Genomic DNA, 56,695 nt, shown 5'->3' with positions numbered 1-56,695 from the left:
GGATTGGTGACGAGTTTCAGATTCGCGCCGGTTTCGATGAGCGTACCGTGGTGGTCCAGGCACTATCGATCGTCCGTCGTGGTGCCCCCGAGGCCCAGACGTTGTACGTTGAGACCGAAGCCAGCATCGCCAAACGCGAAAACGCCGCTGCCCAGCGCAAGGCCGGTGCCTTGGGCGTCAGCACCGACGGCAAGCCGAGCAAGAAGCAGCGCCGGGATCTGTTCAAGTTTCATGGAGGGAATGCTGGCGAGTAAGTTGGCGTTCTGACTGGACTACATTACACAGCGTCAATATGCCGCGGTTCGACCTTGCTTGGAACAAACCCGGATTGTTCATAAAATGCCTGTCATGGCCAATATTAACGCACCAAAACGGTGCGCAAGGCGCGATTTTCAGCCCTTGTCATCCTTTAGTTTTCACTTCAGATACCCAGACCTATGACTGATCTACCGGATACCGACTACACCCAACGCTTCATCTTCGATGACAGCGACACCCGCGGCGAGCTGGTGGCGTTGGAGCGTAGTTATGCCGAAGTCCTCGCCAAACACCCCTATCCGGAGCCGGTCGCACAACTGCTCGGCGAGTTGATGGCGGCTGCGGCGCTGCTGGTCGGCACCTTGAAGTTCGATGGCTTGCTGATTCTGCAGGCGCGTTCCGAAGGTCCGGTGTCGCTGCTGATGATCGAATGCTCCAGCGAGCGTGAAATCCGTGGTTTGGCGCGTTACGACGCGGACAAGATTGCCGCCGACGCGACCCTGGCCGACATGATGCCCAACGGCGTACTCGCGCTCACCGTCGACCCGACCCAAGGCCAGCGTTACCAAGGCATCGTCGACCTTGATGGCGGGACCCTGTCGGAATGCTTCACCAACTATTTCGTCATGTCCCAGCAAGTCGGCACGCGCTTCTGGCTGCACGCCGACGGTCGTCGCGCCCGTGGCCTGCTGCTGCAACAACTGCCGGCCGATCGCCTGAAAGACGAAGAAGAACGCGCCGCCAGCTGGCAGCACATCACCGCGCTGGGCAGTACCCTGACCGCCGATGAATTGCTGAGCCTGGACAACGAAACTATTTTGCATCGTCTCTACCACGAAGAGCAGGTGCGCCTGTTTGACGTGCAGAAACTACGCTTTCGTTGCAGCTGCTCGCGTGAGCGTTCGGGCAATGCCCTGGTCAGCCTGGGTCTGGAAGATGCCCAGGCACTGGTGATCGAGCACGGTGGCCGCATCGAGATCGACTGCCAGTTCTGCAACCAGCGTTACCTGTTCGATGCGGCCGATATCACCCAATTGTTCGCTGGAGCGGGTGTGGATACACCGTCAGATACTCGTCACTAAAACGCTTCAGTGCAGGTAAATTCACTGGTAAACGCCGGAATAACGCCGTCCTGACGGGAGGACCCTACTCTTTTCAGGCTTTTCTGGCATAATCCGGCCCACTTTTTTAGCGGTAGTAGTGCGCGACTTTCTACTACAAAACGTTTGGAGCACTCGGCCACTGGCCGACGGGGAACCTCATGACGCAAGCCAATAATGCTGTGTACACCGATCTGAGTGTTGACGATCTGGTTAAAGAAGCCCTGAGTCGCGGTGAGGGCGAGCTTGCCGATACCGGCGCGCTGGTCGTTCGCACCGGTCACCGTACCGGTCGCTCGCCAGTCGACCGTTTCATCGTTGAAGAGCCAACCACTCAGGCCGCCATCGCCTGGGGCCCGATCAACCGCAAGTTCCCGGCCGACAAGTTCGATGCCCTGTGGGCTCGTGTTGAGGCGTTCAACAACGCGCAAGAGCATTTCGTTTCCCACGTGCACGTAGGTGCGGCTGAAGAGCACTACCTGGCCGTGAAAATGACTACCCAGACTGCCTGGCAGAACCTGTTCGGTCGTTGCCTGTTCATCAACCCGGCCCAGTACAACCCGGCTGGTCGTGAAGAGTGGCAAGTTCTCAACGTCGCCAACTTCGAGTGCGTGCCAGAGCGTGACGGCACCAACTCCGACGGCTGCGTGATCATCAACTTCGCCCAGAAGAAAGTGCTGCTCGCCGGCATGCGCTACGCCGGTGAAATGAAGAAAGCCATGTTCTCGGTGCAGAACTTCCTGCTGCCGGCCGCCGACGTGCTGCCAATGCACTGCGCCGCCAACATCGGCGAAGAGGGCGACGTGACCCTGTTCTTCGGTCTGTCCGGCACCGGCAAGACCACCCTGTCCGCCGACGAAAGCCGTTACCTGATCGGTGACGACGAGCACGGTTGGGGCGAGGGCGTGGTGTTCAACATCGAAGGCGGTTGCTATGCCAAGTGCATCGACTTGTCCGAGAAGAACGAGCCGGTCATCTGGAAAGCCATCAAGCACGGCGCAGTCCTGGAAAACGTTGTTATCGACGACGCCAAACACGCCGACTACACCGATGTCAGCCTGACTCAGAACAGCCGCGCCGCCTACCCGCTGGAGCACGTTGCCAAGCGTTCAGAGAAGAACCTCGGTGGCGAGCCGAATGCAGTGATCTTCCTGACTTGCGACCTGACCGGCGTGCTGCCGCCAGTGTCGATCCTCAATGAAGAACAAGCGGCCTACCACTTCCTGTCCGGCTACACCGCGCTGGTGGGCTCGACCGAAATGGGTTCCGGCAGCGGCATCAAATCGACCTTCTCCACCTGCTTCGGCGCACCGTTCTTCCCGCGCCCGGCTGGCGAATACGCAGAACTGCTGATCAAACGCATCCGCGGCTTCGGCTCCAAGGTCTACCTGGTCAACACCGGCTGGACCGGCGGCGGCTACGGCGTCGGCAAACGCTTCAACATCCCGACCACTCGCGGCGTGATCGCAGCGATCCAGAGCGGCGCGTTGATCGGTGCAGCCACCGAACACCTCGACACCATCAACCTCGACGTGCCACTGGCTGTGCCAGGCGTTGAGACTGGCCTGTTGAACCCACGTAACACCTGGGCTGACAAGGCTGCTTATGATGAAGCGGCCAAGGCGTTGGCTGGGTTGTTCGTTGAGAACTTCAAGAAGTTTGATGTGAGCGACGCGATCAAGGCTGCTGGGCCGAAGTTGTAATGATTCGGTAAGTGGTTTGAGGTAAGAGAAAGCCGCCCTTAGGGGCGGCTTTTTTGTGGGTGCTTGTTTCCGTGACTTTGAGACAGAACTGCCATTATTCCAGCTGAAACGGCGCTAAACGGCCAGAATAATGGCACTTATGCGTTCGGTTAGATGCCTTCCAATACTTGTGTATCCCACCGTTGGACCTTGATCGCTTTGTAGAGCATGCCGATGGTCAGCGGGAGCTTGTCGCCACGACCCTTGGCCCGTCGTTTGAGAAACACGTCAAAGTCTTCAGGCTGAAAGTAGCGATAGGCGTCGTAGTCTATGAAGTCGATGGCGAACTGTTCTTCCAGGGCTTCCATCAGGTGTCGTGCATCCGAGCCGTCGCAGTCGAGGTCGAAGTTGATCGAGGTGTTGAGGTTGATGGTTTTGCGTTCAGGCAGGCCGAGTTCTTCGTGCAGTAGCTGCATGAGTAACTGCATGGCGTGGTCGTCGGGGAAGTTGGGGGCGAGGTTCATGGTGCGTGTCCGTGGGGTGCATGCGATGGAAGATGATTGCATGGACTTGAGCGTTACGGCATTCGAATGGCTTAGCCGTTTCACCCCTGTTACAACTTTGGGAAGGCTCCTACGGTACATCCTACATCTTCGTTTTTTCACATTTGTTAGCGTGAGAGCCTTTGAGTCAGGGCGATTTCATGGCTGCATGAGCGCCCTTAGCCGAAGGGAAAATGGATGCTCGACTCGACCCACCACACTCGTTTCACCCTGACCATTCACGACTTTGATCACAGCCTTCAGGTGCTCGCTTTTTCTGGCGACGAAGAGATCAGCACGCCCTTTGCCATCGATGTAGCGCTGGTAAGCGAACGCCCGGATCTGAACCTCCAAAGCCTGATGCATAAACAGGCATTTCTGGCGTTTGACCAGCAGGGAAACGGCATTCACGGGCAGGTTTACCGTGTTGAAAAGGGTGAGATCGGTAAACGGTTGACGCGCTATTCGCTGACGCTCGTTCCGCAGCTCGCTTACTTGCGTCACCGCACCAATCAGCGAATGTTTCAGCAGCGGACTGTGCCGCAGATCATTTCACAGATTCTGGCTGAGCATGGCATCCAGGGCGATGCCCTTGAGATCCGGCTGAATGCGGTTTACCCGCCGCGTGAATACTGCGTCCAATACGACGAAACCGACCTGCATTTCATCCAGCGCCTGTGCCAGGAAGAGGGGCTTCACTACCACTTCAGGCACTCGTACACCGGCCATGTGTTGGTGTTAGGGGATGACCAGACGGTGTTTCCCAAACTTTCGCGACCCACAGCCTACAAACCTGACAGTGGCATGGTCGCCGAAGAACCTGTGATCAAACAATTTGATCTGCGACTGGAGACGCGCACCAGCCGTACCACTCGCCGTGATTACGATTTCAAGCGGGCGCACGTTGTACTGGAGTCCGATTTCCGCCCCCTCACAGAAGAGGTTCATCCGGACCTGGAAGGCTACGATTACCCGGGTCGCTTCACCCAACGGGAGCACGGTAAACAGCTGAGTCGACGGGCACTTGAGCGTCATCGTGCTGATTACGTTCAAGCCGAGGGTAACAGCGATCAGCCAATGTTGGTGACTGGGCACTTTCTGCAACTGCTCGACCATCCGGAGCAGGAGTTAAACGATCTGTGGTTACTGACTCAGGTTCGCCATGAGGCCAAGCAGCCCCAAGTGCTGGAAGAGAACATCGCTAGCGATACCAGCGGGCAGGCGGGGGGCTTTGTTCAGGGGTATCGGAACACCTTTGTCGCCATTCCATGGGATGTGTTTTACCGCTCGCAGAAAAACTATAAAAAACCGCGAATCCCCGGCATCCATACCGCCGTGGTCACCGGCCCCAAGGGCGAAGAGATCTACTGCGATCAATACGGTCGGGTCAAGGTGCAGTTTCACTGGGATCGCGAAGGTCGCCACGACGACAAAAGCAGTTGCTGGCTGCGTGTGGGCTCCAGCTTGGCCGGTAACGGCCATGGTAGCGTCACCCTCCCGAGAGTGGGGATGGAAGTGTTGGTCAGCTTTCAGGAAGGCGACCCCGATCAGCCGGTGATTATTAGCTGCCTGGCCAACAGCACCAACCCGGTGCCCTATGAACTGCCGGAGCACAAAACCCGTAGCGTGTTCCGCTCCCGCAGTTCGCCGGACAGCAGCGGCTTCAACGAACTGCACCTGGAAGACCGTACTGGCCGGGAATTGATCTACCTGCGTGCCCAGCGTGACATGGAGCAGAAGGTCGAAAACGACAGCCGACTGGAAGTGGGCAATGAACGTCGGGAAACCATCAAGGGCCACAGCATCACGGTACTGGAGGCCGAAGAGCAACGCACCGTCACGGCAGATCGCAAAGTCCAGCTCAAGGCCAACGACTATCTGAATGTCGCCAGCAGCAGCCACACCCGTATCGGCCAGACGCTGGTGGTCGAAGCCGGTCGGGATGTGCATATCAGGGCCACTGACAATCTGGTGCTTTCTGCAGGTGGGAGCATTACCTTGAATATCGGCGATCAACACTTCGTGCTTGGTCACGGCGGGCTCTTCGGCAGCAGCGAGATGGCCATCGGTGGCGCGCCCGTTGCAGGGGCAGCGGCGTCACCATTGATGCCCGGCGTGCTGGACGCCTTGTCGGTGCCTGCTCAACTGCCGCCAATCATTGCACTCTCACAGAGCACGCTCATGGCGGCCAGCAAAGCCATGGGTTCAGATTTCTGTCCCCTCTGCGAAGCCTGTCGAGCGGGCCTCTGTCTGACGCAAGGAGCCGCCGCATGACCCACTCGCTACCTCGTCAATGGATGAGCGAACAACGACGCCTTGGGCACTCCCTATGCCTCGTTCTGGACTCAGCCGATGAGCACGAAATGCGTCGATCCCTGTTGAAGACCCTCCCATACGATCAGTATCTGAGCGTGTACCGTGCAACCCCGGTGGCTGAGCTGGCGGATGTCGGGCCGTTCATCTTTCTCCTCGACAATCCTGACGACTCACGTATCCATGAACTGCTCAAGGTGCCGAAGCGCAACTGGGGCTGGTTTGCCAGCCTTCAACACGGTGACCTGCTCGCGCTGGCCAAGCATTGGCGCGAACGCCTGATGATTGGCGCCCGGCCCCAGCAGGCGCTCTATCGCTTTCACGACAACCGCGTTTTGACCCGAGCTTTAGAGCATTTACCCGTCGAGGCCTACCCGGCCTATCTCGGTCCGGCGATCAGTGTGTGCTACTGGCAGGGGGAGTGTTGGGCCAGCACTGACAATCCCGCTCCCGGTGCGTACCCAGTGCCTGATTAACCGCTGTGGCTGCAGATTCCTGTACCCAAACATCAGGCCATGGAGATTCGGCTGGCCAATGCTCACCGCTATCTGTTGGCTGAACATGTCGAGGCCTACGCCAGGCTCGCCGAGCAACAGGATCATGAGGCGTGGCTGAGCAGCCAGCTGGCCTTGGCTGACGCGTGGGGATGGTCGGCGCCGGAGCAGTTGGCGTTTCTGCTGACTCAGAGCTTGAAGGCGCCAGCCTATACACTGCCCGAGCACTGGCAAGTGCGCCCTGATGAGAACCCCATCGAACACTTCGAACGGGTGTCTCAGGCAGTGGAGTTTTGGCAAGGAGACGCCCCTCTATGAAACGCGTGCTACACACCGTAAGTCTGGGCTGCGGCCTTGCTTTAACGGCCGGCTGCGCCACCAGTCAGCCGAACACGTTTACCTTTACCGCCGATCTACCACCCGATTTTGCCTATCAGGCCATCGCTGTGTATGAGCCAGCCAAAGGGGAAACCTGCAGCGTGCCGGACGGCAGAAACACGGAAGTGGGGTTCAACTTGAAATGGCGTGAGTCCTACACCCCCACATCTGAAATCGCCCTTCACAGAACGGTCAGCGGCTGCCCCTTGGTGATCAGGCGCATCAAGCTGGAGATCAACGCCACCTACGGCAAAACCCGGCGAGATTTTGGAGGGGACGACGCCGTGGTCGCCATTCGCGATGAGCTGGAGGAGCAGTACAAGGGCACCTTCAGCGAAGCGGGCGAAAGTACCTTCTACGGCCAATGCCAATGGCTGTTTCGCACCATGGGGTCAAAACGACGCATTGTAAAACTCCTCGACTGCAAAAAAACCGATGTCCTGGGCGAGCCGGGGCGTGGTCGGCCGTTCTCGGCGTACACCCTGGATCAGCTACCGGGTAAAACCGTGAAGATGACGATCAAGTTGGCGGATGAGGAACGGCCCGCTATCGGAGATACCTGGGTCAAAGTGCCCAACGGCTGGAAGCGCTGCATGGGCGACAACTTTGAAGACCAGTACGCGTTCTGCTACGGGAACTACAAAGACTTTAGCGGTTTTCAGATGCCGGATGGGCAGAAGTGCGCCATTTATCCCGGTTGCACCGAATAAGGACATTACCCAATGACAACGTTGAATTCGCAGGTGAAGTCGCGGTTTAAAATTCCTGCCTTGGGTTGTTACCTCGCTTTAACGGCAGGCTGCGCCACCGGCCAGCCGAACACCTTCACCTTCACCGCCGATCTATCGCCCGATTTTGCCTATCAGGCCGTCGCTGTGTATGAGCCTGCCAAAGGGGAAACCTGCAGCGTGCCGGGCGGGAGAAACACGGAAGTGGGGTTCAACTTGAAGTGGCGTGAAACCTACACACCCAATTCTGAAATCGCCCTTCACAGAACGGTCAGCGGCTGCCCCTTGGTGATCAGGCGCATCAAGCTGGAGATCAACTCGGCTTACGGCAAGGACTGGGGGGACATCAGTGGGGATAGCGCCGTGGTCGCCATTCGCGATGAGCTGGAGGAACAGTACAAGGGCACCTTCGGTGAGGCGGGCGAAAGTACCTTCTATGGGCAATGCCAATGGCTGTTCCGCACCTCAGGCAAGCCCCGCATCCTCAGAAAGATCCTCGACTGCAAAAAAACCGATGCACTGGGTGAGCCGGGGCGTGGTCGCCCGTTCTCGGCGTACACCCTGGATCAGCTACCGGGTAAAACCGTAAAAATGGCGATCAAGTTGGCGGATGAGGAACGGCCAGCTATCGGAGATACCTGGGTCAAAGTTCACAACGGCTGGAAGCGCTGCATGGGCGACAACTTTGAAGATCAGTACGCGTTCTGCTACGGAAACTACAAAGACTTCAGCGGTTTTCAGATGCCGGATGGACAGAAGTGCACTATTTATCCCGGTTGCACCGAATAAGGAAGTGACGACATGACATTAATGGATGAAGAACTGAACTCACCCTTGAGCAATCGCGTGCTTGCCTGCCCCGAGCAAGGTAAATGGACCAGCTTTCAGTTGGTGGACGAACTCGGCTCAGGTGAACCCTATGCCGGATTAGCCTATGAAGTCACCGATTCAGAAGGGCAAAAATACACTGGCCGGCTGGATGCTGCGGGTAACGGCAAGGTGGACAACCACTTTGCCGGGCCAATTGCATTAATCCTTGCTCAAAATTATCAAGGGCATGAAAAGGCATACACGTTTTTACAGACAAGGCCGCATTACCCGCTCAAGATCACCGAACTTCAAGTACGCGCTGAACAAACCCGCTACCTGAACAAAAACGCCACCCGCACTAAAGACAACCCTGCACAAGCCTGCGCTGATGTGTATTACCAGGTGGAAGTGCGCCATCTGGTCAAGCATGTCGCGCATTTGCCTCCCGAGGTGTATCGCCATTACCCCCACAGTTCAGGGTCGGCGAAAATCATGGGCAAACATGGCAAGCTCGGCGTTGCCCTGATGCCGCAACAACACACGGTGCTGGAAGTACGCCCGCTCCGGGCCTTGCGCCCGATGCTGTCCACCGGCTCCGAATTCTGCGCGCTGAACCTCTACCAACTCGCGCTGATGGCCACTTTGAGCTATTGCCCCTTTGGCCAGAAGCCAGACAAGCCCCCAATAGAAGAAGCCTGTGTGAGCTTCCCGCTGCAACCGAGCGTGGGCAACTGGTTCGGGGATGCATTGGCCAAGTTCGATGAACTGTGGAAGATCGACTCCACGCAAACCAAAGCCTATTACCCGTTGTATGAAGATGTGCCGTATTCCAAGCGACTGGAGATTGTGCCGTTCGATCCCACTCTCTATCCGGTCAACGATCCCGAACTGCGTGAAGATCAGGAACACCCCGCCAAGATCCACTTCCTCGACGATAGGAATCTAGGGGCAGAAGCTACCGATACCCAGGCGTTCATCACCCACAACGATGAACTGATCCTGATTTCAGTGCGTGGCACTTATGAACTCGTCGCGGATGGCCTGCGCGATGCCGATGCGTTTCAAGTGCCGTTTGAAGACACCGACAGCAAGGTACACCGTGGTTTTTACGAGGCCGCGCAAAAAGCCTACGGTTTCGTTGTGAAATACTTCGATAAGTTTTATGCCGGGCAAAAGCTTCTGATCTGCGGCCACAGTCTGGGCGGCGCAGTAGCGTTGCTGCTTTCAGAGATGCTGCGACGAGAACAGGATTTCAACTACGACATCCAGCTCTACACCTACGGCGCCCCCCGCGCCGGTGACGCCAACTTCGCCAAAGGTGCCGCCCCACTGGTGCATTACCGCATGGTGAACCACAACGACCCGGTGCCAAGCGTGCCCGGCACCTGGATGAATACCAAGGCGAAGGTGTTCGGCTCGGGGTTGGCATTAACCTTCGTCAACGTACCGGTCGGCCTCTCGGTGTTTGTCGCGGGGATCACCAACTGGACGGGAGAGCCCTACGAACACCACGGCACCTTGCGTCACTTCATGCCGGTGGAATTTGGTCGCAAAGCACAGTCCTCGATTCTCTGGGAGCCCGGCTGCGACACCATCACCCAGCACGCCGCGTGCAGCGTGGCGCTCCAGCAAAAAAACGGCCTGCCGGATCGGCCGGCTTTACTGACTCAACTATTCAACGTCAACAACCACATGATGGCCGGCGGTTACATTCCGGCTTGCTGGGCCACCCTGCGGCGTTGGCAAGAATCGCAAGCGTCCAGGCGGTCCCTGGTAACTGATCGGGAGTTTGCGTTGATAGACGGTGCGCTGGTGCGAGTGACCCAGCAGATGCGTGAAAAGGCGCGCGAGCTCGATCGCCAAACCCTCAAATACCGCGATACTCATCAGAACACGACGGGAGCGTTGATGCTCGAGATCGACAAGATCGCAATGACCCACGCGCGTCTGGACACCCTTCGCTACAGGTTGGTAACCGAAAATGACATCTACGGTTCAGTTGCCAATCAGCCAGAGACACTCGCGGAAAATCTGTTTCGTTGGAACACCCACCCAGAAAACAACGAGGCCGAACAATTGGCCTGTGTTCCCAAACCTGATGCAGAACATGAGCTGCTGTCTGCCATCCATGGTCACTCGATTGGCACGCCTTACACGCTGGATATCGACTCGTTCATTTGAGGCGATGGCGACCTCTGTTGCAGGCAAGCCAAATCTCACAAGGGATCGGTTTGCTTGTTAGTGCGTGGCGCCAGACAAAAAGTGCGGATAAGACGCGAGAGGTAGAACCATGATTTTTTCGGTTATGGGCTTTCATCCTGGTAGGGATGACCTGGTTTTTGAACACAGCATTAGTCTGTCGGTGGCGGACTTGATCCCCGTGATGCAATGGACGAACACCAATGAATGCGTTGGTGTGGATATCCGACTGATAGCAGCACAGGTGCTTGAGGTTGAGCACTTGGCCTCTGTAGTTTTTCCTGAAGGGTTGGATCTTTATCTAACTTCTTTTGACTGAGAGGGGGAGGGCTCTGTGGGGCTGCCAGGCTTGGGGGGAAGGGCGGAAGCAGAGGTTGGAGGTTCGTCTTGTCGGTACTTTTCGAGCACTTCTTCTCGTGTAGGAAGTGGTTTGTCGAGGTCTGCCAGTGACGTGTCGAATCCGGCGAGGCGTAGGCTGGCCAAGTAGTTTGAGCGGCGGACCTTTTCGTAATGCGCTTGTTTTTGTTTGAAGGTTAATTGGCTCATGGGGGTGGTCTCAGAGCTGCTATTTCTTCACTTATGCCTGGAAACACGCGGTGTTTTCTTCGCAGGCAAGCCAGCTCCCACAGGAACGTGGCGTGCCTGCGGATCGGGTGTGTCAGGTAGGTGCTTTCCAGTTCAACATGCGTTGCTGGGCGACTTGGAGTAGGTCGCAGCCATCTTGATTCAGCAGGTACAGGGCGTGGGTGATATGGGGGATGTCTTTGACGTCGCCGTGTTTGAAGCATTGGCAGTGCAAGGTTTCGAGCAGGTCGCTGGAGGCGCGGATACGCTGCAGGGCGGCTTCGAGGATGTCTTGCGGGTCGGCCTCTGTGTCGATGATCAGAACCGGGGAGTCGGTGAAGTTGGTTTTCAACGAACGGTAACGGTCTGCAAACGGATCTAATGTGTTCATGGTTTGTTCTCTGTATGGATCAAATGAACCACACCAACCGTGACCAAACGATGGGTGGCGGACTGTGTTCAGGTTGGTCAACCGGCGAGAACACCCGGTACGCTCGAAAGCGTCCCAAACACAGCCGCCATAAAGCGTGCCGACATGTTAGTGCCCGCAGCATACAAGGGGATGCGAATGTTCTCTGTAAATTTTCGGGTGACCAAGCCCGATCGCTGATTTTGCAGCGACGCTAACGACTATAGGTGTGGTGTGCAGGCTGGTGATAGCCGACAAGGAGCATGAGCTTGTAGGACGGGGACGAAGATTTGTTAGGCCGTTGCGTACAGATTTTATGCCTGGTTCGGTGTGGCGATTATTCAGGTACTCCGCGTTATCGTTCATCGCGGGCAAGCCTTGCTCCTACAGAGGGGTGTTATTCGTGGGGGCATTCAGTCGTGCTTTTCGGCATCCGCTGCCGAGCCACCTCAAGCAAATCACTCCCATCCTGAGTCAGCAGATAAAGCGCATTGACGATATTCGGAATGTCTTTCACATCCGCTTGCTTGAAGCACAGGCAATAAAGCGTTTCGAGCAGGTCGCTGGAGGCGCGGATGCGTTGTCGGGCGGCGTCCAGAATGGCGTGGGGATTGGCCTCGGTGTCGATGACCAGAACCGGGGTTTCGCTGTAGTTGGTTTTGAGTGGGTGATAGCGGTTGTTAGACGGATCGAGCGGGTTCATTGAACGTGTCCTGTAGGAAGTCGCGACGTCGCTCCTGCAGGCCGACACACGGCTTTCAGCCGCGCTGCAAACTATAGGGGTGGGCGTCGAGGCGTCGCAAGACGGCGTACATGGACAGGTTTTGTAGGGGGTTTACTTGCCCGCAAGGCTTAGGACTACGCACTGCCCGAGGTTTTTTTCAGCGATTCCCCTAGAGGTCGAATTTCCTACGCACTTGTCAGGCGTAGCGGATAGAGCCGCAGTAGCGCGTGCGCCAGACTGTGTAGGGCGTTTCGTGGTTTACGATTTCGAATTTGAACAACATCAGCAAACGGATTGCATCACGGGCCTTGCACCTTTCTCCCTGTATCATCCCGTATCTCTTTTGCGCCTGACCTTTTCTCGACTCGCTGCTTTAGCCGGCTAGGCTTTCGGCATGGCAGCAGTCAACGGAGTGACAGCTTATGCACAACACCCTCGAACAGGTCTTTGGTTATCCACAGTTTCGGCCCGGCCAGGAGGCGGCGGTCAGTGCGGTGTTGGCCGGGCGCTCGGCGGCGGCGATTTTCCCGACCGGCTCCGGCAAGTCCTTGTGCTATCAGTTGCCGGCTTTGTTGCTGCCGCACCTGACGTTGGTGGTCTCGCCGTTGCTGGCGCTGATGCAGGACCAATTGGCGTTCTTGCAGCGCCATGGCATTGCGGCTGCGAGTATCGATTCGGCGCAGAGCCGCGATGACGCCAACGAGGTGATGGCGCGGGCCAGGTCCGGCGAGTTGAAGATCCTGATGATTTCCGTGGAGCGTTTGAAGAACGAGCGTTTTCGCAATTTTTTGCAGCAAGTGCCGATCTCGTTGCTGGTGGTGGACGAGGCGCACTGTATCTCCGAATGGGGCCACAATTTTCGCCCCGACTACCTGAAGCTGCCGGACTATCAGCGCCAGTTCAACATCCCGCAAACCTTGCTGCTGACGGCCACCGCCACGCCCAAAGTGATCGCCGACATGCAGGCAAAATTCGCCATCGCGGCGGACGATGTGGTGACCACCGGTTTCTATCGACCCAACCTTAATTTGCTGGTTGAGCCGGTGCGTGGTCAGGACAAGCGTCGGCGTCTGGTGGAGTGGATGGGCCAGCGTGCCGGGCAGCCGAGCATCGTCTACGTGACCTTGCAGAAAACCGCTGAGCAGATTGCCCAGCACCTGAGCCAAAACGGTCTTCAGGCCGAGGCCTATCACGCCGGTTTACCCCATGAACAGCGGGAAGCAATTCAGCGGCGGTTCATGGGCGGGCAGTCCAATTGCATCGTCGCCACCATCGCGTTCGGCATGGGCATCGACAAGAGCGATATCCGCAACGTGGTGCATTTCGACTTGCCGAAATCCATCGAAAACTACAGCCAGGAAATCGGCCGTGCCGGACGCGACGGGCAACCTTCCGACTGCCTGGTGTTGGCCAACCGCGACAGCCTCAACGTGTTGGAAAACTTCGTTTACGGCGACACGCCGGAGCTGGATGGCATCCGTTGTGTACTCGACGAACTGCAAGCTGCCGCGCCGGATGGGCAATGGGAGTTTTTGCTGGGGCCGCTGGCCGACCAGAGCAATATTCGCCAACTGCCGCTCAAGACCTTGCTGGTGCAGCTTGAGTTGAAAGGCTTGATCGCACCGCGTTACGCGTACTTTGCCGAATACCGTTTCAAGTTCCTGCTGGAGCCTGAAGCTTTGCTGGCGCGTTTCGAGGGCGAGCGACGGGACTTCGTCGAGGCGATCATCCAGACCTCCAGTCGTGCGCGAACCTGGGCCACGGTGAATTTCGAGGTGCTGTATCAACAGCATCAAGCCGAGCGCAACCGGGTGGTCAAGGCGCTGGATTACTTCCAGGAGAAGGGTTGGGTCGAGCTTGAAAGCAAGCAGATGACCGAGGTCTACAGCCTGCTGATGACGGACTTCGATGCCCAGGTGTTGAGCAGCCAATTGCATGGTTACTTCACACAACATGAACGCACCGAAATCGCGCGTATCCACGCGATGCTCGATCTGTTCGCTACCGAGCGCTGCCTGGGCTATCGATTGGCGCAGTACTTCGGTGATGAAAACGCGCCGCAGCAGTGCGGGCATTGTTCGGTGTGTCATGGGCAGGTTGCCCGTCTGCCGGAACCGCCTGAGCTGCCAGCGCTTGTGGATAAAAAATTCGAGGCGCTGTGCGGCGACTTTATCCACAGGCATGAGGCTTACAGCGGCAGCTTGCCGGGTGCGGAACGGCTGACACGGTTCTTGTGCGGTATCAGCGTGCCGCTGTTTACCAAACTCAAGGCGCGGGCGATTCCGGGGTTTGCGGCGCTGGAAGATTATCCGTATGCCGAGGTGCGCGAATGGGCCGGGGCGAATCTGACTGACTGAACTGTCGCCCAGGTGGGAGCGGGCTTGCTCGCGAAGAGGCCATCACATCCAACATTGATGCCGACTGAATGACCGCATTCGCGAGCAAGCCCGCTCCCACAGGAGTTTCGGTGTTGGGTGGTCGAACATCCATTCGCTGAATGCCGCCCATCACAGGAATAAATTTCAAAATCGCCGCAGGGCTGACTATGGTGAATGCTGTCTTTGGATCGCCACATGAGAGCAAACAATGAGCCAGACACAGTTCCAGATTCAGCGTGCCGCCGTGATTGGTGCAGGCACCATGGGCCGTGGCATCGTCATGTGCCTGGCCAACGCCGGGGTGCCCGTGCAATGGGTCGACAACAATGCACAGATGCTCGATCAGGCACTCACCGCAGTGGCCGAAACCTACGCGCACAATGTGCGTCAGGGCCGGATTGACCAGGCCGAAGCCGATGCGCGGATTGCCCGGGTGACGGCGGCGGCTGATTACCCGGCAATCCGTGGGGTGGATCTGGTGATCGAGGCGGTCTACGAAAACCTCGAACTCAAGCAGAAGATCTTTCGCGAACTCGACGGTGTGCTCAAGCCTGAGGCTATCCTCGCCAGCAACACCTCGGCGCTGGACATTGATGCAATCGCCGCCGCTACCCGTCGTCCGAAGCAGGTACTGGGCCTGCACTTCTTCAGCCCGGCACACATCATGAAGTTGCTGGAAATCGTCCGTGGCGCGCAGACCGCGCCGGAGGTGCTCAACACCGCCAAAGAACTGGGCCAGCGCATGGGCAAGGTGAGTGTGGTGGCGGGCAATTGCCACGGTTTTATCGGCAACCGGATGCTCAATACCTACGTCCTCGAAGCGCGCAAGATGCTTCTTGAAGGCGCTTTCCCCTATCAGGTCGATGCGGCGCTGCAAGGCTTCGGTTTTGCCATGGGACCGTTCCGCATGTACGACGTGGTTGGTATCGACCTCGGATGGCGTGCGCGGGAGCTGGCGGGTGTCGGCCAGGACGAAGCGGAGGTTCAGGTGGATAACCGCTTGTGTGAGTTGGGTCGCTTAGGTCAGAAGAGTGGTAACGGTTATTACCACTACGAGCCGGGCAGTCGCCAGGCCGAACATGATGTGGAAGTCGATGCACTGGTGTTACGGGTGAGCGAAGAGCTCGGCTATCAGCGTCGCGAGATTGGCCCTGAAGAGATTCTTGAGCGCTGCCTGCTGGCGCTGGTCAACGAGGGCGCAAAGATCCTTCAGGAAGGCATTGCCGAGTCGGCTCATGACATCGATCTGGTGTACCTCAACGGCTACGGCTTCCCGGCCGATAAAGGCGGGCCGATGGCCTGGGCGGATCAGCAAGGTTTGGCGGATATCCACAAGCGGTTGTTGGCGTTGGAAACCGAGCAGGGCGGTCACTGGAAACCGGGGCGGCTGATCGGGGAGTTGGCGGCGGTGGGCAAAGGGTTTGCTGGCAAGTGATTTAGTGCCTGTGATGGCCTCTTCGCGAGCAAGCCCGCTCCCACAGTTGATCTTCGGTTAATGTGAAATTTGCAAACGACCGAGATCCCGTGTGGGAGCGGGCTTGCTCGCGAAGAACGATAACGCGGTTTTCGCCTTAGACTGGCTGTTCAATTCCAGGAACCGACACAGATGTCCAATCCGATGCCTCAACGCTCCGACTACCGCCACTTCCAGCCGATCATCACCCGCTGGCACGACAACGATGTATATGGTCATGTGAACAACGTGACTTACTACAGTTTCTTCGACACGGCGGTGAATACCTACCTGATCGAAGTCGGTGGCCTGGATATTCACGACGGTGAAGTGGTGGGGTTTGTGGTGAGTTCGGCCTGCGATTACTTCGCCTCGATAGCCTTTCCCGAGCGGATTGAAATCGGTTTGCGGGTGGGCAAGTTGGGCAACAGCTCGGTGCAGTATGAACTGGCGGTGTTCAAGGCGGAAGAAGAGGACGCCTGCGCGGCAGGACGCTTTGTGCATGTGTTTGTGGATCGGGCGTCGAATCAGCCCGTGGCGATTCCTGCGGGGTTGCGCGGGGCGCTGGAGCGGTTGGTGGCGTGAAACGAAAAATCGCAGCCCGTGGGCTGCGATTTTTTTGGAATCTCTTACGTGATGCTACTGAGGTTTCAGTCGCGATCATGTTCGTAATGGCGATGCTTGTGATGGCCGTAAGCATGACCACGACCTTGGTCATCATCATCGCCACGGTAGTAACGACGGTGATCACGCCCGCGATCACTGTAGCGACGGTCGTCGTCATAGCTGCTGTTGCCCATATGGTTACCGAGCGCACCGCCTACGCCACCGCCGGCTGCCGAGCCGATCAGGCTGCCTGTGGTGCCGCCCATGCTGCGGCCGACCACGTTACCGCCGGCTGCGCCGAGCGCACCACCGATGGCCGCTTGGCCACGGCTGCGTCTGTCGGCACCCACGGCACTACCGCCTGCGCCGCCCAGGGCTGCGCCAATGGTGGAGCCGGTGTTGCCACCCAATGACTGACCGACCACCGAGCCAAGAACCCCGCCCAATGCGCCGCCCACACCTGCTTCGGCGGTGCCACCGGCAGACGCGACGCCACTGATCAGGCCAAGGGACAACAAGAGAATCGAGGAGAACTTCATTAGCGGAGCCTCAAAGGGATGACGACGCGATCCTGAGGCTGTGTCACGATGGTTACAATCGAAATCCGACGAATAACACGACTTGTGAAAATTCTCTAAGTTGTTGTTTTTTAGACGGAACTTAATGCATTTTCGCTGGTCTTTAGCTACTTGAGACAGGCCGCTTTTATGCAAAAGCGGCCTTTTTTGTGGGCGTTTGTAACGTGCCGGAACAGGTATTGGCCGTTCGGACACCATCGCGAGCAGGCTCGCTCCCACAATGAACCTTCGTCGAACACAACATCTGTGCTCATTGAATTTCAACGGTGGGAGCGAGCCTGCTCGCGATGGCGGTGTGTCAGGCCGACCTGGCCATGATCAACCCCGTCGCGCTCGCCGCTTCCAAACGGATCGCAACGAATTTCGAGGTCGGCGTGTGGCTGCCGTCACCGGTGCTTTCCAGTGGGACCAGCGGGTTCACTTCCGGATAGTAAGCGGCGGCTTGTCCAGCGGGAATATCGAACGCCAGCAAGGTGAAGCCTTTGACGCGGCGCTCGCGGCCGTCATCCCAGATCGACACGATATCGGCCTTCTGCCCCGGTTTGAAGCCCAGGCGGATGATGTCGGCTTCGTTGACGAACAGCACGTCACGCTGGCCCTTGACCCCACGATAACGGTCGTCGAGACCATAAATGGTGGTGTTGTACTGATCGTGAGAGCGCATCGATTGCAAGATCAGGTCCGGCAACTGCCCAGTGGCGCGGGTGCGCTCGTGCACCAGATCGGCCGGCAGGATGTTCGCGCGGAAATTGGCGCGGCCGGACGGGGTGTTCCAGCGGCGAGCACCCGCGCTGTTGCCCAGATAGAAGCCGCCCGGGTTCTCGATCTTCTGGTTGAAGTCCTTGAAGCCGGGAATAGTGTCGGCGATCAGCTCCCGAATGCGCCGGTAGTCGGCCACCAGCCAGTTCCAGTCGACAGGCCTGGAGCCCAGGGTCGCGGCGGCGATGCCAGCGATGATTGACGGCTCCGAACGCATCTGTTTCGACAGCGGCTGCAGTTGGCCGTTGGACGCGTGAACCATGCTGAACGAATCTTCGACCGTCACCGCTTGCGCCCCTTCGGTTTGCAAATCGATGTCGGTGCGGCCCAGGCACGGCAGGATCAGCGCTTCTTTACCGTGCGCCAGATGGCTGCGGTTGAGTTTGGTGCTGATTTGTACGGTGAGGTCGCAGTTGCTCAGGGCCTGGAAGGTCCGTGGGCTGTCTGGCGTGGCTTGAGCAAAGTTGCCGCCCAGACCGATGAAGACTTTTGAGCGACCGTCGAGCATCGCGTGGATGGCCTCGACCACGTTGTGACCGTTCTCGCGTGGCACTTTGAACTGGAAGCGCCGCTCCAGTGCATCAAGGAAGAACACTGGTGGGCGTTCGTTGATGCCCATGGTCCGGTCGCCTTGTACGTTGCTGTGCCCACGCACCGGGCACAGACCTGCGCCCGGCCGGCCGATGTTGCCGCGCAGCAACATCAGGTTGGCGATTTCCTGGATGGTTGGCACCGAGTGCCGGTGCTGGGTAATGCCCATGGCCCAGCACATGATCACGTTTTTGCCTTTGGCGTACATGCGTGCCGCTTGCTCGATCTCTTCCAGGGTCAGCCCGGACTGCTCGACGATCTGCTCCCACGAGGTGTCGTCGATCGTGCCCAGGTAGTCGAGGACGCTGGCGGTGTGTTCGTTGAGGAAGTCGTGGTCGAACACCGATGGCGCGTCAGTCTGCTGTGCCTCGCGCTCCCATTGCAGCAGGAACTTGGCCATGCCGCGCAGCAGCGCCATGTCGCCGCCCAACGCTGGACGGAAGTACGCGGTGTTGGTCGGCTTGTCACCGTTGGTGAGCATTTCGATCGGGTGCTGCGGGTGCTGGAAGCGTTCCAGGCCACGTTCTTTGAGCGGGTTGATGCACACCACCTGGGCGCCGCGTTTCACTGCTTCGCGCAGGGGTTCGAGCATCCGTGGATGGTTGGTGCCGGGGTTCTGGCCCCAGACGAAAATCGCGTCGGCGTGTTCGAAGTCGTCGAAGGTCACGGTGCCTTTGCCGACACCGACACTTTGTGCGAGTGCAACACCGCTGGCCTCGTGGCACATGTTCGAACAGTCGGGAAAGTTGTTGGTGCCGAACGCGCGGACGAACAATTGATAGAGATACGCCGCTTCGTTGCTGGCGCGGCCCGAGGTGTAGAACTCGGCCTGATCCGGACTCGACAGGTTTTGCAGGTGTTTGCCGATCAGCGCGAAGGCCGCTTCCCAGCTGATGGGGGTGTAACGGTCGGTCTCGGCGTCGTAGCTCATCGGCTCGGTCAGCCGGCCTTGGTACTCGAGCCAGTAGTCGCTTTGTTCCAGCAGTGAGCTGACGCTGTGCTTGGCGAAGAACGCGGCATCGACGCGGCGCTTGGTGGCTTCCCAGTTGACCGCCTTGGCGCCGTTCTCGCAGAACATCACCATGCCCTTTTCCGGAGAATCGCCCCAGGCGCAACCGGGGCAGTCGAAGCCGCCGTTCTGGTTGGTCTTCAGCATTATGCGGAGGTTTTTCAGCGCGTTATCGCTGGTCAACCAGGCCTGAGCGACGCTGATCAGCGCGCCCCAGCCACCGGCTGGGCCTTTGTAGGGCTTGTAGCGGGGGACGGGTTTCTGGTCGGCTTGACGATGTTGACTCACGCTTGGTTCTCCGTCGCAGGGCTGTAGACCCGCGGCGCACTTTTCTGCGGCAGGTGGATAAGATTGAGGTTGTGCCGGCGCGCCCATTGCAGGGCCAGGCCGGTGGGCGACGACAGGCTGACCAGGGTCTGGATGCCTGCGCGCAAGACTTTCTGGATCAATTCGAGGCTGCAACGGCTGGTGACAATCGCCAGTCCGCCTGCAGTCGGGATGTTCTGGCGGATCAGCGCGCCAATCAGCTTGTCGAGAGCGTTGTGCCGGCCGATATCTTCACGGCCCAGCAGCAACTCGCCCTGATTATTCATGAACACTGCCGCATGCACCGCGCCGCAATGCTGGCCCAATGGCTGGTATTCACTGATGCGCTGGCGCAGGCCTTCAAGCCATTGCGCGGGAGGCAATGGCGCTCCGGGTAATACGTTGAGTTGCGGCAAGGCTTGCTCGACCGCTTCGACGCCACAGAGCCCGCAACCGCTAGTGCCTGCCAGTTGGCGACGTTGCTGCTTGAGGTTCCAGAATGCACGGCTGGCAATGGTTACCTGCGCGTACTGCGCTGAACCTGCGCCACTGAGTTGCATGTCATAGATATCGGACACGTCGCTGATGATCCCGCTGCCCAGGCTGAAGCCGACGATGAAGTCTTCCAGGTCGGTCGGGGTGACCAGCATCACGGCCTGGCTGATGCCGTTGTAGGCGATCGCCAACGCCACTTCTTCAGCAAGCGCGGTGCTGGCTGATTCGCTGTGATCGAGGTTGCAATACTGATAGCTCTGACTGGCGGCCGGCGCGGGCGTTTCGAGCGCGGGCGCCACGCAGACCGGACGCTTGGCTTTCATGGGGTAATACCGGCGGTTTATTCAGCTTTAAGCCTAGGCGCGTCAATGTGTCACGTCTAATCGCTAATACTGATCTACCGATAGATGGCGTCGATCAAGAGTTCGTCAGTGATTTCTGATAAATCGCGAAACACGCCTCAGCCAGTGCCGAGCGCGGTGCACTGCGACGCATGATCAGCCCCAGTCGGCCGAGGGTTTGCGCGTTTTCAATCGGCTGCAGACGCAAATCTTCGGTCAGCGCTTCAAGTCCGCCTTCCAATGGCATCACCGCGCAGCACAGACCACCATGCACGGCTTGTAACAATTGGTGCACAGCGTCGGTCTGCAATAGCGGTTGCGGGCTGAGGCCACGGCTGTGGAAGTTGTGGTCGATGGACTGGCGAAAGTGCATGCCACTGGTGAGCATGCCCAGCGGCAGCTCGATCAGTGCCTCCCAGCTCAAGGGCTTTTCACCGAAGCTGAAGAAGCGCTGGTCGTAGAGCAAGCCCATACGGGTTTCGCTGAAGGCCAGCGAGTCGAAGCGCTCGCTGTCGAGACGCTCAAGATAGGACACGCCGAGGTCCAGGCGATTGTTCGCCAGATGTTCGAGGATCTGCTCGGAGCTTAAGGCCGAGAGTTCGAAACGCAGGTTTGGGTGTTCGGCGTGCAGTTGCTGCATCAACGGCAGCGGATCAAAACTCGACAGCGGCACCACGCCCAGACGCAAGGTGCCGACCAGATTGCCGCGACAGGCTGCGGCCTCGGCCTGCAAACCGTCACAGGCGGCCAGCACGGTGCGCGCCCACGCCAGCACCCGCTCGCCCGGCGCGGTGAAACCTTCGAAGCGCTGGCCGCGATTGACCAACGGCAGATCGAGTTCTTCTTCAAGGCTGCGCAAGCGCATCGACAGAGTCGGTTGAGTGATATGGCAACGCGCAGCGGCCTGGCCGAAGTGCCGGGTTTCGTCGAGGGCGATGAGAAATTTCAGCTGTTTGATGTCCATCGTCGCTCCAGTGCGCAAGCCAGGGGCGCGATTCTAGCGCTTGTGCCTGGTCGGTTGGGAGCCGCGTTGTGGATTCCTGGGTAACTCTCAGGACCGCATAACGGCTTTCGCGAGCAAGCCCGCTCCCACACTGGATCTCACTGATTCACACATTTGTGCAAACAACGGATATCTAATGTGGGAGCGGGCTTGCTCGCGAAGCAGGCGATAAGGTCTAGAGCCCTGCGATGAGCTCGCGATAGTCTCTAACCGCTGCAAACTCTGCCGTGTCTTTCGGTGCTTTGCGGCTGTCCGGCTGACTCACGGCCAACAGGTGCGCCACGCCAAAGTCCCGTGCGCTGCGCAGGATCGGTAAGGTGTCGTCGATAAACAGGCTGCGGCTTGGGTCGAAGTCGATGTCTGCGCGCAAGGCATCCCAGAATTGCGGGTTTTCCTTGGCGAAACCGTAATCGTGGGAGCTGATCAACCGCTCGAAATAGGGTTCCAGCTCGACTCTTTCCAGCTTCAGTGACAACGAGTCGCGGTGGGCGTTGGTGATCAATACCACACGCTTGCCGGCCTGTTTGATCGCCGCCAGAAAGGTATCGGCGTCCGGGCGCAACGCGATCAGATGAGCGGTTTCGAGTTTCAACTCGCGCACCGGCAGCTTCAGCTCGGCGCTCCAGAAGTCCAGGCAATACCACTTCAATTGGCCTGCATTGCGCTCGAATAACGGCTGCAATTCAAGCTCGGCCATGGCCCGGCTGACACCATGCAGCTCGGCATAGCGCTGAGGCAGGTGTTCCATCCAGAAATGGTTGTCGTAGTGCAGGTCCAGCAACGTGCCGTCCATATCCAGCAGAACGGTATCGATGTCGCGCCAGGGCAGTGATGGCATTGAAAACTTCTCCAGCGGTAAAAAGATATCCGACATAAACAATCAAGAAAGGCCGGGTATAGTAACCCGTTCACGCCAAGGAGCCGCCATGCGCCAGAAACCCGAAGTATTAGCCCGCGAGATCGTCGCCACCAGCCGCTTGTTCTGCGTTGAAGAGGTGCAGCTGCGCTTCTCCAATGGCGTCGAGCGCACCTATGAGCGATTGGTCGGCAAGGGCGCCGGGTATGGCGCGGTGATGATCGTGGCGATGCTCGACTCCGACCACGCGGTGCTGGTCGAAGAATATTGCGGCGGAACCGATGCCTATGAAATGTCGCTGCCCAAGGGCCTGATCGAGCCTGGCGAGGATGTGTTGGCAGCAGCCGAGCGCGAGCTCAAGGAAGAGGCCGGTTTTGGCGCGCGGCAACTGGAACACCTGACCGAGCTGTCGCTGTCGCCCGGTTACATGAGCCAGAAGATTCAGGTGGTGCTGGCGACTGACTTGTACGAAGAACGCCTTGAAGGCGACGAGCCGGAGCCGATGCGCGTGGATCGGGTCAATCTGCGAGAGTTGGCGGCGCTGGCGCAGAACCCGCAGTTCACCGAAGGGCGTGCCTTGGCGGCGTTGTACCTGGCCCGTGATCTGCTGACCCAGCGTGGAGTGTTTCAACCGTGAGTGATTTCCCCCAGGTACATCCTTTGCTGGCCCCCGTGGTCGAGCTGGCGCTGAAGGCCGGCGAGGTCATCCTGCCGTTCTGGCGCACAGGCACAGACGTGACCACCAAGGCTGACGATTCGCCGGTAACCGCCGCCGACCTGGCCGCTCATCATCTGATATTGGCGGGGCTGACGGCCCTTGATCCAAGCATCCCGGTGCTCTCGGAAGAAGACGCCAACATCCCGCAGGCCGTACGCGCCGGTTGGCAGCGCTGGTGGCTGGTCGACCCGCTGGATGGCACTAAAGAGTTCATTTCCGGCAGTGAAGAGTTCACCGTCAACATCGCATTGATCGAACAGGGGCGTGTGGTGTTCGGCGTAGTGTCGATGCCGACCAACGGCCGCTGCTACTTCGGTGGCGCCGGGCTTGGGGCCTGGCGTGCTGACAAGGATGCAGTGCCGTTGCCGATTCAGGTCCGTGATGTGCCGCCTGCTGGTGAAGCGTTCACGGTGGTCGCCAGCCGTCGACATTCAAGCCCTGAACAGGAGCGTTTGCTCGCGGGTTTGAGCGACAGTCTGGGTGAACTGCAACTGGCCAACATCGGCAGTTCGCTGAAGTTTTGTCTGCTGGCGGAAGGTGCGGCGGATTGTTATCCACGCTTGGCGCCGACCTCTCAGTGGGACACGGCTGCCGCGCAAGGTGTGCTGGAAGGTGCAGGGGGCGAGGTGCTGGAGTTGAGCGGTGAGCCGTTCAGCTATCCGGCGCGGGAGTCGTTGCTGAATTCGTTCTTCCTTGCACTCCCGGCCAAAGCCGCGTGGCGCGGGAAACTGCTGGAACTGGCTCGCGGTTAAGATCAAAAAATCGCAGCCTGCGGCAGCTCCTACGTAGGAGCTGCCGCAGGCTGCGATCTTTTGCTTTACCGATGCAACACATACTGCCCGGTAAACGTCACCGCAGCCTCATCGCTATCGGCATTGACGATTCGCGAATGCAACGTCAACCGTGCCCGGCCATAGCGTTGGTACATGGTCAAAAACTTCTTCCACACCGCCACACTCGGCGCAGCGCAAATGGCGACGGCATCGCTGGTGACCGGCAGCGGATAGCTGATCTGACCTTCCTGAATCACGATGTGCCCGTCCTCGACGCCTTCTTCACGCAGGCGCAAATGCAGCCAGCCCCACCCCGCCAGCACCGCGCCGCAGTACAGGCTGCCGCCAAACATGGTGCTCTTGTGATTGACGTTGGCCTCCAGCGGCAGGTGCAGGCGCAGTTGTTGTGACTGCCAGTCGAGCACTTTGAGGCCCATGTCCCGCGTGAGGGGAATGTCGCGGTGGAGGACGGATTCCAGGTGACGACTGTCGCGGTTCATGCACGGGCCTCGGGATTTGGAACGTTTATATGAAGGTTAGTCGGAGCGACTCAATCGAGCTCGTCAGGGTTGCTGTTGGCGCCAGCACCATCGGCAAAGTTCAAGCCGTGTTTGCGCAGTTTGTCATGCAGGGTTTTGCGTGGAACGCCCAGCGCTTCGGCGACGCTGCGCAGCGAGCTGTGAGAGCGCGCCAGTTCGGCGGCGATCAGGTTCTTTTCGAAACTCTCCACCTGCTCGCTCAGATTACCGCGGAACTCTGCGTTGAGCGGCGCAGGACTGCCGTCTGGAGCGTTGCTGTCCAGCGCCAGTTCCAGGCCCAGCGCGAAACGTTCGGCGGCGTTTTGCAGTTCACGGACATTGCCCGGCCAGGTATGGCGCAGCAGCAGAGCCCGTTGTCCGGGTTGCAGTTCGTGGGGCGGCAGACCGTGGCGCTCGCTGGCTTCGTTGGCGAAGTGCTGGAACAGCATCAGCGCGTCTTCGCCCCGTTCGCGCAGCGGTGGAATGCGCAGCGGGGCGACGTTCAGGCGGTAGTACAAGTCAGCGCGAAAACGCCCCTGATCCGCCGATTGGCGCAGGTCTTCCTTGGTCGCGGCGATGATCCGGATATCCAGCGGGATCAGTTGATTGCCGCCCAAACGCTCGACCACCCGTTCCTGCAGCAAGCGCAGCAGTTTCACCTGCACGTCAAGGCTCATGCTTTCGATTTCATCGAGGAACAGCGTGCCGCCGTTGGCGAATTCGAATTTGCCGATACGGCGTTTTTGCGCGCCGGTAAAGGCACCGGGTTCGTGGCCGAACAGCTCGCTCTCGACCACCGACTCGGCTAGCGCCCCGGCGTTGATCGCCACAAACGGGCCATTGCGGCGGTTTGACAGATCGTGCAGGGCGCGGGCTACTACTTCCTTGCCGGCACCGGTTTCACCGAGGATCAGCACGTCGGCCTTGGTCGGCGCCAATGCGCCGATCTGTTCGCGCAGGCGCAGCATCGGTGCCGATTGCCCGACCAGTCGTGTGCTCAGTTGATTGCGGTCGCTCAGGGCCAGACGCAGGCTGCGGTTATCCAGCACCAGTTGGCGCAGGGCCAGGGCGCGGCGCACGCTGTCGAGCAATGCGTCGCTGGCGAACGGTTTTTCGAGGAAGTCATAAGCGCCGGCGCGCATCGCTTGCACCGCCAGCGGCACATCGCCGTGGCCGGTGATAAGCAATACCGGCAGCTCCGGGTCCTGGGCGTGCAATTCGCTCAACAGTTCGAGGCCGTCCATGCCCGGCATGCGGATGTCGCTGACCACCACGCCCGGCCAGTCGCGCTCAAGGCTCGAGGCGAGGCCCTTGGCTTCGGCCAATGGCAGAATTTTCAGACCGGCGAGGTCCAGAGTCTGGCTCAGGGCCTGACGCAGATGCGGATCGTCATCGATCAACACCACTTGAATCCGATTGTCGATGCTCATTCACTGCGGTCCTCGGACGGTTGCAGACTTACACCGGGTGCGCCTGCGCGCAGCCGCAGGGTGATCAGGGCGCCGCCTTCCTTGTGGTTGGCGAACGACAGTTCACCGCCGAAGGCGCGCATCAGGGTGTCACAGATGGCCAACCCCAGCCCAAGGCCCTGAGTACGGGTCTTGGTGGTGTAGAACGGTTCGCCGGCGCGGCCGAGGGCCTCCATGCAGAACCCCGGGCCGTTATCGCGAATGTACAGGTTGACGCCGTCGGCAGTGGATTCGGCACTCAACCAGAGTTTACGTGGCGGGCCTTTTTCGGTCAGGGCGTCGAGGGCGTTGGCCAGCAGGTTGCCGAGCACTTGGCGCAGTCGGGTTTCTCCGGCCTCGACCCACAGTGTGGCGGCCGGCAGATCACGGATCAGCTCGACTTCCATTGCCCGCCTGCGCTTGGCCAGCAACGCCAGTGCATCGTCCAGTGCCGGTTGCAGCGCGACACTTTCCGGCGCGTGGCGGTCGCGGCGGGCGAACGCGCGCAGGTGGGCGATGATCGAGGCCATGCGCCCGGTCAGTTCGCTGATCAGTTTCAGGTTGCCGCGGGCATCGTCGGTGCGCTGATGGTCGAGCAGCACTTCGGCGTTTTCCGCGTAGCTGCGAATGGCCGCCAGCGGCTGATTGAGCTCATGGCTGATACTCGCCGACATAGTGCCCAGCGCCGAGAGTTTACCAGCCTGGACCAGATCATCCTGGGCGCGTACCAGTTCCTGTTGCGCCTGTTCGCGTTCCAGCACTTCCTGCTTGAGGCGACGGTTGAGACCTTCGAGATCGCTCGTCCTTTCGGCGACACGCGCTTCCAGTTCGTGGCGGGTCTTGGCCTCGAAGGCGATGCGCTGCAGGTAGTGGCGACGGCGTTGCATCATCAGTCCCAGCAACAACATCAACACTAATAACATCGCCCCGCCGATGGCAACCACGGTACGCACGGGGCGGTCGATCAGGGTTCTGGGGGCGAGGATGCTGACGCTCCAGCCGGTTTCTTCGATTTGCTGAGTCTGGGTCAGCCAAGCGTCCGGGTTGAGGTTCAGGGGTTGCGGATCACGAGTCGGGTAGGGTTGGACGGCGGTGATCGCCTTGCGTTCTTCGTCACTCAGCGGTCGGGTCGCACGAAAGCGCCAATCTGCGCGTGAGGTAATGATGACCACACCGTTGTGGTCGGTCAGCAATAATTGCTCCGGCGTTTTACCCCAGAGGCTTTCGGTGTGGTCGAGGTCGACCTTGATCACCAGCACACCGATGATTTGTTCGCCATCGCGCACGGCGGCGGCAAAGAAATAGCCGCGTTTGGCCGACGTCGTGCCCAGGCCGAAAAAGCGCCCGAGACGACCTTGCATGGCTTCGCTGAAATACGGCCGGAAGGCAAAGTTGCGCCCGACAAAACTGTCGTGTTTGTCCCAGTTGGAGGCCGCCAGGGTCTTGCCGTGGGTGTCCATCAGGTACATGACTTCGGCGCCAGTCTGGGCGCGGATGTCCTTGAGCAGGCGATTGGCGTTGTCGGTGGCCAGCGGCTGCTGTGGCGCGGCGAGAACGGCCCGCAGGGCTGGCAGATCACCAAGGATCTGCGGCAAGACTTCATAACGGTGCAGCGTCCCCAGCAGGTTGGCAACGTAGAGGTCCAGCGTCTGGCGGTTTTGCCCAGCGAGTTCACTACGGTAATAACGCTCGGCCAGATGCTGCAGTGGCCACAACAACGGCGCCAGGCACAGGGCGAGCAGGGCCAGGCTGCGCCAGCGGGGTCTGCGGGGGAGTGGTGGGGTCATAAGCATCGGGCGCCTGAAGGTACAGGCGCATTATGCCTAGGCTTGTTCGGCAAGACACTCAGGCGATACGAGGCATCAGCCGCTGATGGGCTCAGGCGAAGACGTCGGCGTCCTTGAGCAGTTTGCCTGCCTGGTCCTTGGCCGACAGCTGCGGCGCTTCGTGAAGTTGCCAATCGATGGCCAGTGCGGGGTCGTCCCAACGGATGCAACGTTCGGCCGACGGGGTGTAGTAGTCGGTGGTTTTGTAGAGGAACTCGGCATAGTCGCTGAGCACTACAAAACCGTGGGCGAAACCTTCCGGCACCCAGAGTTGGCGGTTGTTCTCAGCCGACAGGCGTACGGTGACCGACTTTCCAAAGTGAGGCGAACTGCGGCGGATGTCCACTGCCACGTCGAGCACTTCACCGGCGATGACACGCACCAGTTTTCCCTGGGTATTTTCCAGTTGGTAATGCAAGCCGCGCAGTACACCTTTTTGTGAGCGGGAATGGTTATCTTGTACGAACGTTGTTTTCAGACCAGTCGCTTCCTCGAAAGCCTTGGCATTGAAGCTTTCGTAAAAGAAGCCGCGCTCGTCACCAAATACCTTCGGCTCGATGATCAGAACACCGGGCAGGTCGGTGGTGACTACATTCATGGGCTTTCTCCAGCAATCGTAAATTTTTGATGACGCCGACATTCTTGCTCGACGCCGACATTCTTGCTCAAAGCAGCGGTCGGCGCGAGCAGTTCCGCGCTCAGGCAATTAGATCCTTGAAATCGCTGTTGCCCAGTCGCTGACCTTGATAGCTGCCATCCTGGACCCGGTGGCACCAGTCCAGGTTATCGAGGTACCACTGCACGGTTTTACGCAGACCACTGGCGAAGGTTTCTTCAGGCACCCAACCCAGCTCGCGTTCGATTTTGCTGGCGTCGATGGCGTAACGCTGGTCGTGGCCGGGGCGATCTTCGACGAACGTGATCAGGTCGGCGAAGTGCGCGACGCCTTCAGGCTTTTGCGGCGCCAATTCTTCCAGCAGGTTGCAGATGCCGCGTACCACATCGATGTTCTTCTGTTCGTTGTGGCCGCCAATGTTGTACGTCTCACCGACTACGCCGTTGGTCACCACGGTGAGCAGTGCGCGAGCATGATCCTCGACAAACAGCCAGTCTCGCACTTGCAGGCCGTTGCCATACACCGGCAGCGGCTTCCCGGCCAGGGCATTGAGAATCACCAGCGGGATCAGTTTTTCCGGGAAATGGAACGGCCCGTAATTGTTTGAGCAGTTGGTCAGCAGCACCGGTAAACCGTAGGTGCGCTGCCAGGCGCGGACCAGATGGTCGGACGCAGCCTTGCTGGCGGAGTATGGTGAGCTCGGCGCATAAGGCGTGGTTTCGGTGAACAGGTCGTCGACGCCGTGCAGGTCGCCATACACCTCGTCGGTGGAAATGTGATGAAAGCGAAAGGCGCTTTTCTCAGGCTCAGCCAAGCTGTTCCAGTAGGCGCGAGTGGCTTCCAGCAGGCTGTAGGTGCCGACAATGTTGGTCTGGATGAAGTCCGACGGGCCGTCAATGGAACGGTCGACATGGGACTCGGCCGCCAGGTGCATGATCGCATGCGGCTGGAACCGTTCCAGCACCGCGCTGACGCTGACCTGGTCGATGATGTCGGCCTGCACGAATTCATAGCGGGTGTTGGTGGCGATGCTGCTCAGCGACTCCAGGTTGCCGGCGTAGGTCAGCTTGTCCAGGTTGAGCACTTCATGTTCAGTGTGGCGGATCAGGTGGCGAACCAGCGCCGAGCCGATGAAGCCGGCACCGCCGGTGATGAGAATGCGCATGTAGAGTTGCCTTTTCCGTCAAACGATAAGCGTATGGGCCATAGCTTGTCGGCAGGAGGGGGGCGGCACAAGAGGGGTGTTGGTCGGATTTTGGTTTTTATGGGGTTTTGTTGACTGGCGGGAGGGGGTGATTGTGGGTAAACCGCACTCCTGAATTGCGCGGCACGCATTCCGGAGCATAGGTATCTACACAACTTTGAAATACGCTGAAGGACTACGTCCGTAGCAGCTGCCGAGCTTGCGAGGCTGCGTTCGAGGACGCAGTCCTCGCAAATCCTGCGTACATGGTTTGCCTGGAAGAACGCGCTGTCTGATTTGACGACCGCTGCGCGGCCGAACGCGGCCTCGCAAGCTCGGCAGCTGCTACGGGAATTGGAGAAAAAAGATATGTAGATACTTAGGCTGCAATGGCGGCCGCACATGCACCCAAGAGCGAATTGTCCTAGCCGAAAAAATCAGGGTTTTCTGCGCGGAAGGTTTTAAATGTTTTGTATTTCTAGCGCTCTTTCTCGGAGCCATCATCCGCTTCATCGACTTCGCCGAAGTACCAATGCTCGGATTCAAACTTTTGTCCGTCTTCGTCCTCGTGAACAAAGTGGAAACCCACTTCATTCATTCCAACAGGGACGGTTAAACCCCAATCGGTGGCGAGGCTTTTGTCGGTGATGCGGGTTTGGCAGAAATGTTCGTAGTCGAATGGGAGCACATGACCGCGATAACGGCTCATGTCGGTGTAAATGCAGATTTCACTGGAGAACATGTCGGGCGTGATGATTGACGCGACTATTCGGCAGTTGATGGTTTCTTCGGGTCTGGCCTGAAGCAAGTGATGGGCTGCATTGAGGAGTTGTTGAGCGCATTCCTTTTGAATGGCGAAGGTGGTTTGCTTCCCTTCAACCAAGGTTTCCAGGACCGGAATTTTTCGGTTTGCGTAGCCTTGTTCCACGGGGAGTTCGTCCGGGAAGTAACCTTCGTAGCTGGCCGCCCAGGCAGCAAGGGCGCGGAGACGGCGTGGGATGTTGCGGACTTTTTTGTCTGAGAATGCAATTCGGCGCATGAGTAGTAATTACCAAACGTAGTGTTTATTAGGTGCGAAGCATTTCAACCAAGGTCTGGTAAGCGGTCTTTACTCATCACAAGAAAGATAGAGCTCAACATTCTTTGGTAGGGATTGTGAGATAAGCCTCTCAATGCTGCTTATTTGTTGAACAGTGAGCTTGTAGTCATAGATGCAGTCGTTCTCATTTTCCCAACCCATAACGGACTGGAGTTCAGCTGCGGTCACGTTGAGTTCGATCTCTGCCGAAATTGAATCACTACCGTGCGGCACCACTAGAATTAAATGTTTCATGGTTCTATCCATCTTTTTGGGTCAGCGTCTTTGGTACGTTCCCCGGTAATCGGGTCGAACTCCCCAAGATGCTTTCCACGTTTGGTGTATTTCTCTACTTTGCCCCGTTCGAAGTCCCACTCGTAGATATAGCTATGAGGCTCCTTCCAGCGTGGTCGAAGTCCGCCGCCCCCTCGAATCGTTGTTTTAGGCGGGGCACGAACAGCTTCAGGAAAGGCAGGCAGAAATGTAGGTTTTGGATGGTACTGGTGGTCACCAGGCCGAACACTCACCACCACATAAAGCGGCCGCACCCCCGAGTCCGCCGGGAATACCAGGATGAAATCCTGATACTCCGGTGGGTAAATCGGGTTTACCAGAATGCTGTTGCTCGCCTCGGTGGGCGGGTAGACCCAGAGGGTTGGTGCTTGTGGGGCGGCTTCGAGTGCGGGGATGCCGAGGGTGTTTGCGGGGTCGATGGCCGGGGTCCAGATCAGTTCCAGACCTTCGCCGAATACAGCGACCTGTTGGGCTCCGCGTGCCTGGAACTGAATGACCGGGATCCGTTGCCAGTCGGCGTTGTTGCCGGTGTAGAAGCCGTAACCCCTGAGAGTGCCGTCAGCCTGTTGCTCGATGCTCAGGCGCACCCGCGAATTGGCGTGTTCGAGTGAGCGCAGTTGTTCTTCGGTATAGAGCGCGCTGTCGCCGAGTTCGGACGGCCAAATGAGCGCCACGATGCCTGTCAGCAGACCAGCCGTTACTGTCCCGCCGACCGCCGCCGCAGTTGTGCTGATTGAAGAACCTGCCAGCGCCAGTGCACCCAGTCCCACGGGCAATGCACTGCCGCTGATTTTCTTCAGCGGCACGGCGCCGTAGCTGTCGACCTGTCGGCCACCCAATAACGCGTAGTCGCCATAGTCCTTCAACGAATCCAGCGGTACGAAACCGGAAGGATTGGCGTAGTTGATGATGCCGTCCGGCAACTTGCAGGACTTGGCGAAAACGCAGCCCAGCGGTTTGATGGGGGCGGGATCAGCGGGCCGATCCGCCGGAAAATCGGCAATCGGCGGATACAGATCGGGTGGGGGCGGCGGCTGCAAAATGCGGCGGCGCAGCTGTTCTTTGTACGTCAGCGGGTATGAGCGTTCTGGCATGTGCGGCGGGCTTCCCTGTCCATGGAAGGCAGCCTAGGGACGTGAGAAAGCGCCGAACATTCCTCGGATTCGACACGCTGTGTGGGAAAGTTCGCCGCTGTATGGCTTGGCTTGAAAGCCACCCACCCTTACCGATCACCGACCGGTATAAGGGGGTTGCGTATCGCAGTCAGCAGTGGCGATATAGACGCCTTATAAAAATTCCAGGGGTCGTTGTATGTTGCTCGCCACGTTGATTCACCGCGCCAGTCTGGCTAGCCCGCAAGTCTCCGCGCAGCAAGCGCTGGAGCTGTTGCGCGAGCACTACGGCCTGAGCGGGACGCTGCAGTCGTTGGGCAGCCAGCAGGATCTCAACTACCGGCTCGACAGCGACCAGGGCCGTTTCGTCTTCAAAATCTGCCGTGGTGACTACGCCGCGCTGGAGTTGCAAGCCCAGCACGCGGCCCTCAAGCACCTGGGCGCGCAGCCTGGGTTGCATGTGCCACGGGTGATCCCGGCGAAAAACGGTGAGGACCTGCTGACCCTGAAACTTGCCGGCCAATCACTTCACGTGCGCTTGCTCGACTACATCGACGGCCAATCGCTGACCCACCTCAAACACTTCGGCCATGAACTGGTCGCCGGTCTCGGCCAGCTCTGCGGCGAAATGGACCTGGCGCTGGCCGGGTTCGAGCATCCGGGGCTTGAGCGCACCTTGCAGTGGGACGCCCGGCACGCCAATGCATTGATCAACCACTTGCTGCCGGTGATCAGCGATGAGCGGCAGCGAGCGTTGATCGCCGAGGCCGCGCAACAGGCCGAACGGCGTTTGCAGCCACTGGTGGCAAAGTTGCCGGTGCAAGCCATTCACATGGACATCACCGATGACAACGTGGTCTGGCAACGGGATCAGCAGCGTCATTGGCAGTTGCAGGGCGTTATCGATTTTGGCGATCTGATTCGTACCTGGCGCATTACCGATTTGTCGGTGACCTGCGCCGCACTGCTGCACCATGCCGACGGCGATCCGCTGTGCATACTCCCGGCGGTGCAGGCTTACCACGCGGTCAATCCACTCAAGCACGAAGAGTTGCAGGCGCTGTGGCCGATGATCGTCGCGCGTGCGGCGGTGCTGGTGCTCAGCGGTGAGCAGCAGGTCAGCATCGATCCGCAGAATCAGTACAGCCGCGACAATCTGAACCACGAGTGGGAGATCTTCCGCGTCGCGACCTCGGTGCCGTTTGAGCTGATGGAAGCGGCCATTCTGGTCGCGGTCGGCCAGGCACTGCCGGCGATTGCCAGTCAGGGTTTTGCGCCGCTGCTGCCGAGCCTGGTGGGCCGCGAGTTTGCCTTGATCGACCTCGGTGTCCTGAGTCCGCATTTCGAAGCGGGCAACTGGGAGCAGGAAGGCATCGACCAACGTCTGTTGATCGAAGCGGCGGCAGCCCATGGTCTGGCGGCCAGTCGTTATGGGCAATACCGTTTATCGCGGACGCGTCCGGACAGCGCCGTCGAGCCGGACACTTGTCCGCTGCACGTCGACTTGCGGGTACCACGGGGCACTACGGTTGAGGCACCGTTTGCCGGCGTCGTGCACCTGGCCACTGATGGCCGCTTGCAACTGGACAGCGCACAGTTGAGCGTGCGCCTGTGGGGTGTCCATCCCTCGCTACACACGGGTGCGGCCGTGCTCAAAGGGCAAGTGCTGGGTGAAGTCGGCGGCGCATTGCGGGTTCAACTCAGCCGTGGCGCGGAACTGAATCCACCGCTGTTTTGCACGCCGTCCCGCGCATCCGCCTGGCAGGCGTTGTGCCCATCGCCAGCGGCGCTGCTGGGGTTTGCCTGCGACGCGGAAGCTGAACTCGATCCGCAAACGTTGCTGGCGCGCCGCGATGCGAGTTTTGCCCGTTCGCAAAAACACTATTACGTCGACCCGCCGCGCATTGAGCGTGGCTGGCGCAATCACCTGATCGACATGCAGGGTCGCTCCTATCTGGACATGCTCAACAACGTCGCGGTGCTCGGCCACGGTCACCCACGCATGGCGGCCGAAGCCAGCCGTCAGTGGTCGTTGCTCAACACCAACTCGCGCTTCCACTATGCGGCAATCGCCGAATTCTCCGAGCGCTTGCTGGCGCTGGCGCCGGATTCGATGGATCGGGTGTTTTTGGTCAACAGTGGCACTGAGGCCAACGACCTGGCGATTCGCCTGGCGTGGGCCTACAGCGGCGGTCGCGACATGCTCAGCGTGCTGGAGGCGTATCACGGTTGGTCGGTGGCTGCGGACGCGGTGTCGACCTCGATCGCCGATAACCCCAAAGCCCTCAGCAGCCGTCCGGACTGGGTGCACCCGGTGACTGCGCCGAACACCTATCGTGGCGAATTCCGTGGTATCGACAGCGCACCGGACTACGTGCGCAGCGTCGAACACAACCTGGCGAAAATTGCCGAACAGAAGCGGCAACTGGCGGGTTTTATCTGCGAGCCGGTTTACGGCAACGCCGGTGGGATCTCGCTGCCACCGGGTTATCTGAAACAGGTTTACGCGCTGGTCCGCGCCCAAGGTGGCGTGTGCATCGCCGACGAAGTACAGGTCGGTTACGGCCGCATGGGCAAGTTCTTCTGGGGCTTCGAAGAACAGGGCGTAGTGCCGGACATCATCACCATGGCCAAGGGCATGGGCAACGGCCAGCCATTGGGCGCGGTCATTACCCGACGAGAAATCGCCGAAGCGCTGGAAGCCGAAGGTTATTTCTTCTCCTCGGCTGGTGGCAGCCCGGTCAGTTGCCGCATCGGTATGGCGGTGCTGGATGTGATGAAGGAAGAGAAACTCTGGGAAAACGCCCAGGTCGTTGGCGGGTATTTCAAGGAGCGGCTTGAGGCGTTGATCGACCGCCATCCTTTGGTGGGCGCGGTGCATGGCTCCGGCTTCTATCTGGGCGTGGAACTGATTCGCAACCGCGAAACCCTGGAGCCGGCCACAGAAGAAACCGCCGTGCTGTGCGACCGCCTGCGCGAATTGGGGATTTTCATGCAGCCGACCGGCGATTACCTGAACATCCTCAAGATCAAACCGCCGATGGTGACCTCGCGACAAAGCGTGGATTTTTTTGTCGATACCCTGTCGAAGGTGCTGGACGAAGGTTTGTAAATACATCCCCTGTGGGAGCGGGCTTGCTCGCGAAGGCGGTGGCTCAGTCAACATAGATGCTGAATGACAAACCGTATTCGCGAGCAAGCCCGCTCCCACAGGGATAGAGGGTTTAATTCGATTGTTATCGGGATTAAATAGAGCTATTTCGACGGATGGAGATTTTATCGCTTTAAAAGCCGATTTTTATCGGTTATAAAGTCGCCTAACGCCAAGGCGTGGATTACCACGCCTGGCCGTTCCCATTTCTGTCATCGGTCGATGCCACAATCGACCCTCGAACACCCGCCCGGGAGATGATTCATGAGCCGTATCGTTACTGTCGCCGCTACCCAGATGGCCTGTTCCTGGGACCTTGAAGCCAACATCGAGACCGCTGAGAAGCTGGTCCGTGAGGCCGCAGCCAAAGGCGCGCAGATCATCCTGATTCAGGAATTGTTCGAGAGCCCGTACTTCTGCCAGAAGCCGAACCCGGACTACCTGCAACTGGCCACCACCGCCTCCAACAACGTGGCCATCAAACACTTCCAGAAAGTCGCCAAAGAACTGCAGGTCGTGCTGCCGATCAGTTTCTTCGAACTGGCAGGCCGCGCCCGTTTCAACAGCATCGCAATCATCGATGCCGATGGCAGCAATCTCGGGATTTATCGTAAAAGCCACATCCCGGATGGTCCTGGCTACCACGAAAAGTACTACTTCAATCCGGGCGATACCGGCTTCAAAGTCTGGAACACCCGTTACGCGAAAATCGGCGTGGGCATCTGCTGGGATCAGTGGTTCCCGGAGTGCGCCCGCAGCATGGCGCTGCAAGGCGCGGAAATCCTGTTCTACCCAACCGCCATCGGCAGCGAGCCGCACGACAAAACCATTTCGTCGCGCGACCACTGGCAGCGCGTTCAGCAAGGCCATGCCGGCGCCAACCTGATGCCGCTGATCGCCAGCAACCGCATTGGCAATGAAGAACAGGACGGCTACGACATCACCTTCTACGGCTCCTCGTTCATCGCCAACCAGTTCGGCGAGAAAGTCCAGGAGCTCAACGAAACCGAAGAAGGCGTACTGGTTCAGAGCTTCGACCTCGACGAGTTGGAGCACACCCGCAGTGCCTGGGGTTCGTTCCGTGACCGTCGCCCGAACCTGTATGGTGCGATCAAAACCCTCGACGGTTCCCTGGAGTCCTGATTGCCATGACCATTTTGCACAGCACACCTCGCGCGGACGGTTTTTACATGCCGGCTGAATGGGCGACCCAGACCCAGACCTGGATGGTCTGGCCGGAGCGCCCGGACAACTGGCGCCTGGGTGGCAAGCCGGCGCAGGCCGCTCACGTTGCGGTGGCCAAAGCCATCGCGCGTTTTGAACCGGTGACCGTTGCCGTGTCGGCGGCCCAGTACGAAAACGCTCGAGCGCGTCTGGACGTGCCGAATATTCGCCTGGTCGAGATGTCCAGTGACGACGCCTGGGTCCGTGATACCGGTCCGACATTCGTCATCAACAACAGCGGTGAAGTCCGTGGTGTCGACTGGGACTTCAACGCCTGGGGCGGTTTCGATGGTGGTCTGTATTCGCCGTGGAATCGTGATTCGCAAGTGGCCGGCAAGATCCTTGAGATCGAGCGCAGCCCGCGTTACCGCACCGAGGGCTTCGTGCTCGAAGGCGGTTCGATTCACGTCGATGGCGAAGGCACGCTGATCACTACCGAAGAGTGCCTGTTGAACCGCAATCGCAATCCGCACATGAGCCGTGCCGACATCGAAGTAGTGCTCAGCGCACAGCTGGCTGTGGATAAAATCATCTGGCTGCCGGACGGTCTGTTCAACGACGAGACCGACGGTCATGTGGATAACTTCTGCTGCTACGTGCGTCCCGGTGAAGTGCTGTTGGCCTGGACCGACGATCCGCAGGATCCGAACTACCCGCGTTGCCAGGCGGCAATGAACGTGCTGCAAAGCAGCAAGGACGCCAAGGGCCGCCCATTTACGGTGCACAAAATGCCGATTCCGGGGCCGCTTTACGCGACTGAGGAAGAATGCGCGGGTGTCGACCCAGTGGATGGTACGCAGGAACGTAACCCTTCGGTGCGCCTGGCCGGTTCCTACGTGAACTTCCTGATAGTCAACGGCGGCATTATTGCGCCGAGCTTTGACGATCCGCTGGACGCGCAAGCCAAGGAAATCCTCCAAAACCTGTTCCCGCAGCACGAAGTGGTGATGGTGCCGGGGCGTGAACTGTTACTGGGCGGCGGTAATATCCATTGCCTTACCCAACAGCAGCCAGCACCGCACAAAGGTTGAGTGAAGTTGTAACAACCGGTGGCACTAGATTGATGGGTGCTATGCCCGGTTTATTCGAGTGACTCCTATCTAGCCCGCAGCTCTTATGGACTGCGGGTTTTTTTATGTCCAAGCGTCGGCGTGGTTGGCACATTGGCATAGCTCTTGTATCTGTCTGAGAGTAATTCTCGGGAATGTAGAACTGCGTTGTTCTGTCATAAACCTTGGATAAGTTAGCCGCTCACAAACCAGGAGAGAGCGCCGGAAATGAATATGGTCAGCGAGCGGGCATCGCATCCCTTGGTAATGAATGGCGAATCGCTTCAGGTGCTGGCGCAATGGTTGAAATCCAACGGAACGCGACAGGTCAGAGAACCTGACCCGCGCAGGATGATGATCGAGCGCTACCCAGCTGGTTTGTTCAGTGAGGCAGAACTTGAAGCCTTGTGGGATGTGATGGAAGGATAGAAAGCAAAGGATTGGTAAAGCGTTGCCCGGATGGCAGCGCTTTTTTTTGCCTTTTAAAAACAGTAGGTCCCGGTTTCGTCCAGCCTACCGTGGCCCAAACACTGCATTCGACCGATCTGCGAAACAAACTAAAAGCCAATCCGGCGTTTTTCGTTCATCAACAGAGGAATAGTCTGCCGGCATCGAATTCCTACGACTTTGCTGGAGCTTTCCATGTCTACCGTGACCCTTCATTACATCTACGATCCCCTGTGCGGCTGGTGCTACGGTGCCAAGCCTTTGGTGCAAGCGGCACAGGCGGTTTTGCCGGTGATTGCCCATGGCGGCGGCATGATGACTGGCGCCAACCGGCAGACGGTTTCGCCTCAACTGCGCGACTATGTGATGCCCCATGACCGTCGCATCGCCGAGTACACCGGGCAACCGTTTGGCGAGGCGTATTTCGAAGGCTTGCTGCGCGATCACACGGCGGTGTTCGATTCGGCGCCGCCGATTGCTGCCGTGCTGGCTGCTGAGCAACTCGCCGGACGTGGGTTGGAACTGCTGGGGTGTCTGCAGAGCGCGCACTACGTGGAAGGTCGGCGGATTGCCGATGAAGAGGTGTTGCTGGAACTCGCCGTATCGATGGGCCTGGAAGCAGAATCCTTCAAGCGCGAATTCAAGGACGCATTGGCGAACGAAACCCAGGACCACATCAAGAAAAGCCGCGCATTGTTGGCGCAGGTTGGTGGCCAGGGCTTCCCGACACTGGCGCTGGAACAGCACGGTCAATTCACCTTGGTCGATATCGGCCCGTGGCTCGGCAAACCTGAAGCTTTTGCGGCCTGGTTGAGCCAATCGGTCGCCACCCAGGCGAGCGAATCCACTTCCCCGGTTCAGGCGTGTGGCCTGGACGGTTGCGCTCACTGATTTCACTCACCTTACGCGGAGCGATCCATGGATAACCTGAGCTTGATCAAAAGCACCTACGAAGGTGCAAACTCCCGGGAAAACGCACGCAACACCGCCGCAGTGTTGGCCGCCGATGCGCACTGGACCGAAGCGGCGGGGTTTCCCTACGCTGGAACCTACGTCGGTTTCGACGCCATCGTCGAGAACGTCTTCAAGCGTCTGGGCACTGAATGGGAAGATTTTCAGTTCAAGGTCGAGAGCTATGTCGCGCAGAGTGACAAGGTGTTCGCCTACGGAAATTACAGCGGGATCTACAAGGCCACGGGCCGCCCGATGAACGCCCGAGTCGCGCATTTGTGGACTCTGGCGAACGGCAAAGTCACCCATTTCGAGCAGTTAGTCGATAGCCACACCGTGCAATTGGCGATCGCTGACCAGTAAGTTCTTAGACGATTTTTGCCTAATCACAGACGATTCACGAAATTGACACATGCTTAGGGGCGCGGATAGGATTCGCCCCCACGCCTGTGGCCAACCGCCACGACTCCAAAAAATAATAAGGGCCTGCCTCGCTTTTGCGTGGGCGGGCCTTTTGTTTTGGAATGAAAAAAGAGCACATCAGCGCTTTCGGTCTGCACGCTCTGCGCCTCGATGGCGGCAAGGGCCGTAGCGGCGCCGGCAAGGCGACAGCGGCGAAGCAGCTGATGACCTGTCCAAGGCTGGCGCGGCGGTAAAACTCCGTCTGTCCAACACTGTGCTGACCTACGGTGACCAGATGCCGGCACTGCCGGTACTGAACTACGACAATGCTCGTCTGCTGCCTGAAAGCTACACCGGCACCATGATCACCTCCAAAGAGATCGACGGTCTGGTGCTGGACGCCGGTCGTTTCACCGCCGAATCGCGCAAGAGCGCCGAAGGCCGTGACAGCGGTGGCTTGAAGTCGATCAACGTGCTGGGCGGTAGCTACCAGTTCACCAAAGAGTTCAAAGCAGCGTTCTACGCTTCCAACGTCGAAGACGTCCTGAAGAAGCAGTACGTGAACCTGAACTACGTGTTCCCGCTGGCCAGCGATCAATCGCTGACCCTGGACTTCAACGGCTATCAGACCAAGCTGGACAAGTCTTACGCTCTGGAACATGACACCGAAGGCCAGGACAACAAAATCTGGAGCCTGGCAGCGACCTACGTCACTGGCCCGCACTCGTTCACCCTCGCGCACCAGCGCAGCACCGGTGACAGCAACCTCGGCTACCCGTACGGCGGCTATCAGAAAGACCAGGGTCGTGTCGGTGACGGTGGCAACACCATCTACCTCGCCAACTCCTACTGGTCCGACTTCAACGCTGAAGACGAACGCAGCTGGCAGCTGGGCTACGGCCTCGATTTCGGCGCTTTTGGCGTTCCAGGCCTGACCTACAACGTGGCTTACGTGCGTGGCGACAACATCACCACCGCCACCAGCACCGGTGGCACCGAGCGCGAAATCTTCAACCAGTTCAAGTACGTGGTCCAAAGCGGTCCGGCCAAAGACCTGAGTGTGAAAGTTCGCAGTTCGGTCCTGCGCGTGTCGCAGAAATCCAGCGATTACAACGTCAGCGGCAACGAAGTACGTGTGTTTGTGGATTACCCGATCAACATCTTCTGATGATCGATTGAGTTGATAAAACTCAATAAAAACCCCCGACTGGCTCGGGGTTTTTTATTGCTTAATTTTAGTAAAAACGTTCAAAAACTGTCTTTTTTGCATAAAAAAGTCGACTCAAGGACTCTTTGCGCAGCGTTTCAATCAACGCTTGATATGCCTGAAATTCTTTCTCATGGACGGAAATCCTGCACGCAATAGATTAGGCCGCTCAATGCAGCGGAGACTAGTAATGATCGTTTTAAACAGAGAAGTTGGCGAATCGCTTAGGCGCGACAAATTTGTCAACGTCCAGGGTGGTGACTTCAATCTCTACGGTCATTTCGCCGACTTCATCAGACTGACCAAAAGTTGGGAAAACATGGAGCCGGACAGCTACTACGGCCAGGCCGATTCCGGTATGCGCTTCCGTCGTTACAGCGACTTCGAATACAACCCGGTGACCCGCGACCTCAAGCAGCTGGAGCACCGCGCCTATGTGCAATCCAAGGCTAACAACAGCTACGTGGGCGGGTTGGAACGACACTTCCAGGACTTCTCCAATGAAGTGATCAATTCGCCGGTGATGCGCAGCCTCATCGACATCGACTTTGAAGTGTACAAAAACGTTCTGCCACCGGAGTTGCACGATGAAATCTGGCAATGCCAGATCCATCAGATCCGCATCGAGATCAAGCCGGGCAAACAACTGGAAATCACCCCTGAAGGCATCCATTGCGACGGTTATCCGTTCAGCGGTGTGCACTTCTGGGGACGCAACAATGTTGACGGTGCCGAGAGCCGTCTCTACACCGCCCAGGAAGAGCAGTTGGCGTCGACGACTTACCAGGAAATCCTCGACACCACCTTCTTCCTCGACCGCGACATGCGTCACTACGTGACCCCTGCCCGCAATACCCATTCTCACGACATGGCGTACCGGCAGATCCTGGCGATTTCCTTCTCGCGGCCCGGGACCGCTTTCGACATTGTTCGCTGAACAGCTCGACCCCATGGACAGCCCCTCGGCATCGGTGATGCTGTGGCGCGCCAATGCCAAGGATGCGCCGCGCCTTGAGCGTTTCTTCCGGCAGTTCGACGAAGTATCGTTCTGCGAATGGCAGGACGCCCAATGCCTGCGCAGTGTGTTGGTGCAGAAGACCACCACTGCGTTCCTGGCGCTCGACGTCGATGGCGAAGTGGTCGGTGCGGTGCTGGGTGGCATGCTCGGCAGCCGTGGCACCATCAACCACTTGGCGGTGAGTCCGGAGTATCGCGCCCAAGGTGTGGGCCAGCGCCTGGTGGAAGCGGCGTCGGCGGATATGAAACGGGTCGGTGTGCTGCGGATGTTCCTGTTCGTCGACGATGCTAACCTCGCCGGCAAACGCTTTTGGACTGCCCAGGGTTTTTGCGAGCCGCGTGGCGAAACGACATTTGAGAGGGATCTATGAATGAGACGTCCAGCAGCCAGCCGCTGATGGTCGAGCCGCAGCCTTCGCGCACCTTTGCCGAAGCCAGCCCGGTGGTGGCCGGCTACTTCACGGTGTCGTTCGTGTTTGGTTTGATGGCCGTCAATGCCGGGTTACCCGTGTGGTTGCCGGTTGCGATGTGCCTGTTTGTCTACGCCGGCGCTTCGCAGTTCGCCGCGTTGGCGCTGATCTCCAGCGGCGCTTCGCTGACCACGATCATCCTCACCACGTTCCTGATCAATGCGCGGCATATGCTGATGTCGGTCTACATGGCCAAGGCGTTGCGGGCGTTAGGGCTCAGTCGTTTTGAACGATGGTGCTATGCCGGCGGGCTGACGGATGAATCGTTCGCCTTCCACAGCGTGAAACTGGGCAGCGGCGCCTCGGTCAATGTGCGTTACCTGATCGGCTTCAACCTGTTTTGTCACACCTCGTGGGTGCTCGGCGGTTTGCTCGGAGCGATCTGCGCGCAGTACGCAGCTCACCTGATCAAGTATCAACTCGACTATGCCCTGACCGCGATGATGCTCTACGTGCTGGTGTCGCTGTGCAACACCCGCAACAAACTGATCGCCGCACTGGCTGCGGTCGTCTGCATGGGCGCCCTGAGCCTGGTCGGCAGCTCGCCTTTCAACGTCTTTATCGCCACATTCGTCGGCTGCGGGGTGGGTGTATGCCTGACCAAGCGTTCCTGATTCTGGTCGTCGTGCTGATGATGGCCGTGACCTTCCTGCCGCGCGCGTTGCCGCTGCAAGTGAACACCGACCATTGGCCGCCCTTTGTCGCCCGGGCGCTGGAATACCTGCCAGTGGCGATCGTCGCTGCGATCAGCCTCACGCCCTTGTTGATCAAGGACCAGCATGTGCAGCTTGATCGCCCGGAATTTTATGCAGCGATTCCGACGTTGCTATGTGCGTATTTCAGCAAAAACCTCTTTCTCAGTGTGGCGGTTGGAACGGCTGCGTACATTGCGCTCGGCTCGTTCATGTAGGCCCAGGCCGACCACATCGCTTAATGCCTGGCCCGACAACTCAGGGTTATTGACCGCCAGCCGCACTTCGAGGAAATCCTCGAAGCCAGGGAAAATGGTCAAGCCGTTACGCTGGGCCGCCTCGCGGGACACCATGCCGAGGCCGTCCATCTGCGTGATCAGCGACAGGGTCAGGGTTTCGCTGCAGGAATAAATCATCCGCTGACCTGACTCATAGTTGCCGAGGCCCGCGTCGAGAAAGCGCAAGAAACTGTGGGAATACGGACAGTCGTCCGCCGGACGAACCTGAAACTTATCGCCCAGCAACACCAGCGGATCGTTCTCCTGACCGCAGTGAGCGCCCACCACCTGAACTTGCACATCCGGTAGCACAATGCTCGGCAATCCGGGCTTTTGCGGGCCGATCAACACAGCGAGGTCGAAGTCTTCGTTCTTGAGCTTGCTGAGGTTTTCCATCGACTCGGCGTAGCTGAATTCCAGCTGATGGTCAGGAAACACCTCAATCAGGCGTCCGATCATTCTCCGATTGAAGTCCTCCGACAGCGTGGTATTCAACGCAACCTTAAGCGTGCGTTGTCCAGGCACCTTCAGTGCGGCGACCTTTTCTTCCATCTGCCGCGTGGCGACCAACACCTTGTCCATGTAGGGCGTGAGCTCCGTGCCCTGCGGGGTCAGGGTCAAGCCCTTGTTGGAACGTCGAAACAGGCGAAAACCAAACTGCTCTTCGACCTTGTTCAACTGCGCGGCCAACGCCTGCACCGTCAAACAGGAGTGCTCCGCCGCCGCCGACAACGAGCCGGTCTGCACGATGCGCATCAGGTTGCGTAAGGTTCTGCTATCCATGGGGTAATGCCCTCTGAAGTGGGCTGGCAATTGTTGTGTACCTTGCGGCCTATCCGGCGCCATATGCCGGCTATATTCCTGCACCTGAGCATAGTTGTCGCGGATTTAGTGGCGAATTGATTTCACAGCCGATGGCTGGAGGCTTGCACAGGATCGGGGTTTTGGGGGGGGGAGGGGGATTGGGGTCAAAAAAATGCGAGGGTTGCGCGGTTCTTTAGTTTGGGCGATATAGATGGCGAATATTCGCTTGCGGATTAAATTAACCTATTTATTCGTATCTGTACTAATCTGAATTCAAGACATTGCATACCAAGGAGGCCAACCTCATGCCTACCTCATCCCTAGCCCAAACCCCGCAGCAACAACTCGATTCCCCCGAAGCCGGCCGAGTCGCGTTGAAGTTTTTCTTCAATTTGATGCAACTGTGGGGCTGCACCGCCGAACAGCAGCGCACGCTATTGGGTAAGGTCGGCAACACGACCTTCTACAAGTACAAACACCTACCACCCAACGTGCGTTTGCCCCACGACACTCTGGAACGTATCTCCTACCTCATGGGCATCCACAAAGCACTGAGCATCATCTTCAGCAACAGTCGCGAGCGCGCTTACAAATGGGTCAGCAGCCCCAATACCGCCGCGCCGTTCAATGGCCAGTCGGCCCTCGCTTATATGATGGTCGGTCGCGTCGTGGATATTGCTGATGTGCGACGCTATCTCGACGGAGTGCGCGGTTGATGGTGCCGGAACTGACCGATCCGCAGTGGCCGCGAGCCTACCGGATCGTCAACAGCAGCTTCCCGCCGATCTCGTTGTTTGAAGACGTGCTCGACCCCGAAGACCTGCCCACCGCCTACGCGCTGGAAGCCCTGACCAACGATCGGATTATGGAAGAGGCCGGCGTGCTCTCCCGAGTTCGCCCCGAAGACCGAATCTCCGGGCCCGGCTCGACGCCGGTCATGGCCGCGTTTACCCATATTGGCAAAACCAGCCGATTCACCGGCGGTACCTTCGGCGTCTACTACGCCGCCAGCAGCCAGTCGGCGGCCATCGCTGAGACGAGTTATCACCAGGAGCGCTTCCTGGCCGCGACCAACGAGCCGGACCTCGAGTTGACCATGCGCACCTACGTCAACCAGGTCGTGAAGCCGATGCACGACATCCGCCAAAACTATTCCCACCTCCACGACCCGGACCCCGCTGCCTACGGCCCCGCCCAAGCGTTCGCCCGACAACTGCGTGAAACCTTGTCCTGGGGGCTGCTCTACAACAGCGTCCGCCTGACCGGCCACGAATGCATCGCCGCCTTCCGCCCACCGGCGGTCTCCATCCCGCTGCAAGGCAAGCACATCCGCTACGTCTGGAGCGCCAGCAGCCGCAAGATCTCGTTCGTGTTTGAAGTCAGCGAGGTCTGAATCGGATCCTTGAAAAGCCCCGATTGATTCGGGGCTTTTCAAGCATGCGGATCAGGTTCAGGTCCATAGGTTTCAGTTCTCGCCACGGCATGGTCAGATCCTCAGAATCGACCTGTGCCAGTTAAAAACTGTTACCTATGTGCTTGAACTGTTTTGTTACCTATGTGGGTGAGTCATACCCCGGCGAGTTTTAGGGATTTTTATGGCTGGGCAATAATTATTGGCCAGCCATAATTTTCATAATTTCGAAAAAGCCTGTCGGAGCAGGTGAAGGAGGCATTGGAAATGGGTGATGAGCCAACCCGCCAAGTTTGATAACTCCAGGTACTTAGTGGTCCGTCATTGCGCCAAAAAAATCTAATTCCATCCTATTGTTTCTACGATGTTTAAGAATTCATTGCTGGAGTCGTGCTGCTACCGGCTCTGGCATGGCTGCCAGCGAACTAAACTAGTTGTACCTTTGGAGCAGATGTCTCCAGAGAGGTAAGGAGGTGTCAAATGGCCATTCGTGATACCTATCGGGAAATTGAACAGACCCTGGGTCAGGTACCGGAGTGGATTAAGCAGATGCCGGAAGGCGGAGCGATCGGATTCTGGGCCGTGGCCCGGGATTTCTGGCTGGCGGATACCAAGATTCCTAATAAGTACAAGGAGCTGATAGGTCTGGCGGTGTCCGGGGCGACCCGTTGCAAGTATTGCGCCCTGTTCCATACCGAAGCCGCGCGCTTGTTTGGCGCGAGTGACGAGGAAATTTCCGAAGCCAGCTTTATGGGGTCGCTGACCATGATGGGCAGCACCTTTATAAACGCCCAGCAGATCGACTACGAGCAGTTCCGGCAGGAGACGTTGAGTATCGTCCGGTATGTCAAAGATCACTCGCAACCCAAAGCCGCTTAAGCCGTTGCGGGAACCAGCCCTTCGCCAACTGACGAAGGATAAGTTGATTGCAATCACCGGCGATGGTCCGAGGACCACCGCTCGGTGGCAAGCGGCTGTGCTGCGAGCCATCGGCGAACTAATGCAGTACAGCGACACCGCCCGCGAAGAAAACCAGGACCTGCGCATTCCTTTCGCCAAAGCACTCCATGACCTCTATGCGGGACAGAAGTCCGACGCCGAGTTGACGGAAATGGTGTTGCTGATGCTGGAAGTGGAAACCGCCCCCTTTCTCGGCAAAGGGCCCCAGGCGGGAGCGGCATCCGGGAACAATGATCTCTGAGAAGTGGATAGGGCCAAAGGAGTCGTTCCCGCGAACGCGGGAATCCAGATGCCACGGAGCTCCTGGCCTCCCCACGTTCGCAAGGGGGCTGACTTTGTCAGAATTTCCCTAGGATTTTTTTGGATAGTCGAGCGCCACTTGTGTGGGCTCGATCTCGCCGATTTCTGACCACGACTTCGCATCGAACCTGAACTCGGCGACGGCGCACGTTGGCATGTCGGTGATCTCGCTGGAGAGCCGCTGCGCGAGCTCGACCAACGCGGGGTTATGGCCAAAGATCATCACTGACTTCAGTCGATCGCCCAGCGTGCGGATGACCTCGAGCAGGTCATTCGCCTCGACGGCATACAGCCGATCGTCCACCACTATGTCCTTGCGTCGGTAATCGAGCTTCCTGGCAATGATCTCCGCTGTCTCGAGCGCACGCACGGCCGGGCTCGACAGGATCAGATCGGGCTTCAGATCGCGCTTGGCCAAGCGCTCACCGATCTTAGGCGCGTCGCGTCTGCCGCGATCGTTCAATGGGCGGTCTTTGTCGGGCTGCGCAGCGTCATCCCAACTCGACTTGGCATGGCGAATGAGAAATAACATTTTCATACCGCCTCCGGCATCCTCGGAAAATCCGATCAAAGGGGTTGTAGTGATTAATCTAAATTAAATCACCATACCGCCTTATCGGGGTGCCCCCTCTGGGGGGGTGGCTCAGAAATATTGACTCGATGGCATGGACTCGTTGCCAATGATGCGCGGAAAAAGGGGACGGCGCGCTCAACCGGTCAACGCAACGTCTTGTTGCGCCGATCGGTTGAGTGCGCCACGTATTTATTTTCTGCGCATCCGTGTGAACGCAGTCTATCCCGGCATCATCAAATCCCCGATGCACGGCGAAGAAACCCATGAAGCGCTGGGGAGTTCGCACCCGGTCGGGCACATGGGCGAGATGAGCGATTTCGCCCAAGCCGTCGTGTATCTGGACTCCCCCGGTTTCGTTACTGGCGAGATCTTGCACGTTGATGGCGGTCAGAGCGGCGGTCACTAAGACTTGCTTTTCCAAACCCCAGAAACAACAAAGCCCTCGCATTTCTGCGAGGGCTTTGTTTTGTATGGTGCGGCACCAGGAGTCGAACCTATACCTAACTATCTGTAAATAAAGTTTTTTATAGGTGGCTAGTCTTGGATATACCCCTAAGTCTACCTCTAGCTAGGTGAAGACGCACGCACCTGACTTTTTGAGCCCTTCTGATGAAAATGAGCGACATTCGTTTAATTTGCAGAAGCGAATTGCATTGAAGGGAGGGCTGGTAGTGAATAGTCAAAAATATGTGGGTGTAGTAGCTTTGTGCCGGTATGCTTTCCGACTCAGCTAACTATCCCGGTGCTGAGCGTAGGGTATGGAGATCAGAAATGGAGTTCGGGGCTGTAGAAGTTAACGACGACCTTTGGAATGTCCTTCGTAGAGGCCAGAAAAATGCGCTTGAGCTGGCATTCGATTACCTTAACCAACCAGAAACTCGCCATTCATGCTTGGTAAGCATGCCCACCGGGGGTGGTAAAACAGGAGTGATTTCTGTTCTAGCCCACTTTGGGCAACAGCAGAAAATATTAGTTATTTGCCATCGTTCGGCGGTACGGGAGCAACTGGTTAAGCAGCTTTCAGGGGAGTTTTTCACTGATAGACTGCCTGAATATGATATTGAATTGAAAACAGTAATTGATGGTGTGGCACTTACTGAAGATAAAAGTATAAATGTTACTACTTTTCAGATGTTGTCGTCGCTATCTGAGGTGGCTTTAAGTGCGTTAGTTGAGGCTGTGGATCTGGTAATTGTGGATGAGGGACATTCCGAGCCGTCCCCAATCTGGAGTGAAATATCACGGTCATTTAGAGCCCATAAAGTCATAATAACTGCTACGCCATATAGAAACGATTTATTTAAATTTGATGTTGCTCACGAATGGAGCTATGTTTATACATACAAACATGCGCTCGAAGACAATGTTCTCTGTGAGCCGGTTTGGGAGTCTATGGCTTATGAAAGACTGCTTCCGCGTGTAAAAGAACTTTTAGAGCAACAGCCTAATACCAAATGTATTGTAAAATGCGAAAATGTTGAAGCTATAGAGTTATACGCCGAATTATTTTCTCCGGAGTTTTCTGTATTGGCTGTCCACCAACAGTTTTCAGGCGATGCAAGAGAGAACTTTAAGTCTACAGTTCCTAGGTCACTTAAAAACTCCAGTTATGATGTGATTATTCATCAGAGAAAACTTGATGAAGGTATAGATATTCCACAAGCAAAAATTCTGGTTCTGACATATGCCGTCCGTAGTGGTCGAGAGCTTGTGCAAACAGTCGGACGGGTTGTTCGGGCACATCGGAATTATGATGCGTTTACGTTGGAAATAAACTCGAACTCCAACTCGAGCTTGTGGAGAAATTTCCTAGATTTTGATGAGTATATTAGTGTTCGCGATAATTGTGTTTCGTTCTTAAAGTCACTTGATACATCAATGCTCCTAAAGAGGTATCTTGATGCCTTCCCTGATGTAAGTTATTTTGACTCAGGCTTTAGGAAGAAATTTGATATTGATAATTTTGATGTGGAACAAAGCTTAACTATTCCTCTGGCATCTCTCTGTTTTATAAAGAAGACGCCTGCTTTTACGATGGCTAAATTTATAGATGCCTTGTATTGGAAACTCACTATGGCTGGTGAGCTTGCCGTAATTCGAGAGTCTCTAGGTTTTTCAATTGCTCTAAGCATAAGTTTTAGTAATTCAAGGTTTTTAAAGGATTCTTTATTTTTTGAGCCGGCGCTTCAAGTTGTAATTTGTAGAGAGCTTGGTGACCTATTCGTTGTTTATGATAGTAGAGGCGTTAACTATTCGAGTGAAGCTGAAATTGGTCTTGGCGGTGTAATTTCACTGGAGGAAATTCTATCCCTCGGAGCAAGAACTGACCGCATTAGAACCAAGTCGGCCACAAGTATGGCCATAGGCGAAGCTAGGCGGCGTCCAGAAGGAGTCTCATGGCGAGGACGCAATCTCGAAGATATTCACTCGGCGCAGTCCAACGCCTCCTATGCACTGTCAACACTTATGGTTGATAATCTATCGCAGAATGGTGTTGCACAAAGTAGCTATTACCTCGGTGTAGGATCTGGGCGAATTTCTGATCAGAAGAATAGGAACCTAAGTCTGCGCGGATTAGCTGCTTGGATAGATGATGTTGTAGATGTGATAAATAGCGGAAGGGTCGTCGAAAGTAATTTAATAAATTCTTTCGCGAAGCCCGTTGCTAACTCTCCGGAGTGTGAGCCTGCAAGCATCATTCTTGATTTTTGTGATTTTTCCGATCCTCTGATGTTTGCGTTAAATGGGCAGGAGTTTAATTTAGTTAATGATATTATTTATCTAGAGTATGTGTCTGGCTCTAATAGTTTTGTTTATCGGACGGAACCAGGGGGTGTGCATATATATTTGTCATATGACATAAATACACACGTACCTAGACTTGTTTTAGATAGTAACTACAGGCTTCTTAATCAACAGATATCTGATTCCGGGCAGGAGTTTTTCTCTGGACAGTCGATGACGGAAGTGTTTACTGCTGGATTGCAGAGGATTCTGTATATAAATTCATCAGCGTTCTACCAAGGACGATACTATAAATTTAGACTACCACTTGAGGCAGGATTTGACTTAGATAAATCTGCCATAGGTCGCTCAATTATAAAGGTAAACGAGTTACTTTCGCCCGGAATGGATGAAAAAGGAGGTTCCGCTGGGTTGGTACAAAACGCTTTTCTACCTAATTCCGTGTTTTTTTTAATAGACAAAATTCGAAATGTAAATGACTCTAATATGCGTGTGGCTGAATATGGTCCATTTTTCTCGCATATACCTGATATTGATTATTTGCTCTGCACTGATTTAAATACAGAGCCTGCAGATTTTATTGCCAGTTCTGAAACAAAGTTGGTATTTATACATGTTAAGTGTGGAGATACTTTGCAGCCGCGATCCTCAGCGGGTGCAATTGCAGAAGTAGGTGGGCAAGCAATAAAGAATATGGAGGTTTTGATAAGTCCTAATAAGGATCTTAAGTTTGGGAATCATCGATTGCTAGGCGCTCCGTGGCGATTAGATCTAACTCACCCAGACCTCCTAAAGCGAGTGCGGCTGATTCATAAGGAAGCCCCCGACGCTTATATGGCGAGATTAGGGGTGGGTTATGAGACTGTGGTTGATGAAGCGTGGCGCGTGTTTACTGAACGAAGAAATTCTTTACGGGTGGAAAAAGAAATTTGGATTGTGATCGGAAACGCTTTTTCTCGGACTCATTTTTCTAATCAAGTGAGTCGCGGTAATGAATGCATACATGAAAGTCTTCAGGCATTCCAGTTGCTAGACTCATGGACAGCAACTTCGGCAAATAATGATGTGGCATTCAAGGTGTTCGTTTCCTAGGGAATTTTTTGTGAGTGGTACTCATTGACTGAGAGGTTCAGTGAGGGCAAGTTTAGTTTTGTGACTTTTGTAGTACCTAAGGGGAGTTAGTTATTTAGAGCATGGTAAGATTTACTCGAAAACAAATCTGAAGTTTTACCGCGCTGTTTTTATAATGATTGTAGTTTGATGTCGGGGTAAACCAATGCAACTGGTTTGGGAGAAGTTTACATACGATACACTCGAAGATGCTAAGCGTCAGTGCTTCTGTTTGTACGTATTTCACCATCCTCAAGATGGAGATAGGCCTTTTTATATAGGTAAAGCTAAGAGTTTCGGTACAAGTCAAAGCTCTGGTTATAAAGCTTCTGCTAGGTATAACAGTGGATATATGCACTTGATTGCTGGAATGTTACGATCTGATTTTTCACGCTACATTGCACATATCGGAGAAGCTGCATTCAAGGATGTAGAAGCGTACGAACAAGAACTTATTTATCAATGGGGGTCGGTGCGGAAACAAAAAATTAAGCCGAATCGTAAATCTGTGACTACTGTAAAACCATGGGCTACAAGTGACAGTTCGCTCAATGCTATGCCAAAAAGCGATATGGCTTAATCTCGCTATTAAATTTACTTTAGCGATGGAGAAATCAATTTAAGTATCCAGGGTGGCCAATAATCTCCCCCGGACTGTACCGACTTGGTAAAAGTAAAGTGACAAGATATTTGGTATGTTTTAGGCAGTTCAATGGGTTTAAGTTTGCATGGAATGTAAGTTATCTCTCTACTCGACTAAAGGCGAACGGTGTGTTGACCAGTCATGGCTATGTAAAGCATTACTAATCAGCGTGGATGATATTTCTTGAATGTTTGAATGTTTGAATGTTTATAGCAAGTCTTTTTTATACATAAGTATGGTGAGAATTAAGAAAGTCATGATTTGATAAAACAATTTAATGTGGTTGTTGTGTTCGTTTCTCTCTGCATAGTTGGCAGCGCAGGTTCGATATGCCTCATGTATGGTGTCGAAGTCATTTATGTATTTTTGGAAATCAGAAATTGGGTCTTTGTTGTTGAATCTAACATATAGATATGGATCTTTCATAAGCTCGATCAATAGCCTGACCTTTTCTGCCGCTGCTTCAGTATCAAATTTTCCGTTTTCGAGATGATCAGGTTTAGCTTTACGAATTTTTTCGTCAAAATTTAATATGTTTTCTTTGATGGAACTTAATTTATCTATTAGCGGAGCTATCTCTTTTGCAGAAGTATTGAAGTTGGAAAACTGATCGCTGGGAACGCAAGTATTATATCCAATGCTCTCGGACATTCGTACAATATCGGTACCCATTTCTTGAAGCGCTAATAGAATTTCTTTTGATCCCGCTACGTCGTAGAGCTGAACGATCTCTCGATGATACTCAAGAAGTGTATGTATATAGGCTGTGTCAATTGTTCGTTTTGTATTTTCAACATTTAACTTCTCATAATACTGGTTGGTGCGTATACTTTTTAACAGTTCAGTTAATTTGTATTCGAAGTCCGCTCGTGGTCTGTAGAGTTCCATCTCTCTATATTGTATTTTGTCATTTTCTGGGAAAATAACTTTATCCAAAAAAATCTGAATTATAGATGTTGCGCAGATCCAGGCACATAAAATAACTTTTTTGTTCATGGTGACTTTTAAAGGAGTAATGTTGATTGCTGGCCGGTTGTAATTTGTTGTTGAGTTTTTCGCTTTTAATTGGTGCATCAGAGCTTAGCATGACTTCTCCAGAGTAAGCATCGTTCCAAGAAATTTCGTATGGTTATTTCGGTAACCGCCATCCTTTTTTTAACCGAGATACGATCAAACGAGCGGTCAGTACGTAATAATAATGGGTGGAGGTTGACTTATTATTCGCGCTGTTGTTTAGGAACCATATAAGGTGCTTTCGTTGCCATATCCACGGGTTTTCTAGGTTCCAGCGATTAACAATTATCGTTTGGATTATCTTTGCCTGCCGAAGGTGACGTTGACGTGTGGTATACGATCCAGTCAGTACGCTCGCCAGGAACAGTTCCATATCAAATGTTTTGCTCATGCTCGACCACCAATGTAAGCCGAAACCACGTCGATACGACCGTGACCAAGTTCGTAGCTGATTTGTACTCGGGCCAACTGATCGAGGTGTTGGTTGAGTTGGTAGCAATTACCACCGTTGATGGGCGCGAGATGATCAGTGATTTCCTCGTAGCGTTCGCACGCATAAGCCGCCCGCAGCTCATGAAAGCCTCTGAGTTCATGCGTGTGGAGGAGGTCTCGAGCGGGACGGACGGTGCTCGTTAGGAAGTCTAGGTAGCTTTCGTTCGGGGCCAATAGGTTGCGGCTACCTTTTGGCGAAACTTGATGGGCGAATGCCAGTGCCTCGCGGATCTTATTGCTTACCGTAATCCAGCGAGAGGCTGATGCGCCCGAACGACCGCCTTTGGTGCCGTCCTGGATGTTGATCCTGCCGAGTTGTTTGGCCTCACGTTGCAGCCGGGGCAGGTTTGCTAAAATGGCCTCACGTAAACGCATCCCGGTTTCGCGTGCCAACTGCACGATGGCAGCGACTCGTGGCTGCTGATGTTCACATAGCACTTCAACGATCCGTTTCACTTGTGCGCGGTCTTGGCCTTGAGGTACTTCACTGCGGATACCGGAGCGCTGCATTCCCAGCGCCTTACTTGGACTTGGCGCTCTCATATACTGATCACCGCGAAGCGCAGCCAGGGTCCGGTTCACGCTGGACAACCGGTTTTGCGCGGTGGCGATGCCTATAGCGCCTTGTTCAACTTGCTGACGCAGATGTCCGGCGTAGTCCAGCAAGGTCTGCCGATCTATCTGCCGCGCATCGTTAAACCCTGGCCCATCCTTCGACCGACACCACCGCACAAATGCCTGCCACCGATCACTGTGCCCTTTGACCGTGCCGTAATGCCCGCCGCCAAACAGATCTCGCAATGCCTGTGGCCCGGCATAGCTCAACTGTCGACCATAGCCAAAATTTCGCCCGTCTCGTCTACCGACCAATGCCATGATCGAACTCCTCTCGAAGCCAAAACTTTTGAAAACTTCCCCACGTCATCCCGCCACGAATGTTGAGTGTTATCAGGGATCAAGGCCCCTGCGACCTGTGAGGGTTGTCCACTAACGCGGGACTTGCGGCTCCTTACGACCGGGAGCTTGGGCATCTCATGATCTGGCCTCCTGAGCACTTCCGAGGAAGTGGGCGGGTGGAGGCTGCACTGGCTGACGAGACCAGCGCCGCGAGATCCTGAGTCGGGTGAAGGCAGTGAAGCGATGACCGGGGCGTGCCTGACTGTCAGTCAGGTGCAGTCCATTCCGTGGGCTGCGGCACCATCATCTGCATCGCTGTTGCTGGTGACTTTTCGGTGTTTGTCACGCCGATTGTCACGAGGGGAAATGCCGCAAAGCCTTGTACGAGTTGGGCTGCAGCAGTGGTAGGAGCGCCCGTCTCTTTCCGGGAGAAAGAGACGGGCGCAGGTTGGCGCACGGGAATGGCCAAGCGGATAGGTTGCTGCAGGGTAGCTATGAAAGGGGATGAGTTGCCGCAGTGGGCACACTGGTAAAAGTAGGCATCCATCACATCGCTGTGACCGTGCGAGCCGCCGGACGCTAATCGCACTTTGGGAGAACCACCACGGTGTGGCGTAGCCTTAAAGGTTCGGGCTACCTGGGTTGCTGTCAACGACAGCGCATTGCCCGATCTTTTCTACGCCTGTGGATAATTCGGGTCAATGCTCGAATTTTTGGGAGTTCTGCGGCTGTGGATGAAATTATCCACCGGTGGAAATCTGTGGTTTTCCACAGACAGTTGCGTGGGTTTTAGATTTTTTAAGTGAGGTCCATCCAAACAGGGCGGCTTTGCAGCCCTGTTTGGATGGACCCGCGTGGACGAGTGGCTCGCAGACGCTAACGGAAGACAAAGGGATCAAGTGCTCGATTAGGCCTCTTTCCTTTCATGCGTACTCGATATGTCCGGCTTGTGGGTGAACCACTCAACGCTTTTCAAAAAATCGGCAATACCCGTTGCGAAAGTGGTGGTTACTGCATTAACTCTTTCGACTCCTTGAGATTCACGCAAAAAGGAGAACATTTTTTTGCGGATTGACTTGGGAGTCTCTTCCCCGGAGATCAGGATATCGCTGGTGACGGTTAAATCCGAATGGCTTGCGAGGACGTCCCGAAGACGCTCATCAAACGTCAATCCAATGGATGTTGCCGAAAACTTCTGGCTGAACTGGCTCCCAATGTCACACAGTGACAAAATCGACAAGTCCCCCATTCCTTTAAGGCGGCCGGATTGTAAGGTAAGTAGTTTTGATGTGCGTATTGCATATTTGTTATGAAAGTTTTTGCGCACGTAAGCGTCATTTTTTTTATTATGTAGGATTTTGCTTTCTATTGCGGCTTGAATGAACAATTCCGTATGGCCACGGGAGAAATACTTAGGTTTGAATTTTGGTGCTAAGTATCGAGCCGCTGCGTGAGGTAGCATTATTCGATTGTTTGGCCTGGACAGGTCAATTTTGTATTCGTTGAGCTTTATTTTTGATAGGGCACTGCTGATTTCATGTAAGTCATGGTTGATACTTTTTTCACTTCGTTTCGCTTCTTTGAAGTTGCTTAGGCCTTGGCAAAAAAGTTGAAGCCCCGTTTTTGCTACCGTCTGATGTAAGTGTTTCATGGCGATATTGAAAGCGTCAGCGGTTGTTAACGCATCTTTCTCAGAGAATTCGATGAAAATCACGGGCGTGATTGCGCTTCTAAAGTCTAGTTCACTTCGTCGGATGTAATCAAACAGCAGCATTAGCGCCACATAGCGTTCACGGTACTCATCTGGTTTTTGAAGGGCATTGAGCACGTCATTGTCAATGACCAAGTAGTAGGGCTGCGGCAACCCTACACCCAGTGAAACTTGTATTAGTAGCTCGGTTACTTCGAATGTAACCCGGTTTTTCTGGTCTAGCTCCATCGATGCAAAATATTGAGCTGCTAGGTCCACTTTTAGTCCTATTTGATAATTCGTTGCTGTGACGAGAAAATTAGCTTTACCACCTTTTTAATCGGCCAGTCGAGATGAAACTTTAGTAGCCCTCTTTCACATCCCTGACAGTCGTCAGTGAGTCGAAGCAATCTTTCAGCGAGCACTTACTCGGTTGCACTACGTCTTGCCTTTAACCGAGTGACATTCGTGCCGGTCTGATTCGCAAATTCATGAGGGGTGACGTGTTCCTGCCGATTAGCCTTTAGGTATCGGCTCCACCAATTCATGATCAGCCTCCGTTCCTCGATGAACTCAGCCTTATGGATATAGGCTGCTCGAACGTTGTTATGCTCCTTGTGGCTCATCTGCCGTTCAATGGCTGTCTCCGACCACAATCCTGACTCGATCAGTGCGCTGCAGGCCATCGAACGAAACCCATGCCCGCAGATATCGGTTTTGGTGTCGTATCCCATCGTCCGTAGCGCGTTGTTCACGGTATTTTCGGACATGGGTTTCCAGGGTTTGGCATCACCTGCGAAGACCAATGCGAATTTACCTGTGAGTGCATGGATTTTTTCGAGTAGCGCCACTGCTTGCGGCGATAAGGGTACTAAATGGATATCCCCTGCCATCTTCGTACCCCTTGTGGAAAAGGGTACTCCCTCCAACGCGGGTCGAGTGTCCGGTATCTCCCAGGTGCCGCGCTTGAGGTCGAACTCGCTCCAGCGTGCGAAACGCAGTTCGCTGGATCGTAGAGGCTGCGG

53 protein-coding genes and 3 pseudogenes (1 of these 56 cut by a window edge) are annotated in these 56,695 nt (G+C 56.4%); 33 read left to right on the top strand and 23 right to left on the bottom strand.

Features of this window, described 5'->3' with window-relative positions:
- The 3 genes from ACIPIN_RS20530 to ACIPIN_RS20520 form a co-directional block, all read left to right on the top strand.
- Positions 1–254 carry the 3' portion of an RNA-binding S4 domain-containing protein gene (locus tag ACIPIN_RS20530; protein WP_054595099.1) on the top strand. 154 nt of this gene lie to the left of the window's left edge, so only the last 254 of its 408 coding nucleotides appear in the window; its start codon lies beyond the left edge, outside the window; its stop codon occupies positions 252–254.
- A gap of 183 nt (positions 255–437) precedes the next feature.
- The gene (hslO, locus tag ACIPIN_RS20525) at positions 438–1,340 is read left to right on the top strand and encodes an Hsp33 family molecular chaperone HslO (RefSeq protein ID WP_401121453.1); all 903 of its coding nucleotides are present in this window, start codon (positions 438–440) and stop codon (positions 1,338–1,340) included.
- Between the two features lie 179 nt (positions 1,341–1,519).
- Positions 1,520–3,061 carry a phosphoenolpyruvate carboxykinase gene (locus ACIPIN_RS20520; protein WP_401121452.1) on the top strand — a complete coding sequence of 514 codons (1,542 nt, stop codon included), beginning with the start codon at positions 1,520–1,522 and terminating at the stop codon, positions 3,059–3,061.
- Positions 3,062–3,210: 149 nt separating this feature from the next.
- Here the strand turns inward: ACIPIN_RS20520 and ACIPIN_RS20515 are convergent, their stop codons facing one another.
- The gene (locus ACIPIN_RS20515; protein ID WP_401121451.1) at positions 3,211–3,564 is read right to left on the bottom strand and encodes a DUF1493 family protein; all 354 of its coding nucleotides are present in this window, start codon (positions 3,562–3,564) and stop codon (positions 3,211–3,213) included.
- A 216-nt stretch (positions 3,565–3,780) separates the two neighbouring features.
- On the opposite strand from ACIPIN_RS20515, the gene ACIPIN_RS20510 reads away from it, so the two are divergent.
- From ACIPIN_RS20510 to ACIPIN_RS20480, 7 genes are all read left to right on the top strand, one after another.
- Positions 3,781–5,856, top strand: a complete 2,076-nt coding sequence (locus ACIPIN_RS20510; RefSeq protein ID WP_401121449.1) for a type VI secretion system tip protein VgrG — start codon at positions 3,781–3,783, stop codon at positions 5,854–5,856.
- Entirely contained in the window at positions 5,853–6,371 is a 519-nt protein-coding gene (locus ACIPIN_RS20505) for a DUF4123 domain-containing protein (protein WP_401121447.1), read from the top strand. Before ACIPIN_RS20510 ends, ACIPIN_RS20505 begins: the two co-directional genes overlap by 4 nt.
- Before the next feature lie 39 nt (positions 6,372–6,410).
- On the top strand, positions 6,411–6,707 hold the full coding sequence (locus ACIPIN_RS20500; RefSeq protein ID WP_401121445.1) for a hypothetical protein: 297 nt from the start codon (positions 6,411–6,413) through the stop codon (positions 6,705–6,707).
- Positions 6,704–7,477 carry a hypothetical protein gene (locus ACIPIN_RS20495; RefSeq protein ID WP_401121442.1) on the top strand — a complete coding sequence of 258 codons (774 nt, stop codon included), beginning with the start codon at positions 6,704–6,706 and terminating at the stop codon, positions 7,475–7,477. Before ACIPIN_RS20500 ends, ACIPIN_RS20495 begins: the two co-directional genes overlap by 4 nt.
- A gap of 12 nt (positions 7,478–7,489) precedes the next feature.
- Positions 7,490–8,284 (top strand): hypothetical protein, encoded by a 795-nt coding sequence (locus ACIPIN_RS20490; RefSeq protein WP_401121439.1) that lies wholly within the window; start codon positions 7,490–7,492, stop codon positions 8,282–8,284.
- Between the two features lie 12 nt (positions 8,285–8,296).
- The gene (locus tag ACIPIN_RS20485; protein WP_401121437.1) at positions 8,297–10,486 is read left to right on the top strand and encodes a lipase family protein; all 2,190 of its coding nucleotides are present in this window, start codon (positions 8,297–8,299) and stop codon (positions 10,484–10,486) included.
- 109 nt (positions 10,487–10,595) lie between these two features.
- Positions 10,596–10,823 (top strand): hypothetical protein, encoded by a 228-nt coding sequence (locus tag ACIPIN_RS20480; protein WP_401121435.1) that lies wholly within the window; start codon positions 10,596–10,598, stop codon positions 10,821–10,823.
- Between the two features lie 71 nt (positions 10,824–10,894).
- Here ACIPIN_RS20480 and ACIPIN_RS20475 read toward each other — a convergent pair.
- The 3 genes and pseudogenes from ACIPIN_RS20475 to ACIPIN_RS20465 form a co-directional block, all read right to left on the bottom strand.
- Positions 10,895–11,050 (bottom strand): annotated as a pseudogene (locus ACIPIN_RS20475) (YhfG family protein); the annotation flags it as partial.
- A gap of 112 nt (positions 11,051–11,162) precedes the next feature.
- Positions 11,163–11,459, bottom strand: a complete 297-nt coding sequence (locus ACIPIN_RS20470; protein WP_401121433.1) for a hypothetical protein — start codon at positions 11,457–11,459, stop codon at positions 11,163–11,165.
- A 415-nt stretch (positions 11,460–11,874) separates the two neighbouring features.
- Entirely contained in the window at positions 11,875–12,180 is a 306-nt protein-coding gene (locus ACIPIN_RS20465) for a hypothetical protein (RefSeq protein WP_401121431.1), read from the bottom strand.
- Positions 12,181–12,623: 443 nt separating this feature from the next.
- Between ACIPIN_RS20465 and ACIPIN_RS20460 the strand changes: the two genes are divergently transcribed.
- The 3 genes from ACIPIN_RS20460 (at position 12,624) to ACIPIN_RS20450 (ending at position 16,617) form a co-directional block, all read left to right on the top strand.
- A complete protein-coding gene (locus ACIPIN_RS20460) occupies positions 12,624–14,558 on the top strand; it encodes an ATP-dependent DNA helicase RecQ (protein ID WP_401121429.1) in 1,935 nt (644 codons plus the stop codon).
- A 229-nt stretch (positions 14,559–14,787) separates the two neighbouring features.
- A complete protein-coding gene (locus ACIPIN_RS20455; protein ID WP_401121426.1) occupies positions 14,788–16,014 on the top strand; it encodes a 3-hydroxyacyl-CoA dehydrogenase NAD-binding domain-containing protein in 1,227 nt (408 codons plus the stop codon).
- A 171-nt stretch (positions 16,015–16,185) separates the two neighbouring features.
- Positions 16,186–16,617: an acyl-CoA thioesterase gene (locus ACIPIN_RS20450; RefSeq protein ID WP_401121425.1), complete on the top strand. Its 432-nt coding sequence runs from the start codon at positions 16,186–16,188 to the stop codon at positions 16,615–16,617.
- Positions 16,618–16,682: 65 nt separating this feature from the next.
- Here the strand turns inward: ACIPIN_RS20450 and ACIPIN_RS20445 are convergent, their stop codons facing one another.
- The 5 genes from ACIPIN_RS20445 to yrfG all read right to left on the bottom strand — a co-directional run bounded on the left by ACIPIN_RS20445 (position 16,683) and on the right by yrfG (position 22,558).
- Positions 16,683–17,177: a glycine zipper domain-containing protein gene (locus ACIPIN_RS20445; protein WP_401121423.1), complete on the bottom strand. Its 495-nt coding sequence runs from the start codon at positions 17,175–17,177 to the stop codon at positions 16,683–16,685.
- 337 nt (positions 17,178–17,514) lie between these two features.
- A complete protein-coding gene (locus tag ACIPIN_RS20440; RefSeq protein ID WP_401121420.1) occupies positions 17,515–19,863 on the bottom strand; it encodes an FdhF/YdeP family oxidoreductase in 2,349 nt (782 codons plus the stop codon).
- Positions 19,860–20,699 carry a formate dehydrogenase accessory sulfurtransferase FdhD gene (gene fdhD, locus ACIPIN_RS20435; protein ID WP_401121417.1) on the bottom strand — a complete coding sequence of 280 codons (840 nt, stop codon included), beginning with the start codon at positions 20,697–20,699 and terminating at the stop codon, positions 19,860–19,862. Before fdhD ends, ACIPIN_RS20440 begins: the two co-directional genes overlap by 4 nt.
- A gap of 94 nt (positions 20,700–20,793) precedes the next feature.
- Positions 20,794–21,681 carry a LysR family transcriptional regulator gene (locus ACIPIN_RS20430; RefSeq protein ID WP_401121415.1) on the bottom strand — a complete coding sequence of 296 codons (888 nt, stop codon included), beginning with the start codon at positions 21,679–21,681 and terminating at the stop codon, positions 20,794–20,796.
- A 214-nt stretch (positions 21,682–21,895) separates the two neighbouring features.
- A complete protein-coding gene (gene yrfG, locus ACIPIN_RS20425) occupies positions 21,896–22,558 on the bottom strand; it encodes a GMP/IMP nucleotidase (protein WP_401121413.1) in 663 nt (220 codons plus the stop codon).
- An 88-nt stretch (positions 22,559–22,646) separates the two neighbouring features.
- Between yrfG and nudE the strand changes: the two genes are divergently transcribed.
- Both nudE and cysQ read left to right on the top strand, forming a co-directional pair.
- Positions 22,647–23,213, top strand: a complete 567-nt coding sequence (nudE, locus tag ACIPIN_RS20420) for an ADP compounds hydrolase NudE (protein WP_401121410.1) — start codon at positions 22,647–22,649, stop codon at positions 23,211–23,213.
- Positions 23,210–24,046, top strand: a complete 837-nt coding sequence (cysQ, locus tag ACIPIN_RS20415) for a 3'(2'),5'-bisphosphate nucleotidase CysQ (RefSeq protein ID WP_401121407.1) — start codon at positions 23,210–23,212, stop codon at positions 24,044–24,046. Before nudE ends, cysQ begins: the two co-directional genes overlap by 4 nt.
- 65 nt (positions 24,047–24,111) lie before the next feature.
- Here the strand turns inward: cysQ and ACIPIN_RS20410 are convergent, their stop codons facing one another.
- From ACIPIN_RS20410 to ACIPIN_RS20375, 8 genes are all read right to left on the bottom strand, one after another.
- Complete coding sequence (locus tag ACIPIN_RS20410; protein WP_401121405.1) at positions 24,112–24,567, bottom strand: thioesterase domain-containing protein; 456 nt, start codon at positions 24,565–24,567, stop codon at positions 24,112–24,114.
- Between the two features lie 50 nt (positions 24,568–24,617).
- Positions 24,618–26,015: a sigma-54-dependent transcriptional regulator gene (locus tag ACIPIN_RS20405; protein WP_401121402.1), complete on the bottom strand. Its 1,398-nt coding sequence runs from the start codon at positions 26,013–26,015 to the stop codon at positions 24,618–24,620.
- Positions 26,012–27,820, bottom strand: a complete 1,809-nt coding sequence (locus ACIPIN_RS20400) for an ATP-binding protein (protein ID WP_401121399.1) — start codon at positions 27,818–27,820, stop codon at positions 26,012–26,014. The genes ACIPIN_RS20405 and ACIPIN_RS20400 overlap by 4 nt, the downstream gene beginning before the upstream one ends.
- 91 nt (positions 27,821–27,911) lie before the next feature.
- Positions 27,912–28,457, bottom strand: coding sequence for a dTDP-4-dehydrorhamnose 3,5-epimerase (rfbC, locus tag ACIPIN_RS20395; protein ID WP_401121396.1), 546 nt, complete (start codon positions 28,455–28,457; stop codon positions 27,912–27,914).
- A 100-nt stretch (positions 28,458–28,557) separates the two neighbouring features.
- A complete protein-coding gene (gene rfbB, locus ACIPIN_RS20390) occupies positions 28,558–29,640 on the bottom strand; it encodes a dTDP-glucose 4,6-dehydratase (protein WP_401121393.1) in 1,083 nt (360 codons plus the stop codon).
- A gap of 496 nt (positions 29,641–30,136) precedes the next feature.
- The gene (locus ACIPIN_RS20385) at positions 30,137–30,697 is read right to left on the bottom strand and encodes a DUF3916 domain-containing protein (protein ID WP_401121390.1); all 561 of its coding nucleotides are present in this window, start codon (positions 30,695–30,697) and stop codon (positions 30,137–30,139) included.
- Positions 30,698–30,766: 69 nt separating this feature from the next.
- Positions 30,767–30,991 (bottom strand): hypothetical protein, encoded by a 225-nt coding sequence (locus ACIPIN_RS20380; protein WP_401121388.1) that lies wholly within the window; start codon positions 30,989–30,991, stop codon positions 30,767–30,769.
- Positions 30,988–32,124, bottom strand: a complete 1,137-nt coding sequence (locus tag ACIPIN_RS20375) for a colicin E3/pyocin S6 family cytotoxin (RefSeq protein WP_401121385.1) — start codon at positions 32,122–32,124, stop codon at positions 30,988–30,990. Before ACIPIN_RS20375 ends, ACIPIN_RS20380 begins: the two co-directional genes overlap by 4 nt.
- 217 nt (positions 32,125–32,341) lie before the next feature.
- Here ACIPIN_RS20375 and ACIPIN_RS20370 point away from each other — a divergent pair, with 217 nt between their 5' ends.
- From ACIPIN_RS20370 to ACIPIN_RS20320, 11 genes and pseudogenes are all read left to right on the top strand, one after another.
- Positions 32,342–35,254: an aminotransferase gene (locus ACIPIN_RS20370; protein WP_401121384.1), complete on the top strand. Its 2,913-nt coding sequence runs from the start codon at positions 32,342–32,344 to the stop codon at positions 35,252–35,254.
- A 303-nt stretch (positions 35,255–35,557) separates the two neighbouring features.
- Positions 35,558–36,436 (top strand): N-carbamoylputrescine amidase, encoded by an 879-nt coding sequence (gene aguB, locus ACIPIN_RS20365; protein ID WP_401121381.1) that lies wholly within the window; start codon positions 35,558–35,560, stop codon positions 36,434–36,436.
- Positions 36,437–36,441: 5 nt separating this feature from the next.
- Positions 36,442–37,548: an agmatine deiminase gene (aguA, locus tag ACIPIN_RS20360; RefSeq protein ID WP_401121378.1), complete on the top strand. Its 1,107-nt coding sequence runs from the start codon at positions 36,442–36,444 to the stop codon at positions 37,546–37,548.
- Positions 37,549–37,794: 246 nt separating this feature from the next.
- Entirely contained in the window at positions 37,795–37,995 is a 201-nt protein-coding gene (locus ACIPIN_RS20355; RefSeq protein ID WP_262113057.1) for a hypothetical protein, read from the top strand.
- Between the two features lie 222 nt (positions 37,996–38,217).
- On the top strand, positions 38,218–38,904 hold the full coding sequence (locus ACIPIN_RS20350; RefSeq protein ID WP_401121480.1) for a DsbA family protein: 687 nt from the start codon (positions 38,218–38,220) through the stop codon (positions 38,902–38,904).
- Between the two features lie 27 nt (positions 38,905–38,931).
- The gene (locus tag ACIPIN_RS20345; protein ID WP_401121375.1) at positions 38,932–39,327 is read left to right on the top strand and encodes a nuclear transport factor 2 family protein; all 396 of its coding nucleotides are present in this window, start codon (positions 38,932–38,934) and stop codon (positions 39,325–39,327) included.
- Between the two features lie 176 nt (positions 39,328–39,503).
- Positions 39,504–40,534 (top strand): annotated as a pseudogene (locus ACIPIN_RS20340) (OprD family outer membrane porin); the annotation flags it as partial.
- A gap of 229 nt (positions 40,535–40,763) precedes the next feature.
- Complete coding sequence (locus ACIPIN_RS20335; protein ID WP_401121373.1) at positions 40,764–41,510, top strand: 2OG-Fe dioxygenase family protein; 747 nt, start codon at positions 40,764–40,766, stop codon at positions 41,508–41,510.
- Between the two features lie 13 nt (positions 41,511–41,523).
- Complete coding sequence (locus tag ACIPIN_RS20330) at positions 41,524–41,961, top strand: GNAT family N-acetyltransferase (RefSeq protein ID WP_401121370.1); 438 nt, start codon at positions 41,524–41,526, stop codon at positions 41,959–41,961.
- On the top strand, positions 41,958–42,674 hold the full coding sequence (locus tag ACIPIN_RS20325; RefSeq protein ID WP_401121369.1) for an AzlC family ABC transporter permease: 717 nt from the start codon (positions 41,958–41,960) through the stop codon (positions 42,672–42,674). Before ACIPIN_RS20330 ends, ACIPIN_RS20325 begins: the two co-directional genes overlap by 4 nt.
- A complete protein-coding gene (locus tag ACIPIN_RS20320; protein ID WP_401121367.1) occupies positions 42,653–42,970 on the top strand; it encodes an AzlD domain-containing protein in 318 nt (105 codons plus the stop codon). The genes ACIPIN_RS20325 and ACIPIN_RS20320 overlap by 22 nt, the downstream gene beginning before the upstream one ends.
- On the opposite strand, the gene ACIPIN_RS20315 is transcribed toward ACIPIN_RS20320, so the two are convergent.
- Positions 42,887–43,813, bottom strand: a complete 927-nt coding sequence (locus ACIPIN_RS20315; protein WP_401121365.1) for a LysR family transcriptional regulator — start codon at positions 43,811–43,813, stop codon at positions 42,887–42,889. The two genes, ACIPIN_RS20320 and ACIPIN_RS20315, sit on opposite strands and share 84 nt — an antisense overlap.
- Positions 43,814–44,139: 326 nt before the next feature.
- Between ACIPIN_RS20315 and ACIPIN_RS20310 the strand changes: the two genes are divergently transcribed.
- From ACIPIN_RS20310 to ACIPIN_RS20295, 4 genes are all read left to right on the top strand, one after another.
- Positions 44,140–44,550: an antitoxin Xre-like helix-turn-helix domain-containing protein gene (locus ACIPIN_RS20310; protein WP_401121363.1), complete on the top strand. Its 411-nt coding sequence runs from the start codon at positions 44,140–44,142 to the stop codon at positions 44,548–44,550.
- Positions 44,550–45,227 carry an RES family NAD+ phosphorylase gene (locus ACIPIN_RS20305; protein ID WP_401121362.1) on the top strand — a complete coding sequence of 226 codons (678 nt, stop codon included), beginning with the start codon at positions 44,550–44,552 and terminating at the stop codon, positions 45,225–45,227. The genes ACIPIN_RS20310 and ACIPIN_RS20305 overlap by 1 nt, the downstream gene beginning before the upstream one ends.
- 498 nt (positions 45,228–45,725) lie before the next feature.
- Complete coding sequence (locus tag ACIPIN_RS20300; RefSeq protein WP_401121360.1) at positions 45,726–46,124, top strand: carboxymuconolactone decarboxylase family protein; 399 nt, start codon at positions 45,726–45,728, stop codon at positions 46,122–46,124.
- A gap of 43 nt (positions 46,125–46,167) precedes the next feature.
- Positions 46,168–46,446 carry a hypothetical protein gene (locus tag ACIPIN_RS20295; RefSeq protein ID WP_401121357.1) on the top strand — a complete coding sequence of 93 codons (279 nt, stop codon included), beginning with the start codon at positions 46,168–46,170 and terminating at the stop codon, positions 46,444–46,446.
- A 108-nt stretch (positions 46,447–46,554) separates the two neighbouring features.
- On the opposite strand, the gene ACIPIN_RS20290 is transcribed toward ACIPIN_RS20295, so the two are convergent.
- Complete coding sequence (locus ACIPIN_RS20290; RefSeq protein ID WP_401121355.1) at positions 46,555–47,043, bottom strand: SixA phosphatase family protein; 489 nt, start codon at positions 47,041–47,043, stop codon at positions 46,555–46,557.
- Positions 47,044–47,281: 238 nt separating this feature from the next.
- Here ACIPIN_RS20290 and ACIPIN_RS20285 point away from each other — a divergent pair.
- The 3 genes and pseudogenes from ACIPIN_RS20285 to ACIPIN_RS20275 form a co-directional block, all read left to right on the top strand.
- A pseudogene (locus ACIPIN_RS20285) lies at positions 47,282–47,485 on the top strand (SDR family oxidoreductase); the annotation flags it as partial.
- Positions 47,486–47,850: 365 nt separating this feature from the next.
- Complete coding sequence (locus tag ACIPIN_RS20280; RefSeq protein WP_401121353.1) at positions 47,851–50,916, top strand: DEAD/DEAH box helicase; 3,066 nt, start codon at positions 47,851–47,853, stop codon at positions 50,914–50,916.
- Positions 50,917–51,100: 184 nt separating this feature from the next.
- Positions 51,101–51,514 carry a hypothetical protein gene (locus ACIPIN_RS20275; protein ID WP_401121350.1) on the top strand — a complete coding sequence of 138 codons (414 nt, stop codon included), beginning with the start codon at positions 51,101–51,103 and terminating at the stop codon, positions 51,512–51,514.
- 270 nt (positions 51,515–51,784) lie between these two features.
- Here ACIPIN_RS20275 and ACIPIN_RS20270 read toward each other — a convergent pair whose 3' ends face one another.
- The 4 genes from ACIPIN_RS20270 to ACIPIN_RS20255 all read right to left on the bottom strand — a co-directional run.
- Positions 51,785–52,651, bottom strand: coding sequence for a hypothetical protein (locus ACIPIN_RS20270; RefSeq protein ID WP_401121347.1), 867 nt, complete (start codon positions 52,649–52,651; stop codon positions 51,785–51,787).
- A 327-nt stretch (positions 52,652–52,978) separates the two neighbouring features.
- On the bottom strand, positions 52,979–53,959 hold the full coding sequence (locus ACIPIN_RS20265; RefSeq protein WP_401121346.1) for an integrase domain-containing protein: 981 nt from the start codon (positions 53,957–53,959) through the stop codon (positions 52,979–52,981).
- Positions 53,960–54,887: 928 nt separating this feature from the next.
- Positions 54,888–55,949: a hypothetical protein gene (locus ACIPIN_RS20260; RefSeq protein ID WP_401121343.1), complete on the bottom strand. Its 1,062-nt coding sequence runs from the start codon at positions 55,947–55,949 to the stop codon at positions 54,888–54,890.
- 146 nt (positions 55,950–56,095) lie between these two features.
- The coding region (locus tag ACIPIN_RS20255; protein ID WP_401121341.1) for a tyrosine-type recombinase/integrase at positions 56,096–56,695 on the bottom strand (600 nt) is incomplete at its 5' end.

Origin of the sequence: Pseudomonas sp. NPDC087697 (assembly GCF_044743155.1) — a bacterium.
Taxonomy (GTDB): Bacteria; Pseudomonadota; Gammaproteobacteria; order Pseudomonadales; family Pseudomonadaceae; genus Aquipseudomonas.
Note: the sequence above shows the minus strand (reverse complement) of the source record. Positions and strands in the feature narration are given on the sequence as shown.

Bases quoted from the DNA above. Each gene is read 5' to 3' on its own strand.
- ACIPIN_RS20335 (WP_401121373.1), top strand. From the start codon at position 40,764: ATGATCGTTTTAAACAGAGAAGTTGGCGAATCGCTTAGGCGCGACAAA.
- aguA (WP_401121378.1), top strand. From the start codon at position 36,442: ATGACCATTTTGCACAGCACACCTCGCGCGGACGGTTTTTACATGCCG.
- ACIPIN_RS20520 (WP_401121452.1), top strand. From the start codon at position 1,520: ATGACGCAAGCCAATAATGCTGTGTACACCGATCTGAGTGTTGACGAT.
- ACIPIN_RS20355 (WP_262113057.1), top strand. From the start codon at position 37,795: ATGAATATGGTCAGCGAGCGGGCATCGCATCCCTTGGTAATGAATGGC.
- fdhD (WP_401121417.1), bottom strand. From the start codon at position 20,699: ATGAAAGCCAAGCGTCCGGTCTGCGTGGCGCCCGCGCTCGAAACGCCC.
- ACIPIN_RS20385 (WP_401121390.1), bottom strand. From the start codon at position 30,697: ATGCGCCGAATTGCATTCTCAGACAAAAAAGTCCGCAACATCCCACGC.
- ACIPIN_RS20405 (WP_401121402.1), bottom strand. From the start codon at position 26,015: ATGAGCATCGACAATCGGATTCAAGTGGTGTTGATCGATGACGATCCG.
- ACIPIN_RS20510 (WP_401121449.1), top strand. From the start codon at position 3,781: ATGCTCGACTCGACCCACCACACTCGTTTCACCCTGACCATTCACGAC.
- ACIPIN_RS20470 (WP_401121433.1), bottom strand. From the start codon at position 11,459: ATGAACACATTAGATCCGTTTGCAGACCGTTACCGTTCGTTGAAAACC.
- ACIPIN_RS20380 (WP_401121388.1), bottom strand. From the start codon at position 30,991: ATGAAACATTTAATTCTAGTGGTGCCGCACGGTAGTGATTCAATTTCG.
- rfbB (WP_401121393.1), bottom strand. From the start codon at position 29,640: ATGCGCATTCTCATCACCGGCGGTGCCGGCTTCATCGGCTCGGCGCTG.
- ACIPIN_RS20480 (WP_401121435.1), top strand. From the start codon at position 10,596: ATGATTTTTTCGGTTATGGGCTTTCATCCTGGTAGGGATGACCTGGTT.
- hslO (WP_401121453.1), top strand. From the start codon at position 438: ATGACTGATCTACCGGATACCGACTACACCCAACGCTTCATCTTCGAT.
- rfbC (WP_401121396.1), bottom strand. From the start codon at position 28,457: ATGAATGTAGTCACCACCGACCTGCCCGGTGTTCTGATCATCGAGCCG.
- ACIPIN_RS20325 (WP_401121369.1), top strand. From the start codon at position 41,958: ATGAATGAGACGTCCAGCAGCCAGCCGCTGATGGTCGAGCCGCAGCCT.
- ACIPIN_RS20275 (WP_401121350.1), top strand. From the start codon at position 51,101: ATGCAACTGGTTTGGGAGAAGTTTACATACGATACACTCGAAGATGCT.
- ACIPIN_RS20485 (WP_401121437.1), top strand. From the start codon at position 8,297: ATGACATTAATGGATGAAGAACTGAACTCACCCTTGAGCAATCGCGTG.
- ACIPIN_RS20315 (WP_401121365.1), bottom strand. From the start codon at position 43,813: ATGGATAGCAGAACCTTACGCAACCTGATGCGCATCGTGCAGACCGGC.
- ACIPIN_RS20515 (WP_401121451.1), bottom strand. From the start codon at position 3,564: ATGAACCTCGCCCCCAACTTCCCCGACGACCACGCCATGCAGTTACTC.
- ACIPIN_RS20500 (WP_401121445.1), top strand. From the start codon at position 6,411: ATGGAGATTCGGCTGGCCAATGCTCACCGCTATCTGTTGGCTGAACAT.
- ACIPIN_RS20445 (WP_401121423.1), bottom strand. From the start codon at position 17,177: ATGAAGTTCTCCTCGATTCTCTTGTTGTCCCTTGGCCTGATCAGTGGC.
- ACIPIN_RS20330 (WP_401121370.1), top strand. From the start codon at position 41,524: ATGGACAGCCCCTCGGCATCGGTGATGCTGTGGCGCGCCAATGCCAAG.
- ACIPIN_RS20505 (WP_401121447.1), top strand. From the start codon at position 5,853: ATGACCCACTCGCTACCTCGTCAATGGATGAGCGAACAACGACGCCTT.
- ACIPIN_RS20270 (WP_401121347.1), bottom strand. From the start codon at position 52,651: ATGCACCAATTAAAAGCGAAAAACTCAACAACAAATTACAACCGGCCA.
- ACIPIN_RS20265 (WP_401121346.1), bottom strand. From the start codon at position 53,959: ATGGCATTGGTCGGTAGACGAGACGGGCGAAATTTTGGCTATGGTCGA.
- ACIPIN_RS20450 (WP_401121425.1), top strand. From the start codon at position 16,186: ATGTCCAATCCGATGCCTCAACGCTCCGACTACCGCCACTTCCAGCCG.
- ACIPIN_RS20460 (WP_401121429.1), top strand. From the start codon at position 12,624: ATGCACAACACCCTCGAACAGGTCTTTGGTTATCCACAGTTTCGGCCC.
- ACIPIN_RS20455 (WP_401121426.1), top strand. From the start codon at position 14,788: ATGAGCCAGACACAGTTCCAGATTCAGCGTGCCGCCGTGATTGGTGCA.
- ACIPIN_RS20430 (WP_401121415.1), bottom strand. From the start codon at position 21,681: ATGGACATCAAACAGCTGAAATTTCTCATCGCCCTCGACGAAACCCGG.
- ACIPIN_RS20490 (WP_401121439.1), top strand. From the start codon at position 7,490: ATGACAACGTTGAATTCGCAGGTGAAGTCGCGGTTTAAAATTCCTGCC.
- ACIPIN_RS20290 (WP_401121355.1), bottom strand. From the start codon at position 47,043: ATGAAAATGTTATTTCTCATTCGCCATGCCAAGTCGAGTTGGGATGAC.
- yrfG (WP_401121413.1), bottom strand. From the start codon at position 22,558: ATGCCATCACTGCCCTGGCGCGACATCGATACCGTTCTGCTGGATATG.
- aguB (WP_401121381.1), top strand. From the start codon at position 35,558: ATGAGCCGTATCGTTACTGTCGCCGCTACCCAGATGGCCTGTTCCTGG.
- ACIPIN_RS20375 (WP_401121385.1), bottom strand. From the start codon at position 32,124: ATGCCAGAACGCTCATACCCGCTGACGTACAAAGAACAGCTGCGCCGC.
- ACIPIN_RS20465 (WP_401121431.1), bottom strand. From the start codon at position 12,180: ATGAACCCGCTCGATCCGTCTAACAACCGCTATCACCCACTCAAAACC.
- nudE (WP_401121410.1), top strand. From the start codon at position 22,647: ATGCGCCAGAAACCCGAAGTATTAGCCCGCGAGATCGTCGCCACCAGC.
- ACIPIN_RS20320 (WP_401121367.1), top strand. From the start codon at position 42,653: ATGCCTGACCAAGCGTTCCTGATTCTGGTCGTCGTGCTGATGATGGCC.
- ACIPIN_RS20400 (WP_401121399.1), bottom strand. From the start codon at position 27,820: ATGACCCCACCACTCCCCCGCAGACCCCGCTGGCGCAGCCTGGCCCTG.
- ACIPIN_RS20310 (WP_401121363.1), top strand. From the start codon at position 44,140: ATGCCTACCTCATCCCTAGCCCAAACCCCGCAGCAACAACTCGATTCC.
- ACIPIN_RS20495 (WP_401121442.1), top strand. From the start codon at position 6,704: ATGAAACGCGTGCTACACACCGTAAGTCTGGGCTGCGGCCTTGCTTTA.
- ACIPIN_RS20305 (WP_401121362.1), top strand. From the start codon at position 44,550: ATGGTGCCGGAACTGACCGATCCGCAGTGGCCGCGAGCCTACCGGATC.
- ACIPIN_RS20280 (WP_401121353.1), top strand. From the start codon at position 47,851: ATGGAGTTCGGGGCTGTAGAAGTTAACGACGACCTTTGGAATGTCCTT.
- ACIPIN_RS20345 (WP_401121375.1), top strand. From the start codon at position 38,932: ATGGATAACCTGAGCTTGATCAAAAGCACCTACGAAGGTGCAAACTCC.
- ACIPIN_RS20410 (WP_401121405.1), bottom strand. From the start codon at position 24,567: ATGAACCGCGACAGTCGTCACCTGGAATCCGTCCTCCACCGCGACATT.
- ACIPIN_RS20300 (WP_401121360.1), top strand. From the start codon at position 45,726: ATGGCCATTCGTGATACCTATCGGGAAATTGAACAGACCCTGGGTCAG.
- ACIPIN_RS20370 (WP_401121384.1), top strand. From the start codon at position 32,342: ATGTTGCTCGCCACGTTGATTCACCGCGCCAGTCTGGCTAGCCCGCAA.